The sequence below is a fragment of the Halomonas organivorans genome (genome assembly GCF_014192055.1).
GTDB classification, from domain to species: Bacteria; Pseudomonadota; Gammaproteobacteria; order Pseudomonadales; family Halomonadaceae; genus Halomonas; species Halomonas organivorans.
Window position 1 is genome coordinate 1 of the sequence record NZ_JACHXM010000013.1, and the last position, 57096, is coordinate 57096.

Below are 57096 nucleotides of genomic sequence, written 5' to 3' on the forward strand. Positions count from 1 at the left end.
GGTGGCGGCCATCGCCTGCATGACGTCCACCGGCTACACGCCGCTGATCGCCTCGCGGATCCGCTCGGGGCTGCCGATCGTCGGGCTGGCCCACAACCCCGTCGCCCAGCGGCGCATGGCGTTGTATCGCGGGGTGATCTCGCTGCCCTTCGACACCAGCGAGATGGATGCCGCCGAACTCAACGACCGCGCCATGGCGCTGCTGGTGGAGCGTGCCATCGCCGAGCCGGGCGATCACGTCATCCTCACCCGCGGCGATCACATGAACGCCCACGGCGGCACCAACACCCTGAAGATCCTCGATGTGAACGAGAGCCATCGCGCCGGCTAGTGGTGTAAACCCACTTGGTTCGGCCTCGGTTCATTGCTCCGTTCGATGCCGTTGCTCGCTGACCCCGATCGTCGCTGACGGCCGGGGTCATTTTGTATACAATAATGAGATACCGCTGTAGCCAGCTATTCTGAAACATGCGACAGTTCGGCGAGACCATCAGGGAGAACCATGTCATGAGCCATGCCTGGCACGAGGAGATGCAGGCCGAGATCAAGGCCGGCGGACGCGTCAGCGACCGCGACATCGCCGACAAGGTGCGCCACGCGGTGCTGATGCAGCGCCTGCCGCCGGGCACCAAGCTGCCCGAGGTGACGTTGGGCGAGGTGTTCGGCGTCAGCCGGTCGGTGGTGCGCAAGGCCCTGACCCGGCTGGCCTCCGAACACGTCGTCGACCAGCGCCCCAATCAGGTGGCCCGGGTGCGAGCGCCGAGCATCGAGGAGACCCGCGAGACCTTCGAGGCCCGGCGCCTGGTGGAAGGTGAGGTGGTTGCGCTGCTGGCTGGCCGGCTGTCCGCGGAGACCCTGGACGCGCTCAAGGTCCAGGCGCGGGAGGAGAGCGAGGCCTATCGCCGCGGCGACGAGCCGGCGCGCATCGAGCATTCGCTGAACCTGCACCACCTGCTGGCCGAGCAGTCGCCCAATCGGGTGCTGGGCGGCATGCTCACCGATCTGGTGCTGCGCACGTCCATCGTGGTTGCCCTCTACAAGCGTTCGGGGCTGGCGTCCTGCTATCAGGACGGCCAGCACGACCGGCTGCTCGAGCACCTGGCGGACGGCGAAGCCGAGGCGTCCCGCCGGGCCATCCACGACCACCTTCATGGCCTGGAGTCGCTGCTCGACCTGAGCCCTCGTGAGGCGCGCATCGACCTGATGTCGATCCTGGGGCGTACCCCGGAACAGGCCTGAGCGGCGGCCGTTCGGTCATCGCCAGCGAGACGAGAAACGGCACCGCCGCGCCCCCGGAAGGAGGCGCGGCGGTGCCGTTGTCATTGGTGGCTCCGCCGGCGGCGGGGCGGGTCGGCGTCAGGCCCTGGAGGAAGCTGCCTCGGTGCCGGCCGAGGCGCGACGCTCGCGGAAGGCGATCAGGAACAGCACCAGCACTGCCAGGGCGAACGCCGCCGGGAACAGCCAGATGCCTTGCCAGTCGTGGCCGCCGCTGGCCAGGGTGTAATGGTCGGTGACCTGCCCGGCGATCCAGAAGCCGATCAGCATGCCGACCCCGTAGGTGGCCAGGGTGATCATGCCTTGGGCGGCGCTCTTGAACTGCTCGCCGGCCTTGGAATCGGTGTAGATCTGCCCGGTGACGAAGAAGAAGTCGTAGCAGATGCCGTGCAGGGCGATGCCCAGCAGCAGCATGTAGAGCTGCCCCTCGGCGTCGCCGAAGGCGAACAGCGCGTAGCGCAGCGCCCAGGCCAGCATGCCGATCAGCAGCGTCTTCTTGATGCCGAAGCGGCCGATGAACAGCGGCAGCAGCAGCATGAACAGCACCTCGGAGGCCTGTCCCAGGGTCATCTTGCCAGTGGGATTGGCCACGCCGACCTCGGCCAGGAAGGGATTGGCGTTCTGGTAGTAGAAGGCCAGCGGAATGCAGATCAGCACCGAGGCGGCGAAGAAGATTGCGTAGTTGCGGTCCTTGAGCAGCGACAGGGCGTCCAGGCCCAGCACCTCACGCAGGCCGACCCGGCCGCTGGCCTTGGGCGGCGTGGCGGGCAGGGTGAAGCTGTATATGCCGAGTGCCAGCGATGCGATCGCCCCCATCAGGAAGGTGTTACGCAGCAGGCCCTCGCCGATGCCGTCGGCAGAGTCCCAGGCGAATACGTAGCTGATGCCGAGGCCGGCGACGATCCAGCCGAGGGTGCCCCACACGCGGATGCGGGCGAACTCCGTGGCCGGGTTGCGCAGCTGGTGGAACGAGACCGAGTTCACCAGCGCAAGGGTCGGCATGTAGAGGATCATGTAGGCCAGCACCAGCGGATAGAAGGCCGCGAAGTCCTCGGCCAGGTAGAGCCCGACCATCAGCGCCGCGCCCAGCAGGTGCAGCACCCCGAGCAGGCGCTCGGCGCGGAAGTAGCGGTCGGCGATCAGGCCGATGATGAAGGGCGCGATGATCGCCCCCCAGGACTGGGTGGCGAAGGCCATCCCGATCTGGCCGCCGCTGGCTTCCAGGTTGCTGGCCAGGAAGGTGCCCAGGGTGACGAACCAGCCGCCCCAGATGAAGAACTGCAGGAACATCATCAGGCTGAGACGTGAGCGTAGCAGTGTCATGGCGTTTTCCTTGTTGTGAGGCTCGTTCTTATGAGTCTTGTGGCACGGCCCTGTCGGGGCGGCGCGCTAGCGCGCCAGCCCCAGGAGTCGGCGGTTGCGGGCCGGGCTGGCCTCGCGGCCGGCGAAGTCGTCGAAGGCGCGACCGGCGCGGGTGATCAGATGCTCGGCGATGAAGGGCGCACCCTCGGCGGCTCCCTGGGCGGCATCCTTCAGGCAGCACTCCCATTCGAGCACCGCCCAGCCGTCGTAGCCGTACCGGGTCAGGCGGCTGAAGATGCCCTTGAAGTCCACCTGGCCGTCGCCCAGCGAGCGGAAGCGTCCGGGGCGATCGACCCAGCCCTGGTAGCCGCCGTAGACGCCGCTGCGTGCGTCGGGGGTGAACTCGGCGTCCTTGACGTGGAACATGCCGATGCGCTCGTGGTAGCGGTCGATGAAGCCCAGATAGTCGAGCTGCTGCAGCAGCAGGTGGCTCGGGTCGTAGAGAATCCTGGCCCGCGGGTGATGATCCACGGCCTCGAGGAAGTGCTCGAAGGAAGCGCCGTCGTGCAGGTCCTCGCCGGGATGGATCTCATAGCACAGGTCGACCCCGGCCTCCTCGAAGGCGTCGAGTATCGGCCGCCAGCGCCGGCCGAGTTCGGCGAAGCCTTCCTCGACCAGCCCGGCGGGGCGCTGTGGCCAGGGATAGAAGAAGGGCCACAGCAGGGCGCCGGAGAAGGTGGCGTGGGCCTTGAGCCCGAGCCGCCGGCTGGCCTTCGCCGCCAGCTTGAGCTGGGCGATGGCCCACTCGGTGCGGGCTGCGGGATCGCCGTGCAGTTGGGCCGGGGCGAAGCCGTCGAACAGCTCGTCGAAGGCCGGGTGGACCGCCACCAGCTGGCCCTGCAGGTGGGTGGAGAGCTCGCTGATCTCGACGCCGGCCTCGGCGCAGCGATCCCTGAGTTCGTCGCAGTAGGCCTGGCTCTCGGCGGCGCGCTCGAGGTCGATGAAGCGCGGGTCGTGGGTCGGCAGCTGGATGCCGCGGTAGCCCTGGTCGGCGGCCCAGCGGGCGATGGCGTCGAGGCTGTCGAAGGGCGCCTCGTCGCCGATGAACTGGGCCAGGAAGATTGCCGGGCCGCGGATGCCGGAAGGCGTGTCGCTCATGAAAGGCTCCCGTTCAGTCGGTGGAGGGCAGGTCGGTCCAGCGGCTGCCGCCGGCCTGGCTTTGGGTGACCGCCTCGATGAAGGCCATGCCGCGCAGCCCCGAGGCCATGCCGGGCACGCCGGCGATGTCGCCGCGATCGCCGCGCCGGATGGCGGAGGCGGTGTCGCGATACAGGTTGCCCAGGGCCTCCAGGTAGCCTTCGGGGTGGCCGCCGGGCAGGCGCAGCCGCGCCATGACCGCGTCGACCAGCTCCGGCTGGTCGATGCCGCCGCGCAGCACGCGCATCGGCGCGCCGCGGGAGCGGTGGATCAGGCTGTTGGGCTCCATCTGATGCCACTCCAGGGCGCCGTCTTCGCCGTAGAGGCGCAGCTTCAGGGCGTTTTCCTCGCCGGTGCTGACCTGGCTGGCGATCAGGGTGCCGCTGGCGCCCTCGGCGGTGCGCAGCAGCACGTCGCCGTCATCGTCCAGCCGACGGCCGTCGACGTGGCTGCCGAGCGAGGCGCACAGCGACGCGACGCGCTGGCCGGAGACGAACTCGGCCAGGCCGAAGGCGTGGGTACCGATGTCGGCCATGCAGCCGCTGGGACCGGCCTGGGCCGGGTCGGTGCGCCAGCCGGCCTGCTTGTTGCCCTGGGTCTCGAGGGTCTCGCCGAGCCAGCCCTGGGGATACTCGACGTGGATCTTGCGTAGCCGGCCGAGCGTGCCGGCGGCGACCATGGCGCGGGCCTGCCACACCATCGGATAGCCCAGGTAGGTGTGGGCCAGGCCGTACAGGCCGCCGTGCTCGCGCCAGGTGGCGTCGAGGCCGCGGGCCTCGTCCAGCGACAGGGCGGCGGGCTTCTCGCAGAAGACGTGGAAGCCGGCGGCGAGGGCAGCGTCGGCGATCGGCACGTGAAGGTGGTTGGGGGTGACGATCACCAGCAGCTGCATGCGCTGGTCGGCGGGCAGGGCGCGTTCGGCGTTCAGCAGGCTCTGCCAGTCTGCGTACAGGCGCGATGCCGCTACGCCGCAGGCGGCGCCGGTGCGGGCGTTGTTGTCGGCATCGCGGCTGAAGGCGCCGCAGACCAGCTCGAAGTGGCCGTCGAGGTTAGCGGCGAGACGATGGACCTGGCCGATGAAGGCGCCTTCGCCGCCGCCGACCATGCCCAGGCGGACTCTCGGAGTAGGGGACATCGTTTGCTCCTGGATCGTGAGTGAACAAGCGTTATGTAACCGGTTACATTTATTGTTCTGAAAAATAGAGCACGGCGTCTGGATCGAGCAATGCGACCAAAGGCTATGCGGCCAATGTCTAGTCTTCGCGGGGAGAAGCGGGCATACGCCGCTGTGCCGGGGCTCGCAGGGCGATCGATGCTGTCGCGAGGGTAGTGATGGATGGGTTGCTCTATTGCGGCACGAAGGGTGATGACCTAAATAGTGTAACCGGTTACATGGCTGCTGGATGCGGTCATGGCTCGTCATCGAGCCCTCAACGACACGGAGACACGCCTCATGCACAACAACACGACACGCCCGCTCGCCGCCTTTCGCCGCCGCGCACTGCTCGCCTGCCTGGGGGCTGCCCTGGCGCCCCCGGGCCTGGCTTACGCCCAGGCACAGGACCAGGCGGTGGCCGCCCAGATGTACACCCTGCGCGACTTCGGCTCGCTGGAGAAGCAGTTCGCGGCCGTCGAGCGCGCCGGCATCGAATTGGTGGAACTGGTCGGCGACCAGGGCATCGAGGCCGACGAGATGAATGCCCTGCTGGCGCGCCACGATCTTGAGGTCGTCTCGAGCCACGTGCCCCTCGAGGATCTGCGCCATGATCTCGACCACGTCGTCGCCTTCCACCAGGCGATCGGCAACGACACCCTGGTGATTCCCTACCTGGCCGAGGATGCGCGCCCCGGCAGTGCCGAGGGCTGGCAGGCGCTCGGCGAGGAGATCGGCGGCCTGGCCAACCGACTCGCCGAGGACGACATGCGCCTGGCCTACCACAACCACGACTTCGAGATGCAGACCTTCGACGGCCGCACGGCGCTGGAAATCCTGATGGAGGCCGCCGGGCCCGAGGTGTTGGGCGAGGTCGACCTGGCCTGGGTGGCTCGCGGCGGCCGGGATCCGGCCGACTACCTCGAGCATTTCGACGGCCGGCTGTTTGCCGTGCACGCCAAGGACAATGCCCCGGCCGGTACCGCCGAGGATCAGCGCGGCTTCGCCATCGTCGGCCAGGGCGTCCTCGACTGGGACGAGATCCTGCCCGCCGCCCGCGAGGCCGGCGTCGAGGTCTACGTCATCGAACACGACCAGCCGAAGGATGCCCAGGCGGTGCTGACCGAGGGCCATCGATTCCTCAGTGAGGCACTGGTGTCGGCGGACGCCGAGTGACGCCGGCATAGGGTGAGGCGCGAACAGGACAGGCAAAGGACAAGGAGACCGATCGTGGCAGATCATCATTACGACGCCATCGTGGTGGGTTCGGGCATCAGCGGCGGCTGGGCCGCCAAGGAGCTCACCGAGAAGGGACTCAAGGTGCTGCTGCTGGAGCGCGGCCGCAACATCGAGCACATCAAGGACTACCACAACGCCCACAAGGAGGCCTGGGACTATCCGCACCGCGGCGAGCCGACCCGGCAGATGAAGGCGGACTACCCGGTGCTCAGCCGCGACTATCCGCTCAACGAGCAGACCCTGGGCATGTGGGCCGACGAGCAGGCCAATCCCTACGTCGAACGCCAGCGCTTCGACTGGTTCCGCGGCTATCACGTGGGCGGCCGCTCGCTGCTGTGGGGCCGCCAGAGTTACCGTTGGTCGCCGGCGGACTTCGAGGCCAACCAGCGCGAAGGCGTGGCCGTCGACTGGCCGATCCGCTACGAGGACCTGGCGCCCTGGTACGACTACGTCGAACGCTTCGCCGGCATCGCCGGGACCCGCGAGGGACTGGATATCCTGCCCGACGGTGAGTTCCTGCCGCCGATTCCGCTCAACCGGGTCGAGAAGGATGTGGCCGCGCGCCTCGAGCAATCCTTCGGCGGCCGCCGCCATCTCATCCACAGCCGGGTGGCCAACATCACCCAGCCCAAGCCGGAACAGAACCGGGTCAACTGCCAGTTCCGCAACAAGTGCTGGCTGGGCTGCCCCTACGGCGGCTATTTCAGCACCCAGTCGGCGACCCTGCCGGTGGCCATGGCCACCGGCAACCTGACCCTCAGGCCCTTCTCGATCGTTACCCAGGTGCTCTACGACAAGGACCGCGGCCGCGCCCGGGGCGTCGAGGTGCTGGACGCCGAGAACGGCCAGACCTACGAGTACACCGCCGACGTGGTGTTCCTCAACGCCTCCACCTTCAACTCCACCTGGGTGCTGATGAACTCGGCCACCGACGTCTGGCCGGGCGGGCTCGGCAGCAGCAGTGGGGAGCTCGGTCACAACGTCATGGACCACCACTTCCGCGCCGGCGCCAGCGGCGAGATCGAGGGCTATCGGGACACCTACTACTTCGGGAGACGCCCCGCGGGCTTCTACATTCCGCGCTTTCGTAACGTCGGCGACGACCGCCGCGACTACCTGCGCGGCTTCGGCTATCAGGGCTCGGCCAGTCGCGAGCGCTGGGATCGTGAGGTCGCCGAGGTCAGCCACGGCGCCGAGCTCAAGCAGGCGCTCAGCCAGCCGGGCGGCTGGAGCATCGGCATGACCGCTTTCGGGGAGATGCTGCCGCGACACGCCAACCGCATCTCGCTGGACCACGGCGTCACCGACGCCTGGGGGCTGCCGGTGCTGGCGATGGACGTCGGGCTTGGCGACAACGAGCGCGCCATGCGCCGCGACATGGTCCAGGACGCGGTGGACATGCTCGAGGCCGCCGGGGTGCAGAACGTGACGCCCGAGGAGGGCGACTACGCGCCGGGGATGGGCATCCACGAGATGGGCACCGCGCGCATGGGACGCGATCCCGCCACCTCGGTGCTCAACGCCCACAACCAGGTGTGGGACGCGCCCAACGTCTATGTCACCGACGGCGCCTGCATGACCTCGTCGTCCTGCGTCAATCCATCGCTGACCTACATGGCGCTGACTGCCCGTGCGGTCGACCACGCCGTGCGCGAGTTGAAGAGGGGGAACCTGGCATGAATCGCCGCGAACTGCTCAAGATGATCGCCGCCGCCACCGGCACCGCGCTGGTCGGCGGCCAGGCCCTGACGGCCTTCGCCAGCGGCCGGGCCGAGGCCGTGCTGACCGACGAGGACGTGCGCCTGCTGGATGAAGTGGCCGAGACCCTGCTACCGCGCACCGACACCCCTGGCGCCAAGGACGCCGAGGTCGGCGACTTCATGCGGGTGTTCGTGCGCGACTGCTATACCGCCGAGCAGCAGGCGCGGTTTCGCGACGGCATCGCCCGGGTCGAGGCGCACAGCCGTGCGGCCCACGGCGTCGGCTTCCTGGCCCTGGACGCGCCGCGCCGCGGCGAGGTCGTCGCCGCGCTGGACCGCGAGGCTCGGGCGCGGATGGAAAGCGAGGCTCGGGCGCGAATGGAAAGCGAGGCTCGGGCGCAGGTGGAGACGCAAAGCGAGCCCCAGGGCTTCACTCTGATCAAGCAGCTGACCCTGTTCGGCTTCTTCACCTCGAAGGTCGGCGCCACCGAGGTGCTGCGCTACGTGGCCGTGCCCGGCCACTATGACGGCAACCTTGCCTACGAGCCCGGCGAGCCGGCCTGGGCGACGACCTGAGCGCATCAGAGCCCACCCGAGTGCGGGCGGTCTCGCCCGCGCGTTTCACCTGCGATAGGGAGACATCCTATGTACAAGCGAGTTTCCACCGGCGTGCTGATGACCGGGCTGGCCGCCCTGGCGTCGACCGCTGCCCAGGCCGACGAGCTCAGCGACGCCGAGCGAGCGGCCAGAACGGAGGTCTGGGCGCCGGTGCCGCCGGTGGTGGCGGCGCCGGCCGGCGGGGTGCCGTCGGACGCGGTGGTGCTGTTCGATGGCACGGATCTGTCCGCCTGGGAAGGCGAGGAGGGCGGGCCGGCCGAGTGGCGGGTCGAGGACGGTGCCATGACGGTGGTGCCTGGCGCCGGCGGCATCCGCACCCGGGAGGCGTTCTGCGACGTCCAGCTGCACCTTGAATGGCGCACCCCGGCTGATATCGACGGTTTCGACGGCCAGGATCGCGGCAACAGCGGCGTCTTCCTGCAGCAGCGCTACGAGATCCAGGTGCTGGATTCCCACGACAATCCTACCTACGCCAATGGCCAGGCGGCCTCGATCTACAAGCAGCACATGCCGTTGGTCAATGCCTCCCGGGAGCCCGGCGAGTGGCAGAGTTACGACATCCTCTACACCGCGCCACGCTTCGACGATGGAGGCGAGCTGGACACGCCGGCCCACGTCACGGTGCTGCACAACGGCGTGCTGGTGCAGCATCACGCCACGATCCAGGGCACCACCGAGTGGATCGGGGCACCCTCCTACGACGAGGCCCACGGCTGCGCGCCGCTTTATCTCCAGGATCACGATGCGGCGGTGAGCTTTCGCAACATCTGGATAAGGGAGCTCTAGTCGGCGGTGGCCGCTGGACTCGGCAGGCGGATGCGATAAGCCGGAAAGCCCGCCGCGTCGCCCGTTTCGCGGCGCGATTGAACCAGTGAGACAAGGGACGCATGTCCAACATACGCAAGGTGGCCGAGTTGGCCGGGGTCTCCGTGGCCACGGTGTCGCGAACCCTCAAGTCGCCGGATATCGTGTCGCCGGCCACGCGCGACAAGGTGCTGCAAGCGGTCGAGACGGCGGGCTACCGGCCCAATCGGATAGCGGTGCAGTTCCGTTCGCTCGGCTTATCGTCAGTTATCCCTCACCTTGATGACGACTCCGGGCAAGGCCGGGAATAACCCTGACAGCCATCAGGCAACGCTGGCGCGTTGAAGCAGGTCGTTACGGGGAGCCGCTCGGTTCAAGACATCCGTTCGTTTCTCTGCAGCATGAGACAGCATGGTGGAGGCACTTTGCAGAACCTGTCAGTCAAGTCCTACGAGACTCGTCGAAGATCGCTTATTTAGCGTTTTCTTTCTTCTCTAGTAAAAGTTCGAGGTGTTGATCGGAAAATATATTAGTAAATTATTGAATGTTTATTATAGAAGTGCTAGCTTTTGTTTTCGTGTTTGGCTGTGGTGCTGAATAAAAATCTAAGCAATGTCTTGATGTTGTAGATCTCGTTTGTTCAAGGAAGAATGAAGGAGAGTGATAATGCATACCTGTTCTTACTGGCCTGGACCTCATGGGTTGAACTCGTTCCAAGTGCAAGGTGTGACCTCCGCCTGTCATGCTGATCAAGCTCATTTGATAAGCGCATCGAAATCTCGACATGAGTGTTACAGAGATGTTGTTGCTCCTTTTTGCGTAGAGACGTTCACTAGAAAAAACAACATAGAACACTTCCTGTTCAATGATGCTGAATATCAAGGAACGGATGTCGGGGAAGCTGTCTCTTGTGACCTTGAGGGAAATCAAAGTAATCCGCCGGCTAGTTTAATTAATGGAAGCTTTCGAGTCGAGGGCTCTCTGATTCCTTGCGCGCTAAACAGTGTATGCGCTATAGCGGCTTATTTCGCACCGCGAGGTGATGTTGCGGAGGGACGCGAGGCCTGTGCCTTTATAGCCGAACGGCTTCTCATTGGCTGCGTTGGGCTGCATAAGCAGGAGATTGTGATTAAGGTCTTTTTGGCAAGGCTGTTTGTGGTTATTCCTCGGTGCTGATTTATCAATGTCGCCCTTTGGGAACCGGATACCCGATGGCTGAGGGGATTCATCTCCTGGTTTTTATGGTGATATTCTGGATGTCTTATTGGCTGATTGACAGGTATGTGGAATGATGGCTGGCTACAGAAAGTTTTGGTCATGTTTCCATTGGTTGCCAGGAGTGGCCGCAGGCATCGTCTTTTTCATGATCGTCTGGCTCCTCGTGGACAGCGTTGGGGGGCAGGAGCATGACGTCTATGTCCAACGTACCGATGCGCGGGAGGTTCAGGTCCACGTCATTGTTGGTCATGGCCATCCAGCTCCTGGGTTGGCTCATTATGTCGAGCATCTCGCTTGGCTGAATACAGTCGGTGGCAAACAGCGAAGCGCTGATCGGCACTCCAATGCCTGGACGAATCGCTATGCTGCCGGTTATTGGCTGTCCGGTAAGCCTGACGATCTGGAAGATATACTGCAAAACCTGTCTGGCCTTTTTCACCCTTTGGGGATTCCTGCTGAATTTGCTGAAGAAGAGCGCGATATCATCCTGCGTGAATACGAGCATCAAACCGTCAATAAACCGGATGCACAAGCGGCAGAAGCGATGAATGCGTTCCTCTATGCTGGTAATTCCATTGCATCTTCGGTGATTGGTACACCGGGCGATATCAGGGCGCTGGATTACGATGAGGCTCGGGCGCTGCACGAGGCTACGCATCAACCGGATAATGCCACTCTGGTGGTGGTCGGCGATGTAAGCGAGCGGCAGGTTAGCCGAGCATTGCAAAAAGTTGACTGGCCTGGGCTGGAAAAAGAGAATACTGATATCGTGCCGCCAACCTTTGAACTGGCCCCGCCTGCCAAGGCGATGCTGCGCTATCCCCAGGCGGATGCATCTCCGCGCTTGACATTTCGAAGAGTGGTTGAGCTGCCCGAGCCTGTGCAATTTGACCTGCTTGAGGCGCATGCAACGCTGTTGCGGGATATCCTCGATACCAACCTACCGGGGGGATTAGCTGGCCCCTTGCGCTTCGATGCCTCGATCGCACGCCGTTTTGATATACAAATCTGGCCAATCGACGAGCGTCATGTTGAGCTAAGCTTTACTGCCGCACCAGACCGTGAGGCGTCACTTTCCTATGTGCGAGTCGCCTTTGAGGAAAAGCTTGCTGAGATCGCCGCCTCAGGAATTCCTGAGGAGACCTACCACCGCGTTTTCAGCCGCTTTGAGCATTTCTGGCCTGACTGGGATGACAGCGATGAAAGTGCACGCTGGATGGCTGGCTATGTTCTCGACCGAGTCTCCGCACTTCGCAAACCGCTACAAGTCTCTGACGTGAAGCGCCTCCAGCACAACCTTTCGTACCAAACGATCAATACCTTACTCAACGAAATAGCCGGGGAAGGGCGAACCGCCGCTGCCTTCATCGGCCCTGAGGAGAGATTCTAATGATTCGATGGATCCTGCCGGCTGCCGTGATTGTCAGCCTAGCTGCCTGCTCTTCGGAAGTCAGCAATGAAGGCACTCCTACTGCCAGCAGCGAACTCAGCCCTGGTGGGATTTCCTACACCTTGATTCATGTGCCTGAAGATGATGTTGCCATTCATGTTGCTTGGCCTACCGACTGGGCTTACCGCGAAGATACCAATAAGGCGGCGCCGCTGGTGGGTGCCGAATTGATGCTTGCCGGTGGTGCTCAGGGGTATCCGGCGGGTGATGTCGGTGAGCGTTGGGCCGACTTGAATGCAGGTGGGAATCTCTATGGTGTGGCTAGCGACCATATCGTAGGTGAATTGGTCTTTGAGCGTGAGGACATCAGCGAAGTGGTCGAGATTGCCAATGCCCACTTGCGTGAGCCTTTGTTGGGGCAGACATGGTTGAACCGAATAAGCGATGGCGTCGAGCAGAGCGTCAATGAAGAACGTTCGCAACCTGCGGCTGCTGGTTTTGAGGCAGTTCGCTGGACGGTGCTTGGTGAGCAGCCTTTGCGTAATGCGTTGTCTCTACAGGGAGGGAATGCATTTGAAGCGCTTTCACGAGATGACATCCTGGCTTGGCATGCCGAGACGTTTACTCGTACCCCTGAAGCGGTCACGGTGGCGGGCGACATAGATGCTGAGGCAGCGGGTCAAGCGCTCGATTCATTACTCAAAGGGTTGCCGGAGAAGGGGCGGAGTTTGGCAAGGGGGGTTAAAACGGATTTCAAGCCGCGACGTATCCTGCTTCATATGCCCGAAGCTGAAGTTTCAAGCCTTGCCTTTGTGGCGCCAGTTCCACCCACCCGGCTAGGCGGGGAGATTGAAGATGCATTGTTGATCGATGCACTTGGAGGAGACGATCAAAGTGTCTTGTTCAATGCGATGCGAACACATCTTCGTGCCAGCTATGCGTTTGGAGCAGGAATGGATAATTTGACTGGTGATCACCGAGTGATGTCCATGGCGGGGGAGGTCGATACGAGCAAGATCGCTGAAGCCGAGAGCGTCGTTCGCGAGGCGTATAGGAAGTTTCGGAAGACCGGGATGGAGGGCGATATTGTCGAACGAAAAGTACCATTGGAAGCGTATTTTTCTGAGATCAATGACCATGTGATGGACCTTGCGCGTGTCGAGTTACAGAGCTCGCTTGACGGTGGTGATCCTGGCCGCGTGCTAAGGATTATGGACGAGATTGAAGCGGTAACCGACGTTTCCTTGAATGAGCGGTTGAAAGATGCCTTCCCCGAGATGGATGAATTCACCGTCATAGCGGTATCGCCAGAGGCCGATTCCTTGCCTGATGCCTGTGTCATCACAACACCACGTGAGGCAGTTGACTGCTTGTACAGTGATGGTGTGTACAGTGATGGTTATCATCCGACTCAGGCCCGCGTGGGGGCGCTATAGTCAAGCAGTGTTTTCTGGTGCCTCCGATCATGAAGTAGGGCACCATGAGGGAGCGCTATGGTCACCTCGCTTTCAGTAGCCAACGGTCAGGGACATGCCATCACACCTCAGCCCGTACAGTGCGTCGACGCTGCGGAGTTGGCCTGCCTACCCAACAGGCGAGGTTCGCGACATTGGGGCACGACACGGGATAGCTGTGTGCTGGACGCAAAAGCCGGATGCGATAAGCTGTAATGCCCGCCGCGTTGCCCGTTTCGCGGCGCGATTGAACCAGTAAGACAGGGGACGCATGTCCAACATACGCAAGGTGGCCGAGTTGGCCGGGGTCTCCGTGGCCACGGTGTCGCGAACCCTCAAGTCGCCGGATATCGTGTCGCCGGCCACGCGCGACAAGGTGCTGCAAGCGGTCGAGACGGCGGGCTACCGGCCCAATCGGATGGCGGTGCAGTTCCGTTCGCGGCGTAGCCACAACCTGGCGGTGCTGGTGCCGACCATTGCCAACACCTTCTTCGCCCGGGTCATCGCCGGGATCCAGCAGGCGGCTCGGGAACAGGGCTATGGCGTGCTGCTGTGCAATACGCTGGGCCGCGAGGAGGAAGAGCTCCAGTATGCGGGCATGGTTGCCGCCCGCCAGGCCGACGGCATCATCCAACTGCGCGCCTTCAATCCCTTTCCCGAGGATGCCGTCGAGCCGGGGCAGGCATTGCCGATGGTCAACGCCTGCGAAGTGCTCGACGACGCGCCCTGTCCGACGGTGAAGATCGACAATCGAGCGGCGGCGCGCACTCTCACCGAGCACCTCATCGCGCTGGGTCACCGACGTATCGCCATGATCCAGGGCCCCCGGCGCAGCCCGCTGACCCGCGATCGCGTGGCGGGGTACCGAGACGCCCTGGAGGCCGCCGGCATCGTGCCCGACGATGCGCTGCTGTGTCCCGGCGATTTCACCCCAAGGGCCGGGCACGAGGCGGTGACGACCCTGCTGGACCGGACGGTGCGCCCCACGGCGATCTTCTGCGAGAGCGACGAGATGGCCATCGGCGCGATCAGTCGCCTCAAGCAGGCCGGGCTGTCGGTGCCCGATGACGTCTCCGTGGCCGGGTTCGATGATATCGCCTTCGCCCGCTACAGCGATCCACCCCTGACCACCGTCGCCCAGCCCGCCGAGGCCTTCGGTCGCCGTGCGGTCGACATGCTGATCGATATCCTGGAGGCGCGCGGGCAGGGCGCCTCGCATGTCGTGCTGCCCTACGAGCTGGTGATTCGGGACAGCACGGCCGCTCCCCGTGCCTGACGAAGGCGCCGTATCCCCATGGACCCGAGGCGTCGTCTATCCTGCCGACACGCCTCGCCGCTGAACGAGAGAACCGTCATGAACCAGACCCGACGCCGACTGCTCCAGGCCCTGGCGCTGCTGCCATTCGCCATGCTCGGAGGCCGTGAACTCCTGGCCCAGGAGCCGCGCCTGTCGCGGGTGCCGCTGATCCTGCACGGCGAGGCAGGGCCGCAGCGCATGACCGTGGAGGTGGCGCGCAGCCTGGCCGAGCGCGGCCGTGGGCTGATGGAGCGCGAGCAGCTGGCGGAAGACGCCGGCATGCTGTTCCTCTATGACCGGATACAGCCGTCGCGCAACGGCTTCTGGATGTACCAGACCCTCATTCCGCTGGATATCGCCTTCATCGACGATACCGGGCGTATCCTCGAGATCCACCGCATGGCGCCCTGCGACTCGGCCTCGGCCCAGGACTGCCCGGTGACCCGCCCGAGCGCTTCCTATCGAGCGGCACTGGAGGTCAACGCCGGCTACTTCGAGGCGCGGGGAATCGTGCCCGGCGACTGCGTCAGCTGGCCCGGCGACGGCGGGTTGTGCGTTGCGGTGGAATCTGACACGTCAGGATGACGTGTCGGGGGCTTTGCGGCGGCTACCGATACGCAGCACGATCAGCGCGATGCCGGCCACCACCAGGCTGCCGCCGATCAGCTTGTTGGGGCCCAGCGGGTCGCCCAGCAGCAGCATGCCGAGCCCCACCGCCAGCACCGGCATCAGCAGCACCAGCGGCACCACTCGGTTGACCGGATGGCGGCGCAGCAGGCCGTACCAGATCCCGTAGGCGACGATCGACGACATCACCGCCGTATACAGGACCGCCCCCCAGCCGCGCCAGCCCGCCTCGGCCAGGGCGGCCCAGTGGTCATGCTCGAACCACCAGGAGCCCAGTGCCACCTGGGGCGTGGCGAACAGCGCCACCCAGCCGGCCAACGCCATGGGCGGCACCTTGGGACCCTGCTTGATCAGCAGCTGGGAGACCGCCCAGGCCAGTGCGCTGAGCAGCAGCAGGGTGGTAGGCAGCGGGGCAGGCAGCGTCGGGCCGCCGGCCAGCACCACCACGCCGGCAAACGACAGCAGTAGCCCCGCCAGGCGTCGAGCCCCCAGCTTTTCCTTGAGGAAGATCACCGCCAGCAGGGTGGCGAACGGTGTGCCCATCTGCACCAGGATCGCGCCGGTGCCGGCCTCGGCCTGGCCCAGGCCGATGAACAGCATGGCGAAATGCAGGGTACCGAAGGTCACCGACAGCAGTGCCAGGAAAGGCAGCTGATGGCGATGGACCGGGTGGAAGGGAACCAGCAGGGCGGCCACCAGGGCAAAGCGCAGGGTGGTCAGCAGCAGGGGGGGCAGCTCCGTCACCCCGAGCTTGATGACGATGATGTTGAGCGCCCAGATGACGATGACGCCCAGTCCCAGGGCCAGGTCCTTGAGTGGCACGGCTCTTCCTTGATCGGTCGTGGAATGAAGCCGCAGCTTAGCAGAAGTCCCTGGCCCGGGGGCGAGGCCGGGGAGCGACTCGCCCGGCCGGTCATTCATCGCGCTATCAGAAGGTCCAGCGGATCATGGCCTGCGGCAGCGACTCGTCGGTGTCCTCGAGGCCGAACTTGTTCTGCCAGTACTGATACTCGAGGCCGACGCCGAGATTGTCGGTGGCATGCCAGACCAGCTGCGGCTGGGTGAGCAGTTGGGCCTCGAGGTCGCCCTCCTCGGTGATGTAGTCGACGAACCCCTCGAAGGTGAAGGCGGCGCCGCCCAGGCTGAAGGGCGCGTTCCAGGCCGCAGTGTACTGTGCCGAGCTGCCCTCGGCGGCGGCGCTCTCGTCGTTGCGGTAGAAGGCGTACACCTTGAAGAAGCTGAAGCCGGGCATGGCCAGGTCGGCGGAGAGGCCGGCCATGTGGGTGGTCTTGCGGGTGGAAGAGTTGCGGTCGATGTCCAGCTGACCGGTCACGTAGAGCCCCGTCACCGGGCCGAAGGAGAGGTCCAGGCCGGTGGCCTTGCCGATGTTGCCGCGCAGGTTCCACTCGGCGTGGACGCTGCCGTGGTCCTGCTCGTCCTCGCTGCCCTGGTCCAGGTTGGTGATGTCGGCGAAGAAGAAGCTGTCGCCGTAGGTCCATCCGGAAGCGTTGGCGACGGTCAGGATGGCGTGCTTTTCGTTGTCGATATCGAAGCCGGCGTCGGCGGTGTCCTCGTAGTCCCAGCCGTAGAGGGTCTCGACCTTGGTCGTGCTGTAGATCGCGGCGCTGGCGCCCTGGGCGGCGAGCAGCGAGGCGGCGGCGGTGGCGATGGCGAGTTGGGTCCTGGTAGGCATCCGAAGTCTCCGTTGTTGGCTGTTGTCGTGGGAGCGGGTCGATGCGTCGAGCGTCCAGCCGCGTGACGGGCCCTGGCACTGTCTGGGCGGGGATTGCCCGCGAGGGGCGGATGGACGACATCGAAGCTTGTTGTTGTATCCAGTTATCTCAGTTTCTGGATGTCTTTATTGAGGACAATGCTTGGATACAGTTATAAACATCTATGTGAACTTCATCAACATAGTTTGTATACATTTTGTGTCGGGCAGGCCGCGGTGGGGGCGGCGTCACTTGTCGGGGCGGGTGACTTGCAGGCATATTTGAAGGTTGCGAATAACCGATAACGCCGATAGCCGCTCGCCATGCGGCCTACAAGGACACGCCATGCCCACGACCCGCCCCATCGCCCGACTCGTCGCCACCCTGGCCGGTGCCGCCCTGCTGACCTCGGCGCTCTCCGCCCAGGCGCGCGAGCTCTCCGTCTCCACCGTGCTGTCCGATGCCTTTCCCTGGGGCCAGGCCGCCCAGAAGTGGGCCGACCTGGTGGCCGAGCGCTCCGACGGTGAACTGACCCTGCGCGTCTATCCCAACGCCCAACTGGTCAGCGGCGACCAGACCCGCGAGTTCTCCGCCATGCGCTCTGGCCTGATCGACCTGGCGGTGGGCTCGACCATCAACTGGTCGCCGCAGGTGCCGGCGCTCAACCTCTTTTCGCTGCCGTTCTTCCTGCCCGACGAGGCCGCCGTGGATGCGGTGACCGGCGGCGAAGCCGGCGAGATGATCTTCTCGGCCATCGAGGACAAGGGCGTGGTGCCCCTGGCCTGGGGCGAGAACGGCTTTCGTCAGCTGTCGAACTCCAGCGGCGACATCGACGAGCCGGCCGACCTCGAGGGCCTGAAGATTCGTGTCGTGGGCTCGCCGCTGTTCCAGGACACCTTCACCGCTCTCGGCGCCAATCCCACCCAGATGAGCTGGGCCGACGCCAAGCCGGCGCTGACCACCGGCGCCGTGGACGGCCAGGAGAATCCGCTGTCGGTGTTCGACGTGGCGCGCATCGACCAGGTCGGGCAGACCCACCTGACGCTGTGGAACTACATGAATGACCCGCTGGTGTTCGCCTCCAACCGCCAGGTGTGGGGCTCGCTGACCGAAGAGCAGCGCGAGATGCTGCGCGAGACCGCCATCGAGGCAGGCGCCTGGGAGATCGCCAAGACCCGCGAGGAACAGGCCGGTCGGCTGGAGGCGATTCGCGAGCGCGGCGTGACCGTCACCGAGCTGGACGACAGCCAGTACCAGGCCTTCGTCGAGGCGACCGATAGCGTCCACGAGAAGTGGGTGCCGCGCATCGGCGAGGAGATCGTCGAGGCCGCCCGCGGCGACATCGACGCGCCCTGAGGGGCTCGCCACTCCGTGAGACGTCGCCCGGCTTCGGCCGGGCGACGTCGTGTATTTCCCTCCGTCAAGAACTCCCGTCATGAAACGTCCCGATGCAAGACTCGAGCGCGTGCTCGCGACCCTGGCCATCCTGATCATCGGCCTGATCAGTCTGGCCAACGTGGTGGTGCGCTACGTCACCGACGCCTCCTTCGCCTTCACCGAGGAATTCTCGGTGTTCCTGCTGGTGCTGATGACCTTCGCCGGGGCCTCGGTGGCGCTGCGCGGTCATCGCCATATCCGCATCGGCCTGCTGGAGCGGGCCCTGCCGCCTGGGCCGCGGCGCCTGTTGATCCTCTTCCAGGGCCTGTGTGGTCTGGTCGTGCTGGGCCTGATCACCTGGTTTGGTGCCAGGATGGCCTGGCAGGAGTACCAGTGGGAAACGCTGTCGCCGGGCCTGGGCCTGCCGCAGTGGTGGTACCTGGTATGGCTGCCGCTGCTGGCCGGGCTGATGCTGTGGCGTCAGTGCCAGCAGACCCTCGATCGCCTGCGCGGAGGGCTCGACGATGAGTCCTGATCTGTGGATGCTGCTGGCCTTCGCCGGCCTGCTGATCGCCGGGGTGCCGGTCGCCTTCTCGCTGGGTTTGTCCGGTGCGGTGGGCATCGTCGCCGGACTGTCGCCGTCGATGCTGGCGACGCTTGGCACCAACACCTACAACAGCGTCGCCAAGTACCCGTTGATCGCCATTCCGCTGTTCATCCTCACCGGTCTGATCTTCGAGCGCGCTGGCGTAGCGGCGCGCCTGGTGCGCTTCGCCCAGGCGCTGATCGGCCCGCGTCACGGTGGGCTGGCGCTGGTGGCGGTGCTGGTATGCATGATCATGGGGGGCATGAGCGGCTCCGGTCCCGCCGACGCCGCCGCCGTGGCCATGGTGATGCTGCCGAGCATGACCCGGGCCGGCTACCCCAAGCCCTTTTCGGCGACGCTGATCGCGGCGTCGGCCTCCACGGCGATCCTGATACCGCCTTCGGTGGCGCTGATCCTGTACTCCATCGTGGTGCCGGGGGTGGATCTGCGCGCGCTGTTCGCCGCCGGCCTGTTCCCGGGAATGTTGGCCGGGGCAGCGCTGCTGCTGCCGGCCTGGTGGCTGTCGCGGCGCAACGGCTGGGAGGCGCCCGACGAGGTGGAGCGCCCGCCGCTCGGCGCAAGCTTCCGCCAGGCGATCCCGGCGCTGTTCGCGCCGGTGCTGATCCTTGGCGGGTTGCGCAGCGGGCTGTTCACGCCCACCGAGGCGGCGGTGGTGGCGGTGGCCTATGGCGTGGTGGTGGGCCTGTGGCTGACCCGTGAGCTCGGCTGGCGAGACCTCTGGGAACTGCTCGGCGAAGCCGCGGTGATTTCCGGGGTGGTGATGCTGATTATCGCCCTGGCCGGCATCTTCGCCTGGGCGGGCACCATGCTGGGCACCTTCCGCCATCTGGCGGAGTGGGTGATCGGGCTCTCGGACAACGGCGCGCTGTTGCTGGTGCTGATCATGCTGGCGGTGCTGGTGGCCGGCATGCTGCTCGACGCCATCTCGATCTACTTGATCATGATGCCGATCCTGGTGCCGGTGATGCAGCACTTCGGCTGGAATCCGGTGTGGTTCGGCATCCTGCTGGCGATGAACATCGCCATCGGACAGTTCACGCCGCCGGTGGCGGTCAACCTGATGGTTACCACCGAGGTGGCGCGGATTCGCCTGGAGCATACCGTGGGTTGGGCGATGGTGTTCGTCGTTGCCATGGCCGTGGCCCTGGCGCTGGTGGCGATCTTCCCGGGCATCGCCCTGTGGCTACCCGGCATTCTTGGCTACAACGTCTAGGCTTGTTGCGGGCTGCGGGCTGCGGGCTGCGGGCTGCGGGCTGCGGGCTTCGGGATGCGAGCGGCAGGGCAAAAGGGCGTGACCCTGTGGCGGTTCAGTCGCGTCGTCCCAGGGCGGTCAGGGTGCGTTGATGCAGTTCGGCGCTGGCGGCGTCGAACAGTACGAAGCGTACCCGCTTGACCGCCGGGCAGCTCGGCAGGATGGCCAGCACCGTGGCCAGGGCGATGCGTGCCGCTTCGGCGGCGGGATAGCCGAAGGCCCCGGTGGACAGCGCCGGGAAGGCGATGCTCGTGATGCCGTGCTGCTCGGCCAGCTCCAGGGCGTGGCGATAGCAGTCGGCGAGCAGTTCGTCGGAGGGCTCGTCGACGCCATATACCGGCCCCAGGCAGTGGATGACGTGGCGATTGGGCAGGCCGAAGGCCTCGGTGATCACCGCCTGGCCGGGCTGGATGGGCGCCAGCGGCCGGCAGGCTTCGGCGAGCTCTGGCCCGGCGGCGCGGTGCAGCGCTCCGGCCACGCCACCGCCGCTGCGCAGCGCCGCGTTGGCGGCGTTGACGACGGCCTCGATGTCGTCCTGGCGGGCAATGTCACCTTGTCGGCACTCGATGTGAGACGCGGCAGCGCTCATGTCGGTCTCCATTCAAACACGGGCTCACCTGCAGTCTGATGGGTTCAACGGCCGCCTGGCAAGATTCTCCAGGCAAGCCGCCCCGTCGCTCGTGACTCCTCCTTCACATGACGATTCCAGGGCTTGCCGCGGCTGATGGTGTTCTGAATTGCCTCTATGATGGGGCCCGGTAGGGGCTGTCCACCCGGGGGCGATGACCGGTGTCGTGCCCTCCTCGAGGTGGCTGAGTGTCGGGCCCGGTGCATTCGACAGGTCGAAATAAACGGGCCCCTAACGTTGATGACAACTAAAATGACAGGGACGGAAAAATCCTCATCGGACAGACGTTTTTTCGCTAAAGTAGTCGGTAGCGGTTATGCCGCCCAAGGTCTTGCACGAGTGACCGCAGATACTCGCTTCGTCCACAACGTCAAAGAGGTGCGTCAATGAAACGCCATGCTTTCTCCACCGCCGCCGTCTCCGGCGCGCTGCTGGGAGCCGCCATGTTCGCCTCGCCGGTCATGGCCCAGGAAGAAGAACAGTTCATCACCATCGGTACCGGCGGTCAGACCGGCGTGTACTACGTGGTCGGGCAGTCGGTGTGTCGCCTGGTCAACCGCCTCGAAGACGCCAATATCAAGTGCAACGCACCGTCCACCGGCGGTTCGGTGGCCAACATCAACGGCCTCAAGTCCGGCGAGCTGGACATGGGCGTGGTGCAGTCCGATGTCCAGTACCAGGCCTACAACGGCACCGGCAACTTCGACGGCGAACCCTACGACAAGCTGCGTGCCATTTTCCGCGTGCACGGCGAGCCATTGACCATCCTGGCGCGTGCCGACTCCGGCATCGAGACCCTCGATGACCTGGAAGGCAAGCGCGTCAATATCGGCAACCCGGGCTCCGGGCAGCGCAACACCATGGAAGTGGTGATGAACGCCAAGGGCTGGACCGAGGACTCGTTCGCGCTGGCGTCTCAGCTCGATGCCGCCGAGATGGCCTCCGCCCTGGCCGACAACAACATCGACGCCATGGCCTACGTGGTCGGCCACCCCAACGGTGCCATCCAGGAAGCCACCACGACCGTGGATTCGCGTCTGATTCCGCTCAACGACGACGATATCAAGGGCATCGTCGAAGAGTATCCCTACTACTCCATGTCGGTGATTCCCGGCGGCCTCTACAAGGGCAACCCGGATGACGTCGAGACCTTCGGCGTAGCGGCTACCTTCGTGACCGATACCGATACCAACGACGAAGTGGTCTACCAGACCGTCAAGGCGATCTTCGACAACTTCGATCGCTTCAAGCAGCTGCACCCGGCCTTCGCCAACCTGGATCCGCAGGAGATGGTGACCCAGGGGCTCTCGGCACCGCTTCACGAAGGGGCCGCGCGCTACTATCGCGAACAGGGCTGGATCGAGTGATCGCCATTCATTGAGATCACCGTATTTCGCTGAATGATGCGCGGCCCTCGCCGAGGGCCGCGCTTTGCGTTTGCGGTGCAGGTGGGCATCGCACGCATTCGATGAGAGATCGACGCAGAGGCAGGGCACGCTTATGACTGAAGATAACAAGAGGGCGCCGGGCGCCGAGGTCGACCTTGAAGACATGGTCGCCTCCAGCGATACCGGGGCGCGAAAACCGGCTGGAACGCCGGGCAAGCTGCTGGTCGGCATCGCCGCGGTTTGGTCGCTCTTCCAGCTGTGGATTGCCTCGCCGATTCCCTTCATGCTGGGATTCGGGGTCTTCAACGCCACCGAGGCGCGCTCCATTCACCTGGCCTTCGCACTTTTCCTGGCCTATATGGCCTATCCCGCGCTCAAGCGCTCCCCACGTGATCGCATTCCGCTCATGGACTGGGTGCTGGCCCTGGCGGCGGCGTTCTGCGGCGCCTACATGTTCATGTTCTACGAGCAGTTGGCCGAGCGCCCGGGCGCGCCGATCCTGCAGGACGTGATCGTCGGCGTGATCGGTATCGTGCTGCTGCTCGAGGCGACGCGCCGGGCCCTGGGGCCACCGCTGATGATCGTGGCCCTGGTATTTCTCGTCTACAGCCTGGCCGGGCCATGGATGCCGGGCATCCTGGCTCATGGTGGGGTCAGCCTGCAGGGGTTGATCAATCACCAGTGGCTGACGACCCAGGGGGTGTTCGGCATTGCCCTTGGCGTGTCGACGAGTTTCGTCTTCCTGTTCGTGCTGTTCGGTGCCTTGCTCGACAAGGCCGGGGCCGGCAACTATTTCATCAAGGTCGCCTTCTCGCTGCTCGGCCACTATCGCGGCGGGCCGGCCAAGGCCGCCGTGGTGGCATCCGGCATGACCGGGCTGATCTCCGGCTCTTCGATCGCCAACGTGGTGACCACCGGCACCTTTACCGTGCCGATGATGAAGCGCGTCGGCTTTTCCGCCGAGAAAGCCGGGGCCGTGGAGGTGGCATCCTCGGTCAACGGGCAGATCATGCCGCCGGTCATGGGGGCCGCGGCCTTCCTGATGGTCGAGTACGTGGGCATCTCCTACGTGGAGGTGATCAAGCACGCTTTCCTGCCGGCGCTGATCTCCTATATCGCGCTGGTCTACATCGTCCACCTCGAGGCGCTCAAGGCGAACATGCAGGGGCTGGAGAGCAGCAATCCGCCCAAGCCGCTGCTGCGCAAGGTGGTGGGCTTCCTGGCTGGCCTGTTGCTGATGATGATCACCGCGCTGGTGGTCTATTACGGCCTGGGCTGGCTCAAGCCGGTGCTCGGCGACGCCACGCCATGGCTGGTGGCGGTTCTGCTGGCGGCGGTCTATGTGGGGCTGCTCAAGGTGGCCGCAGGCTACCCCGAGCTGGAGCTCGACGATCCCAACGAGCCGGTCTACAAGCTGCCGCAGACTCGCCCGACGGTGATGGTCGGCCTGCAGTACATCCTGCCGGTGATCGTGCTGATCTGGTGTTTGATGGTGGAGCGGCTCTCGCCGGGGCTGTCGGCCTTCTGGGCCACCGTGTTCATGGTCTTCATCATGATTACCCAGCGCCCGATCACCTCGTTCTTCCGCCATCGCAGCAACCTGGCGGAAGATATCCGCGAAGGCTTCCTCGACCTCTGGGATGGCCTGGTGACCGGCGCTCGCAACATGATCGGCATCGGTATCGCCACCGCCACCGCCGGCATCATCGTCGGTGCCGTCTCCCAGACCGGGGTTGGGCTGGTGCTGGCGGACGTGGTGGAGATCCTCTCGATGGGCAACCTGCTGCTGATCCTGCTGTTCACTGCGGTGCTCAGCCTGATCCTCGGCATGGGGCTTCCCACTACTGCCAACTACATCGTGGTGTCTGCGCTGCTGGCGCCGGTGATCGTCCAGCTCGGCGAGCAGAACGGCCTGCTGGTGCCACTGATCGCGGTACACCTGTTCGTGTTCTATTTCGGCATCATGGCTGACGTGACGCCGCCGGTGGGGCTGGCGTCGTTCGCTGCGGCGGCGGTATCCGGTGGGGATCCCATGCGCACCGGCTTCCAGGCGTTCTACTACAGCCTGCGCACGGCGGCGCTGCCGTTCCTGTTCATCTTCAACACCGACCTGCTGCTGATCGACGTCTCGCCGTTGCAGGGCGTGCTGGTATTCGTGGTGGCGACGGTGGCGATGCTGATCTTCGCGGCGGCGACCCAGGGCTTCATGATTACCCGCAGTCGCTGGTACGAATCCCTGCTGCTGCTGCTGGTGGCCTTCACGCTGTTCCGCCCTGGCTTCTGGATGGACATGATCCATGATCCCTACCGGGATGTGCCGCCGGCCCAGTTCGTCGAAGCGCTGGGCAACGCGGATGCCGAGTCCACGCTGCGAATCCAGATTGGTGGCCTGGATGCCTATGGGGATCCGATGACCACCTACATGACCCTGCCGGTGCCGGAAGGCGAGACCGGCGAGGACCGCCTGGCGAACCTGGGGCTGATGCTGCGGTTCGAGGACGACAAGGCGATGGTCGATATGGTCACCTACGGCAGCGAGGCGGCGAAGCTTGGCTTCGACTTCGATCAGGAGATCATCAAGGTGCAGGCGCCAGTGGATCGCTGGACCAAGGAGTGGATGTGGATCCCCGCCTTCCTGGTGTTTGGCCTGGTGGTGATGTTGCAGCGCCGGCGCCGCCAACGCGGCGGCGACCCGGTCTCGGCATGATGGAGGTGTCCCATGTATAGCAAGATCCTGTTGCCGGTAGACCTCAACGAGGAGGCCTCCTGGACCAAGGCGCTGCCCACGGCGCTGGCACTGTGCAAGAGCTTCGGTGCATCGCTGCATGTGGTAACGGTGATGCCCGACTATCGCATGCCGCTGGTGGGTGCCTATTTCCCCGAGGACTTCGCCAGCAAGGCCCACGAGGCGGTGACGAAGGCGCAGCACGAGTTCATCCAGCAGCACGTGCCGGAGGGTGTTCAGGTGCAGAGCGTGATCGTCGATGGCTCGCCCTGGGAGGCGATCGTCGAAACGGCGAAGAAGCTCGAGGCCGACCTGATCGTCATGGCGTCCCACAACAAGCGCAAGTTCGCCGATTACGTGCTCGGGCCCAACGCCGAGCACGTGGTGCATCATTCGAGGATGTCGGTGATGATCGTGCGCTGACGGTCCTTTCCGTCGCCCAGCAACGCCCACGTTCCCGCTCGCCGGGGGCGTGGGCGTTCTGCGTTGGGAACGTGTCGGCAGCGTGGAGACGGCGTGATGTGAGTCACGGCGGGATGACGCCGGAGCGGCTAGAGTAACCAGGTGTCAGGGTGCGTCCTCGGCGGGCTCGGCCCAGGGAGGTACCCACCGGCCCGGTGTGTCCGGGACGTCATCGTCGGCAACGGGGGTGTCACCATGAATGCAGCAGCCACCAAGAGCGGCGGCAAGCCGGATTCCCATGTCCGTATCCGCATTCGTCCGATCGGCATGGACAAGCCTCGTGCCTGGCTAGCGGCGGGCTTCGAGGACTTTCGACGTGCCACGGCGGTGAGTCTGGCCTACGGCCTGTTCTGGGTGGGGTTGAGCATCGCGATTACCGTCGGTGCCTTCACCTTCGGCCTCTGGCACTGGCTGTTGCCGCTGATCGCCGGTTTCATGTTCGTTGGCCCGTTGGTGGCGGTGGGCTCCTACGGCATCAGCCGTGCCCTGGAAGCCGGTCGCGAGCCGACCCTGGGCGATGCCTTCGGCGCCTGGCGAGGCCACGTGGGCCAGCTGGCCATGATCGGTGTGATGCTGGTGCTGATCCTGATGGCCTGGTTCAACATCGCGATGCTGCTGTTTGCGCTGTTTTTCGGCCTGGGCGCCCCCGATCCGGCCACCATCTACCTGGCCCTGATCACCACGGCGGAGGGGCTCGGCATGCTGGCGGTGGGGACGGCGATCGGTGCGGTACTGGCGTTCGGCGCCTTCACCGTCAGCGTGGTGGCCATTCCCACCCTGATGGACCAGGACCTGACCTTCATGGAAGGCATCGAGGCCAGCGTGCGCTCGGTGGCCCGGAACTTCCGCCCCATGCTGTTGTGGGCCGCCATCATCACCGGCTGTGTGATCGTCGGGGTGGCCACCTTCTACATCGGCCTGGCGTTGATCCTGCCGGTGCTAGGTCATGCCAGCTGGCATGCCTATGAAGACCTGGTGCGCATCGACCTCGGAGACGCGGAGGAGGGCTGAGTCGGCTTTCCAATGGCGTGGTGGTGCCCGCGTTCGTTGGCACTGGTGCCTGACCGTGACGCGGGATTCGCGTACCCTTGGCGTCGAGACTGTCAATCCGGAGCCCAAGCATGCGCGTCCGACGCCTTTTGATCCTGTGTTGTGGCCTGCTGACTTGCCTGGCGGTGAGCAGTGGCGTGTGGGCGAAGCCTCTCCCGTTGCCCCAGGGCCCGGTTCTGCTGACCGTGAGTGGCGATATCACGCGCACCAACGGCGATGGCATGGCCCGCTTCGATCGTGCCATGCTCGAGGCTCTGCCGTCACGCACCATCACGACCCATACCCCTTGGCACGAGCAGGCGGGCCGCTTCGAGGGGCCACTGGCCGAGGCGCTGCTCGATGCCGTCGGTGCCAGGGGCGATCAGCTACGGGTGGTCGCGCTCAACGGCTTCGAGGCCGAGGTGCCGGTCAGCGACGTGTCACGCTATCAGGTCATCCTGGCAATGAAGCGCAACGGAGAGATCATGCCGATACGTCGCTTCGGGCCGCTATTCGTGCTGTATCCCTTCGATGCTCATCCCGAGCTGCTCACCGAGGCGGTTCGTTTTCGCTCGGTCTGGCAGGTGAGTCGCATTCAGGTTCACTGATCGTCGAGGAGCTGCTCGGTGCGCCAATATCCCCTGCGTCTCAAGTTCGGCGTCATCGCCACTCTGCTGCTGTTCGTTGCCGCCATCCTGGTGGTGGGACTGGTGGCCTGGCGACAGGACAGCCTGGTCTGGCGGGTCGGCGAGGACACGGTCTGGCATGCCTACAAGCTCGACCGTGATGCCGTCGATCTGCGCAGCTACCTGGCGCTCAGCGAGCCGGGCCCCGAGGTCCTGAGTGAGGCAAGGCTTCGCTTCGAGCTGCTCTACAGCCGGCTGACGCTGCTGCGAGGTGGCGAGATGGCCGAGCTCATTCACGGCATTCCCGGCACGGATCGCCTGGTCGAGGAGATCGAGGAGCACCTCAAGGCGCTGGATGCACGCCTGCGCCAACTGGATACGCTGGATGAGGCGTCGCGCAAGGCACTCATTCAGCGCCTTGGTGAGCTTGGCCATCCGGCCGAGCGATTGATCATCACCGTCAACGGCCATCTGGCCCAGTCCGAGACTCAGGAGCGTGAACGCCTGCAGTGGCTCTACGGACTACTGCTGGCGCTGATCATGGGCATGAGCGTGGCGGCCATGCTGGTGGTGGCTTTCCTGGTTCGCGAGGCGCGAGACAATGCCGCGGCGCGCCGTGCCCTGGAGAGTCTCAGCGCCGAGCTGGAAACCACGGCCCGACGGGCTGAGTCGGCGAGCCAGGCCAAGTCGGAGTTCCTGGCCACCGTCAGCCATGAGATCCGCACGCCGCTCAATGGGGTCATCGGCATGAGCGACCTGCTGGTCGAGCAGCCGCTGCCCGAGCGGGCCCGCCACTACGCCGATACCATTCACGACAGCGCCCGTCGCCTGATGGAGCTGATCAATGACATCCTGGATTTCTCCAAGATCGAGGCAGGGCGCCTGGAACTCGAGCACCAGGCGCTGTCCTTGAACGATCTGGCCGAGAGCGCGGCTTCGCTGTTTCGTCCCCATGTCGAAGCGCGTGGGCTATGGCTCGAGATCGACCTGGACCCGACGCTGCCAGCGCATATCGTCAGTGATCCTGGTCGGCTTCGCCAGGTGTTGCTGAACCTGCTCTCCAATGCCGTCAAGTTCACCGAAGAGGGCGGTATCCGGGTCGAGATCGCCCGTGACGGTGAACAGGTGCTGAGTGTTGCGGTAGTCGACACGGGGTGCGGTATCGCGCCCGACAAGCAGCCGCGGCTATTCGAACCCTTCCACCAGGGCGAGCCCGGCACGGCGCGGCGCTTCGGTGGCAGCGGCCTGGGGCTGGCGATCAGCAAGCGGCTGGTGGAAGCGCTGGGCGGTGAGATCGGCGTCGACAGCCGCCCGGGCGAGGGCTGCCGCTGCTGGTTCCGCCTGCCGCTTATCGAAGCGCCGACGGCCGATACCGGCGTCGATGGGCATGTTCCCCACCATGGTGGACCGGTCCTGAGCGATGCCCGTCTGCTGGTGGTCGAGGACAATCCCGTCAACCAGCAGGTTGCCATGGCGATGCTCGCCAAGCTGGGCTGTCGCGCCACGCTGGCGGCTTCCGGCTTCGAGGCGCTGGAAAGCGTGATGCGCGAGCGCTTCGATTTGATCTTCATGGACGTGCAGATGCCGGACCTGGATGGGCTGGAGGTCACTCGACGGATCCGTGCCCGCGGCGGCTGGCTGGCGGAGGTGCCGATCGTGGCGATGACCGCGGGTGGGCCGATGGGAGATCAGGCCCGTTGCCTGGCCGCGGGCATGACTGGCTACCTGGCCAAGCCGCTGCTGCAAGTCTCGCTGCTCAAGGCCCTGCATCGTCACCTTGCGGGAATGCCCGGTGTGGCGACGATGCCACCCGCCAGCTTTCCCGGCGCGGTGGGCGAGGAGCAACTGGTGGATGCCAGCGTCATGGAGGGCCTGCGCGAGAGCCTTGGCCACGAGGGGCTGGCCGCGCTGGTGGCACAATATCGCCGTGATGCCCGGACACGCCTCACGGCCCTGGCGGAAGCGCTCGACGTCGATGAGGCACCGTTGGCCCAGCGCCTGGCGCACCAGCTCAAGGGCGAATCGGCCACCCTCGGCGCGGTCAAGGTCGCGGGCCTGGCGACCCGGCTCGAACGGGCCGCCCGTGAAGGACGGCTGGAGGGCGGTGAGGAAATCCTGGCGCGGCTGCATGAGCGCCTGGCCGAAACCCTGGCGGCGCTTGAGAGCGAAGCGGCGCCGTCCTGACGGGAGCGCGCCAACGGCGGAACCCATGACCTGGGAGCGCGGCCGTCCAGCGCTTACACTGGGTCCATTATCGCCCCCGGAAATCGCCATGTCCGATGCCAGCCCCTTTTCGCCGGCCGCCGTATCGATTCGAACGGCCTTCAGCGACAACACCGATCCGCGGCGGGCCGCCGCCGAGCTGGCGAGCGCGCTGGCCGGGCCGGAGCTGGGCTTCGTGCTGTTCTTCTGCAGCGCCGACTATCCGCTGTCGGCGCTGGGTGAAGCCCTCGAACGGGCCTTCGCCCCGGTTCCACTGGCCGGCTGTACCACGGCCGGCGAGATCACGCCGGCAGGTTACGGCCGAGGCTGCATCGTCGCCGTCGGCTTCGACCGTGGCGACTTCGCGATCGCCTGCGCGCGGATCGCCGATCTCGAGGCCTTCGCCTTGCCCCAGGCCCAGCGGCTGGTCGACGGCCTGCTGGCCGACTGTCGCCGCCAGGCGCCCCCCGAGGATGCCCGGCCCTTCGCGCTGACGCTGCTGGATGGCCTCTCCAGCAGCGAGGAGCAGGTGCTGGCGACCCTGGAGGCGGCGCTTGGCGGTATCCCCAGCTTCGGCGGCTCTGCGGGGGACGACAACCGGCTGAGCCATACCCACGTCTACGCCGAGGGCGGCTTTCACGATGCCTCGGCGGTGGTGGTGATGGTCACCAGTCGTCGCCCCTTCGAGGTCTTCACCACGCACCATCTTCGCCCGCGCCGCGAGAAGCTGGTGGTCACCGCGGTAGACCGCGAGCGGCGTCGGGTACTGGAACTCAACGCCGCGCCTGCCGCCGAGGAGTATGCGCGCCTGGTGGGACGGCCCGTGGAGGCGCTGAATGCCGAGGTCTTCGCCCGTCATCCGCTGGCGGTGCGTATCGGCGAGGCGCACTACGTGCGCTCGATTCAGCGGGTCGACGCGGACGGCGGGTTGCGTTTCTACTGTGCGGTGGAGAAGGGCATCGTGTTGACTGCCATGCAGTCGGCGCCGATGCTCGAGCAACTGGCCGGCGTGCTGGACGGTCTGGAGCGGCGCCTTGGCGCCCCCGCGTTGATCCTCGGCTGCGACTGTTTCCTGCGACGCCTGGAGCTGGAGGCCCTGGGGCGCGTGGACGCCGCCTCGCGGCTGCTGGCCGACGCCCGCGTCGTGGGCTTCAATACCTACGGTGAGCAGCATCAGGGCATGCACATCAACCAGACCTTCACCGGAGTGGCGATTGGATCTCGGGGCTGAACCGCCGGCGTTCGATCCCGCCAGCGAGCAGGAGCGGGCTCTGGCGGAAGAGAACGCGCGGCTGCGGCGCATCTGCGGCGCGCTCATCGAGCGAGTCGAGTCCGCGGGCATGGCCGGCGGAGCCCCCTATGGCGCCTTCGAGCATGCCGTGCTGCTTGCCGAGCAGGTCCGTGAGCGTACCGACAGTCTGCATCGCACCCTGGAGGCGCTGAGCGAGGCCAACGCTCGCCTGGAAGAGGCCAGGGCCGAAGCGGAGGCGGCCAATCACTCGAAGACACGCTTCCTGGCGGCGGTCAGCCACGACCTGCTGCAACCGCTCAACGCCGCGCGGCTGTTCACCAGTGCCCTGGAAGATCAGGCGCTGCCCGGGGAGGCGACGCGCCTGGTCGGGCATATCGGCCGTTCGCTCAAGGACGTCGAGGCCTTGCTGGGGACCCTGGTGGACATCTCGCGCCTGGATGCCGGGGTGCTGACCCCGGACGTGGCGGCCTTCCCGGTCGCCGAGCTGCTGGATGTGCTGGCCGAGGAGTACCGCCAGATGGCCGCCGCTCGGGGACTGGCGTTTCGCTATGTGCCCAGCTCGGCGGTGGTGAGCTCCGACCTGGCATTGCTCGCCCGGGTGGTGCGCAATTTCTTGACCAACGCGGTGCGCTACACCAAGCGTGGCCGTCTGCTGCTGGGCTGTCGGCGACGTCCCGACGGCCTCGAGATCCTGGTCGCGGATACCGGGCCCGGCATCGACGAAGCCCATCAGGAGGCCATCTTCCTCGAATTTCGCCGCGCCGTGACGCGTCCCGAGGAGGCCGATCGTGGCCTCGGCCTCGGCCTGGCGATCGTCGATCGCATCGCCGACATGCTCGATCATCCGCTGGGCCTCGTCTCGCGTCTGGGGCACGGGGCACTGTTCTCGATCCGGGTACCTTATGGCCGGCGTCGGGAGATGCCTCCCGCGGCGGAGCCGACGCCCGGGGCAGATCGCCTGGCCGGCGCGCGGGTCTGGGTGCTCGACGACGACCCGGCGATCCTCGACGGCATGGCGGCGCTGCTCGAGGGCTGGGGCTGCCGCGTGCGCTGCGCCTCGACACCGGCGGCGCTGGAGGCGCTGAGCCGCCGGGAGCGAGCCGACTTGCTGCTGGTGGACTACCACCTGGCGCCGGGGGATCCCGATGGGCTGTGTGTGGCGGATCGCTTGTGCCGAGCCCACCCCGGGCTGGGCGTGGTACTGATCACTGCCAATCACGATGGCGACCTCAAGCAATGGGCTCGCGAGCGTGGCTACGACTGTCTGTTCAAGCCGGTCAAGCCGCTGCGCCTGCGGGTGCTGATCGCCAACCGACTTCAGGCGGGCGGAGGGCAGGCCTGCAACTGACGACGCGACAGCTGGGTGGCCAGTTCGGCGCGATCGGCCGCCAGCACGGCCTGGATCCGGGTATCGACGTTGAGCTTGCGCAGGATCGCCGAGACGTGCGTCTTGACGGTGGTCTCGGCGATATCGAGATCCCGGGCGATCACCTTGTTGGCGTCGCCGCGCACCAGGCGAGCCAGCACCTGGAGCTGCTTGTCGGTGAGGGCATCCAACGATGATGGCGCGTTCGGGGCGGTGGGCGCGACGAGCGACTCATGATCGGCCGCCGACGGTGTCGGCGGCCGGCGCATGATGTCCGGCGGCAGGTAGATCTGGCCGCCGAGCACCTGGCGCAAGGCCTCGAGCATCGCCCGGCGAGGCGTCGACTTGGGAATGTAGCCCACCGCGCCCAGGGCGATGGACTCGAGGATCAGGTTGCGCTCGCGCTCGGCCGAAATCACCACCACCGGCAGCGCCGGGCAGGCCTCGCGCAACCGCTCCAGCCCGGCCAATCCCGCCGCGTCGGGCAGGCCCAGGTCGAGCAGCAGCAGGTCGATCTCTTGCTCTTCCTCTGCGATCCCCCTCAGGGCGTCGTCGAGGCTGCCGGCCTCGAGCAGCCGGCAGTTGGGCAGGCCGGCGCGGATCGCCGCGCCGATCGCCTCGCGAAACAGCGGATGGTCGTCGGCCACCATCAGGGTATTCATGAGGGACTCCTTGGATCGCTCGGCCGCTTGCCTGTCGCCCTCCGGATCTCCTACCGAAGGAGGAGGCACTCTCCTGCCATCGCAGTATGTCTCAGACGCCATGACTGGCCAAGACTGGGAGGGTACTCACATAACCACAACAGCAGGAGACACGCCATGATCTATGCCAACCCCGGCAGCCCCGAGGCCGTGGTGAGCTTCGACGCGCGCTATGGCAACTACATCGGCGGCGAGTTCGTGCCGCCGGTCAAGGGCCAGTACTTCGACAATGTCAGCCCGGTCAACGGCAAGCCGTTCTGCGAGATTCCCCGCTCCACCGCCGAGGACATCGACAAGGCGCTTGACGCCGCACATGCCGCCGCCCCGGCCTGGGGCAAGACGTCGGCCACCGAGCGCAGCAATCTCCTGCTGAAGATCGCCGATCGCATCGAGCAGAACCTCGAGATGCTGGCCGTGGCCGAGACCTGGGACAACGGCAAGGCGGTGCGCGAGACCCTGAACGCCGACCTCCCCTTGGCGGTGGATCACTTCCGCTATTTCGCCGGCTGCATCCGCGCCCAGGAGGGCACCGCGGCGGACATCGACGCCAACACCGTGGCCTATCACTTCCACGAGCCGCTGGGCGTGGTGGGGCAGATCATTCCCTGGAACTTCCCGATCCTGATGGCGGTGTGGAAGCTGGCGCCGGCGCTGGCCGCGGGCAACTGCGTGGTGCTCAAGCCCGCCGAGCAGACCCCGGCCTCGATCCTCAAGCTGATGGAGCTAGTCGGCGACCTGCTACCGCCGGGCGTGGTCAACATCGTCAACGGCTACGGCGCCGAGGCCGGCCAGGCGCTGGCCACCAGCACGCGGATCGCCAAGATCGCCTTCACCGGCTCGACCCCGGTGGGCTCGCACATCCTCAAGTGCGCCGCGGACAACATCATTCCCTCCACCGTGGAGCTGGGCGGCAAGTCGCCGAACATCTACTTCGCCGACATCATGAACGCCGAGCCCGAGTTCATCGACAAGGCCGCCGAGGGTCTGGTGCTGGCCTTCTTCAACCAGGGCGAGGTGTGCACCTGCCCGTCGCGGGCGCTGATCCAGGAGGACATCTACGAGTCCTTCATGGCCAAGGTGATGGAGAAGGTTGCGGCCATTACCCGCGGCAACCCGCTGGATACCGACGTCAAGGTCGGCGCCCAGGCCAGCCAGGAGCAGTTCGACAAGATCATGTCGTACATGGAGGTGGCCCGCGAGGAGGGCGCCGAGTTCCTCACCGGCGGTGGCAAGGAGAGCTTCGACCCGGCCTATGACAGCGGCTATTACATCCAGCCGACCCTGCTCAAGGGCCACAACAAGATGCGCGTCTTCCAGGAGGAGATCTTCGGCCCGGTGGTGGCGGTAACCACCTTCAAGGACGAGGAAGAGGCGCTGGCCATCGCCAACGACACCGAGTTCGGCCTCGGCGCCGGGGTGTGGAGCCGCGACATCAACGTGGCGTTCCGCATGGGCCGCGGCATTCAGGCCGGCCGGGTGTGGACGAACTGTTATCACCAGTACCCCGCCCATGCGGCCTTCGGCGGCTACAAGAAGTCCGGCGTCGGCCGTGAGACCCACAAGGTGGCCCTCGAGCACTATCAGCAGACCAAGAACCTGCTGATCAGCTACGACACCAATCCGCTCGGTTTCTTCTGAGCCCTCGGGTGGCTCGTTAGACGGCGGGGGCGCGAGGAAGTCGCGCCCCCGCCTGCGTATGGCCGCCGAGGCAGGGGGCGTTCAGGCGCCCGCCCGCAGCGCCTCCCGCACCACCCGGAAAGCGGCCGTCTGCTGGCGGCGGCTGGGATAGTAAAGGTGGTAGCCCTCGAAGGGCTCGGACCACTCGGCCAGGACCTCTCGTAGTTCACCGCGATCCAGGTGAGCTTGAACCAGGCCGTCGGGCAGTTGGGCAAGCCCCACCCCGGCGAGGCTGGCGTCGAGAATCTGGAACACGCTGTTCAGGATCAGCGGGCCGTCGACCCTGACCCGGAATTCATGCTCGCCGCTGCCGAACTCCCAGGCGAAGAGCCCGCCGTGAGTCGGCAGGCGCAGATTGATGCAGCGGTGAGCGGTCAGGGCTTCGGGCGTCGATGGGTTGCCGTGGCGGGCCAGATAGTCAGGCGAGGCCACGGTGACGAGTCGCATCCGTGGGCCGATCGGCACGGCGATCATGTCGGCGTCGATGATGCCGCCGAGCCGCACGCCGGCATCGAATCGCGCGGCGGCGATGTCGGTCAATCCGTAGTCGGTAGTCAGCTCGACGGTGAGCTCGGGGTAGGTCTCGAGCAGCGGCGCAAGCCGCGGCCACAGCATGTAGCGCGTCGCGAACTCGTCGGCCGTGATGCGCACCGTGCCCGCCGGTCTCTCTCGCCACTCGGCGACGGCGGCCACTTGGGCATCGATCTGCTCCAGCAGCGGGGCCACCTCGCGCAGCAGTTTCTCTCCGGCTTCGGTACGGGTGACGCTGCGCGTGGTGCGGGTCAGCAAGCGCACGCCGAGGCGCTCTTCCAGGCTGCGCATGGTCTGGCTGACCGCCGAGGGAGACACGCCGAGGTGTGCCGCCGCCCGGGTGAAGTTGCCCTCGCGGCCCACGGCCACGAAGACTGCCAGGTCGTCCAGTCGCTGCCCTGTCATTATAAAGCCTCGCTTCATACTGCATTCAGTATTTGCCACATAGTATACCCAATGCCCGGCTGCTACCTTTGCAGGCGTCAACGCCACCAATCCAAGGAGAGCGTCATGAGCGAATCATCCGAAGACATGCTGATCCAGCGCGCCGGTTCCGTTGAGGCCATCAAGGGGCCGAGCGACTGGTTCACCGGCACCGTCCGCATCGACAAGATCTTCAACGCGCCGGCTCCCTCCCGTCTGGGCATGGCCGTCGTCAACTTCGAGCCGGGCGCGCGTACCAACTGGCACACCCATCCGCTGGGGCAAATGCTGCTGGTCACCGACGGCGTGGGATGGACCCAGTGCGAGGGTGGCCCGCGCACCGAGATTCGCCCGGGCGACATCATCTACTGCAACTGCGGACGTCGTCACTGGCACGGTGCCACTGACACCACCTACATGCAGCACGTGGCCGTGCAGGAAGCCGAGAACGGCAGCCCGGTGACCTGGATGGAGCCGGTCTCCGACGAGGACTATCTCGGCGGCCCGGTCAAGAAGGACTGAGACCTTTCCCTTCCGTTGCCATGCCAGGCCGCATTCTCTCAGTTGGCGTTGCTGTCCGGTGAGGCTGACCGCCAGGCCTGGGTACCCCACAGGGGCACGCTGCTCAGGGCGTGCTTGAAGCTGCCGTGGGTCTCCTTGGTGGTATAGGCCAGATAGAGCAGGGTCTGGCTGTCGGCGTCGAGGATTCGCCGCAGCTTGAGGCTCTTGAACAGCACGCTCTGGGAGCGGCGGTAGAGCAGCTCGCCGTCCGGCGAGGTGTCGATATCAGCGAGCATCGCCGCGGTGATCGGCCCGGTCTGGCGACAGGCCAGGCTGGTGTCTGACGGATCGGCCAGGTCGAGGTCGGCATCGATGTTGCTGAGATGGCAGGTCACGCCGGGAATCTTGGGATCGACGAGGCTATCGATCTTGATGTCCTTGGTGGTGAACAGGCCCAGCGAGACATCCCCGACCTCGTGACCGTCGTTGCAACCGGCCAGCCCCATCAGGAGCAGGCCGAGCAGGGTGGTGCGCAGTGTGAGCATGGGGTATCCGGTCAATGGTCGACGAACTGGCTCAGGTCGAGCGGGTGGCTGTGGCCCAGCCACATAGCGCCCTGGGTATGGTCGAAGTAGTCGTCGTCGGTGCCCAGGTGCACGAAGATGTCCAGATCGCCGCGATTCAGCGCCAGCCAGGGCACGATCTCGCCGAAGCGCTCGGGAGCGAAGGACAGCTGGCAGCTCCACAGCGGGTGGGGGCCCACCGGACGCTCATGGAAGCGGCCCACCCGGATCTCGAAGTGCTCGGCGGCAGCCTCGGCGAGGCGACGCGCTTCGGCCAGGCCGGCGGCATCGCGATAGTAGAGATGGGCGTGATAGTAGCGGATGCGGCTGGGGTCGATGAGCGCTGGGGTGTCTGGCATGACGGTCTCCTGCTGGGGGACCCCAGGGTACCCGCTGCGCGGCGGCATCGCGAGACGGCGGCGCTGCCGGATCATCCCCCGGGGATCGGCAGGGCCTCCAGCTGTACACCGTAGGCCCCCGGCGGCAACGACTTTTCCACCGAGAGGCGCAAGCCGCCGAGGTCGGGTTCGGCGAGGTCGATCAGCACCCCGGGGATGGCGGTCTTGCGTTCGTCGAGCTTGACCAGCACCCGAGGGCGGAGCGGCTGGTCGGGCACCTGGGCGACCACGATGCCGACCATGCCGTTGTTGAGTTCGACCAGGCTGCCGAGGGGGTAGAGGCCGATCCAGTCGATGAAGTGGTCGACCAGCCGGCCATCGAAGTGGCAGCGACGCCCCTGGTAAAGGATGCCCAGGGCTTCGGTCGCCGGCCGGGCCGGGCTGTAGACGCGGTCACTGGTGATGGCGTCATAGGTATCGACGATGGCCAGTATGCGGGCGGTCTCATCGATGTCCCGGCCCGGCTTGCCATGCGGGTAACCGCTGCCGTCGAGGCGCTCGTGGTAGTCCCGGCAGGCGATCTTGACCGCCGTGGGCAGGTGGGGATCATGCTCGAGCATGGCGAAGCCATGCAGCACATGCCCCTGGACGTGCTGGAACTCCTCCTCGGAAAGAGGGCCGGGCTTGTCCAGTACCGCCTGGTCGAGGCGCATCTTGCCGACGTCATGCAGCAGGCCGGCGAGCCCGAGCTCCTCGAGTCGTGAACGCTCGTAGCCCAGATGCTGACCGAAGGCCATGGCGAGGATGGCGACGTTGAGGCCGTGCTCCATCCGGTAGGCGACCCGGTGCTTGAGGCGGGTCAGCCAGACCAGGGTGTCGGGGACCACCTCCAGGGAAGCGATGAGCCGGCCGATCTCTCGCTGCAGCGTTGGCTGGCGGCGATACCAGTCGTGCTCGTCACGCATCAGGCGCAGGAGCGTGCGCTGGGTCTTGAAATACAGCTGCTCGGCATGCTGCACCTCGCGGGGATCGTCCGATGCGATCGCCGAACGGCGGCGCTCCTGGGGGGGAAAGGGCGTGAATTCGGCGGGATCCGGTGGCATCTGCAGCGCCGACAGGATGGCCTGCACCTGGGGTTGGGAGCGCTGAGGGTCGACATACACCGAGCGACAGTAGCTGCGCAGTCGGCGCAGGTCGGACTTTCCACGTTTCAGAAGGTGCGGCGGGACCATCCAGGGGCGATCGAGCGCCGCGATGTACATGCCGTTCTCGAGCAGGCTGACCGGCACCTCGACCAGGCGTGAGCCGCCCGGCGGTTCGGGGTCCTGTTGCATGACGCTATCTCCGGCTGTCATGGCCTGGGTACAGTTATAGACCATCCGCCCTGGCGTCGTGGCCGCCAGCACCGGCATGCGCACTGCGGCACACGCCAGCGGCGACCCCTCGGGGTCGCCGCTGGCGTTCAGGCCGGTGAGGTTGCTCAGCTCAGGCTCAGGTCCCGGGGCGGCTCGCCCACCGAGCCCGGCATCGCCTGGACGTTGGCGTTGTCCTGATCGGCGAGGACCAGGAAGTGCAGGTGACGTTCGTACTCGGAGAGCACGTCGCCGATCACCTGGCCGCGTGTATAGCCGTTGAGATCCTTGTCCAGGCCACCCTCGTTGAGATAGACGTCGAGGCGCACGTAGTAGTCGTCGTCCACCGGGAGGAAGCTCGGGGTGCGCAGGCGGTGGGCCCGCACCTGGTAGACGAAGCTGGCGGCGTCGTCGAAGTCCACCTGCAGGGTCAGCTGGCGCAGCGGTTCGCCCTCGACCTCTTCTTCGGTCACCGAGGCCTGCTGCCCGCGCTGCTCGAGCTCCTCGGCGAACTGGTGCAGGGCCGGCCGGACGGCATGCTCGACGGTGGCGGCGGCGCCGGCGCGGTTCGAGGTGTCGAGCGCCCGGTCGAGTCGCTCGCGCCAGTCGCCGCCGGGAGCGGTACCGCTGACCTGGCGACGGGCGTCGGCCTTGGTACTCTCCAGCTTCAGGGCGCGGCTCATGCCGGCCATGATGGCGAAGATCACCAGCGAGAAGGGCAGGGCGGTAATCACCACCGCACTCTGCAGCGCCGAGAGGCCGCCGGCCATCAGCAGTGCCACGGTCACCAGGCCGATGGCCGCCGACCAGAAGATGCGCAGGCGGATCGGGGCATCGTGATTCACGTCCGACAGGATGGAGGTGAAGTTGGCCAGCACCAGGGCGCCGGAGTCGGCCGAGGTGACGAAGAACACGATGCCCAGGATGGTCACCACCGATGCGGTGACGCCGATGTAGGGATACTGCTCCAGGAAGGTGTAGATGGTCGTCTGCGGCGAGTTGAGCGCCTGCTCGCCCAGCGCGGCGATGCCCTGGTCGGCGACCATCTCGATGCCGCTGTTACCGAAGATCGACATCCACGCCATCATGAAACCGAGCGGCAGCAGCAGGGCGCCGAGCACGAATTCGCGAATGGTGCGGCCGCGCGAGATGCGGGCCAGGAACAGGCCGACGAAGGGTGTCCAGGCGATCCACCAGCCCCAGAAGAAGATGGTCCACCAGCCCTTCCACTGCTGGGCATCCGCGCCGGCGAAGGCGTAGGTGTCGAAGCTCTTGCCCACGAAGCCGCTCAGGTAGTCACCGGCGTTGAGCACCATGGCGTCGAGCAGATGCAGGGTATCGCCCTGGAAGAGCACGAACAGCAGCAGGGCGGCGGCCAGCGCCATGTTGAACTCCGACAGCCGACGGATGCCCTTCTCGACGCCGGTGACCACCGAGATGGTGGCGAGTATCACTACCAGCACGATCAGCACCACCTGGGTCGCCAGGCTCTCGGGCACGCCGAACATGAAGGTCAGGCCGTAGTTCAGCTGCATCACGCCGATGCCGAGGCTGGTGGCGATGCCGAACACGGTGGAGATGACCGCGGTGATGTCCACGGCATTGCCGATCGGGCCGTTGATGCGCTTGCCGAGCAGCGGATAGAGGGCGCTGCGGATGGCCAGCGGCAGGCGATGGCGATAGCTGAAGTAGGCCAGCGCCATGCCCATCAGCACGTACATGCCCCAGCCGGACAGCCCCCAATGGAGGAAGGTCTGGGGCACGGCGGCACGCAGCGCCGCGGCGCTCTCCGGCGCCATGTCAGGTGGGGCCAGGTAGTGCGACAGCGGCTCGGCGACGCAGAAGAACAGCAGGTCGATGCCGATGCCCGCGGCAAACAGCATCGAGGCCCAGGACACCAGCGAGAACTCGGGGCGCGCATGGTCCGGGCCGAGGCGTATGCTGCCGACGCGCGAGCAGCCGATGGCGACGACGAAGACCAGATAGGCCACCGCGGCCAGCATGTAATACCAGCCGAAGGTGTCATTCACCCAGGCCAGGCCGGCGTCGAAGAAGGCGCCGGCCTCCTCGGTGAACGTCATGGTCAGGACCAGGAACACCAGGATGCCAGCCACACTGCCGTGAAAGACGGTGCGGTTGATCCGGTCCCGGCGCTCGGGGAGGGCGGTGTTATCCGACATTCGCAATACTCCTGTCGCTTTGGGCGACTCTTTTTTTGAATGAACGTTCAAATAAAATACGCACATCCTCGCAAGGCTGCAACCGGGAGACCCGCCTGTGGCGAGCATGGCAAAGTAAAATGAGGAAAGCGGGCACGAAAACGCCCGGCATGAGCCGGGCGTCGAAGGAGGGAAGAAGAAGGGGGAGGAAGACTTATTCGGCCGAAGGAGGCGTCGGCTCGGGGCCGCCATGGGAGCGGCCGTCGTCATGGTGACCGGGCCCGCGATGATGTCCTCGTCCGTCATGGGGTGGGCGCATGGTCTGCTCGAGCTCGGCGATCTGCTGCTCGGTCAGCAGCTCGGCCAGCGCCGCACGGTGTTCGTCGCGCAGGTCCTGCCAGGCCTGACGGCGGGCGTCGCGCGAGTCGAAGGACTGCTCCTTCAGCGCCTGGGCGTTGTCGATGAAGGACTGGCGAAGCTCGTCCAGTGACTGGCGGGTCTCGTCGTCGAGATCCCAGCCTTCGATCACCGCATCCACGCGGGCCTTGATGGCCTCTCGCGCTTCGGCACGATGCTCGGCGCGAAGCTCCTGGCGAGCCTTGTCGAGAGCCGCACGCTGCTCGTCGTCGAGGATCTCGTCGAGCTGCTCGCGGTATTCCTGACGCAGCTCCTGCATGGCTTGACGATGCTCTCGCTGGGCTGCCGCGAGGGCTTCGCGGGTCTCGGCGTCGATGCCGGCACGCTCGAACAGCGCCTCGCGCTGTTCGGCGCGGTGCTCCTGGCCGGCGTGGAATGCGGGGCCCTTGGCATGATCTCCCGCCTCGCCGGGTGCGGCATTGGCGGAGAGCGCCAGCGGGGCAATGGCGGCGGCGAGCAGGGCGGGGGCAAACAGCTTGCGGGTCAGGCGCATCTTCTTCATGTCGGGCATTCCTTGTGGCCTTGGGTTGACGCTTGCAGTGTCGTTGGCGCAGGTGCAAGGGGCGTGGACACAGGGTGCAAAGCCGGTGCAAGGTTGCCGGCTCGCTCGCGGGATCATGGCATCAGGCTCGCGCATACGGTGGGGCAATCACGTTCAATACTCCGGCGTCGTGGTGCCATAGCCTGGCCGGTATCGAGACGAGATACCGAGGACGCTTCCCCATGACCGTAACCCTGTCGCTGTCCATGGCCGCCTTCGCGCTGGCGGCTTCCCTTTCTCCTGGCCCGGTGAACCTGGTGGCGCTGAGCGCCGGAATGCGGCACGGCTTTCGCGCCAGCCTGCGTCATGTCACCGGTGCGACCCTCGGCTTTACGCTACTGCTGGTGCTGATCGGCCTGGGCCTGCATGAGCTGTTGGCCCGCTGGCCGGGCATTCTCGGCGGGGTGCGCTGGGCCGGGGTGGCCTTCCTGCTCTACATGGCCTGGCGCCTCGCCGCGGATGATGGCCGGCTGCAGGCCAGCTCTCCCGGTGCGGCGCCGTCGTGGTGGGTAGGCGCGACCATGCAGTGGCTCAATCCCAAGGCCTGGTTGGCGTCGATGGCCGGGATGGGTGCCTATGCCGCCGGCGGTGAGCTCCACCTGGTGGCCTGGTTCGCGACCCTGTACTTCGTGATCTGCTATCTGTCGATCGGCTGCTGGGCCTATGCCGGCGCCTGCCTGAAGCGCTTCGTGGATCGCCCGGCCCGGGTGCGCCGCTTCAACCGCGGCATGGCGTTGTTGCTGGCGGCGAGTGCGTGCTATCTGCTGTGGTGACCGGCGGCGTATTGCCCAGGGGTAGCCGCCTGCAGGCGCTTGAAGGTGCGCTGGAAATGCGCCTGGTCGGCGAAGCCGCAGTCCATGGCAACCTCGGCGATGGGCTGTCCGCTGCGCAGCTTGTGTCGGCCGAGCCGGATGCGTCGGTCGGTGAGGAAGGCATGGGGCGTCAAGCCATAGTGGGCCTTGAAGCGTCTCACCAGGTAAGAGCGAGACAGCCCGGCGGCGTGGCAGATGTCGTCCAGGCCGATGGCCTCGGTGCAGTGGGCCGCGATGTAGTCCGCCGCGCGGCGCAACCCCTCAGGATCGTCGCGGGAAGCCGGCATCCGAGGCGCCAGCCGGCGCTGCATCTCGACGATCAGTGCGGTGGCCTCGGTTTCCCTGGCCAGGCGTGAGGCATCAGGATCGAAGAGGGTGTCACACAGCGTCACCAGGTGCCGATAGAGTGCCGGATGGCGACTCGAACGAGCGGTGAAGAGCTGGAGGTCGAGATGGTCGGGGGCGCCGAGCTCTCGTTGCAGTGCGCCGAGCCAGGCGTTGTCCAGATAGAGCATGTCGTACGACCAGGGGCGGTCGTCGATGGGGTTGCAGGCATGCACCACCTCGGGGTTCATGACCACCACGCTGCCCGGGACGACCGTTTCGTCATGGCCCTGGTTCCAGTAGGTGCTGCAGCCCCCGGTGATGGCGCCGATCGAGAAGGTCTCGTGACTGTGCCTGGCGTAGCAGACGCGCCGTCCATCGGTGACGCGGCGAGCCTCGAGAAACGGCAGCGCCGGGTCGTGCCAGAAGCGCAGGTGATCTTGGCGATGGCCCATCTTGGCTCTCCCTGATCGATGGGCGACAGTCTAGGCGGTATCACCGCTGGCAGCGAGGCCGGGCCCTATCACTCCTCCGGCTGGTACTTGTAGCCGACGCCGTAGACCGAGCGGATGATCTCGCGTTCGGGCCACACCTCGGCGATCTTCTTGCGCAGCTTCTTGATGTGGCTATCCACGGTGCGTTCGGAAACGATGCGGTGGTCGCGATACATGTGATCCATCAGCTGCTCCCGGGAAAAGATGCGACCGGGCGACTGCATCATCACCCGCAGCAGCTGGAACTCGACGGCCGTCAATCCCAGGTCCTGGCCGTCGGCCAATGCCCGCCAGCCGTCCTCGTCGAGGCTCAGGGCCTGTTCGATGACGTTGTCGTCGATGCCCTCCGCGGCGCGGCTGCGGCGCAGCACGGCCCGGGCCCGCGCGACCACCTCGCGGGGACTGAAGGGCTTGCAGATGTAGTCGTCGGCGCCAAGCTCGAGTCCCAGCAGGCGGTCGACCTCCTCGACCCGGGCGGTGAGCATGATGATCGCCACCTTTGGCCAGCGCTGACGGATTTCACGGCACAGGGTCAGGCCGTCGGTGCCGGGCAGCATCAGGTCCAGCAAGACCAGCTCGGGGCGCGCCTCGCGCTCCTCCAGCCAGGGCAGCACGGCGTCGCCGTGGTCCAGATGATGCGGCGCGAAGCCGCTGCCCGACAGGTAGTCGGCCACCAGTCGGGCGATCTTGGGTTCGTCCTCGACGATCAGGACGGTATCGGTGTCGAGAGCCTGTGGGCTCATGCGTCTTCCTCCCTGAGTTGATCTTCGGCAATGGCGGGAAAGGTCAGCGTCCAGCATAGCCCGCCGAGCGAGGAGCCACTGGCGCTCATTTCGGCACCGTGGGCGCGGGCCAGGGCCATGGCGATCGACAGCCCCAGGCCACTGCCGCCGCTGGCCCGGTTGCGCGAGCCCTCGACCCGATAGAGGCGCTCGGTAAGCCGCGGCAGTTCCGCCTCGGGGACCCCGGGAGCGCTGTCCTCCCAACATACCCGGTAGTGATCGCCCACCTCGGTGAGGCTGACCCGCAGCCGTCCTGGCGCATGGGTGTAGGCGCAGGTGTTGTCGAGCAGGTTGGTCCACAGCTGGCGCAGGCGCTGGGTGTCGCCGCGTATCCAGGCAGGTCCGGCAATGTCGGTGGCAAGCGTCAGGTCGACGTCGGCGAGCCAGCTGTCGGCCTCGTCGAGGCGCGCCTGCAAGCTCGCGGCCAGGTCCAGCGGCGCCAGCTGGACCTCCAGGGCGCCGGCGTCGCTCTGCGACAGCAGTCGCAGGTCGGCGACCAGGCGCTCGAGCTGGCCGACCTCCTGGGCCAGCGAGCCGAGGCTGTCGAGGTCCAGCGGCCGGATGCCGTCCTGCATGGCCTCGATCTCGCCGCGCAGCACGGCGAGCGGGGTGCGCAGCTCGTGGGCGATGTCCGACACCCAGCGGCTGCGCGCCTCGCGGCTGGCCTCCAGGGTGGCGGCCAGGACATTGAAGTCCCGTGACAGGCTCGACAGCTCGTCGCGGCCGCGCTCGGTCAGGCGGATGCTGTAGTCGCCCTCGGTGAGCCGGCGGGTGGCCAGCGTCATGCCGCGGGCCCGGCGCCCCAGCCACCAGGAGAGGCCGCCGGCGAGCAGCAGCGAGGCCAGCCCCAGGGCGGCGACGATGATCGCCAGGTTGCGGCGCTGCTGGGTCAGGAAGATGCGGTCCATGCGCGCCATCAGCTGCTGCGGCGGGCGGTAGCCCAGGGTGCCGACGCGCTGGCCGTCGCTGATGATGGGCAGCCAGCGCAGCTCGGCGGCCTCCAGGTCGTTGTCCGGCGGCAGGCCGATCACCGGCAGGCCCTGGGCGTCGTGGAGCACGAAGTCCTTGGGGTCCCCCAGGCGCCGCTCGATGCCTTCCGGCGGCGGGGCGTCGCCGGGCCACAGCTGGCGGCGCACCACGTGGCGCCAGGCCCGCGGCGACTGACGCAGCCACTGCCAGTCACCGCGCCAGGCCCACTCGTCGGCGAGCCCCTTGGCCAGGGTCTCGGCGCGGCGAGTCTGGGTGCGATCCAGGTATTCGATGAAGCCTTGGTCCAGGCTGCGCGACACGGCGACGAACACCAGCCCCGAAATGGCCACGTTGACCACCAGGATGATCACGAACAGCTTGAAGCCGAGTCGGGAAATGGCCGGGGTCAGGGCATCGCGAAGGGACATGGCAAGGGTCTCGACGGGGCGGGCAAAGGGCACAAGCCTAGCCTAACGCGCCGCGGGGAGGGTGCAATTCCGGTGCAAGTCGGCTCAGGGGCAGGTTTCGCCAACCAGCAGTTCGGTGGTCAGCCGGCGGGATTCCATCGGTTCCAGGCCGAGGATCATGCGTGCTGCGACGCGCCCCTTCTCGACGCTGTCCTGGCGTACCGTGGTCAGCCTCGGCGAGCGGTACTGGCCCTCGGCGATGCCGTCGAAGCCGGTGATGCGCAGGTCCTCGGGAATGCGCAGGCCGCGCTGCTCGGCCAGGGTCACCACGGTCAGGGCGATGCGATCGGACATGCACAGCAGCAGGTCGGGGCGCTGCTCATGGGGCAGGTCGAGGATCTCGGCGATCACCGGCGCGCAGACGTCGAAGGTGTTCTCCTCGATGTTCCACATCGGCACCGTGGCCGGGTCGATGCCGTGCTCGGCGAAGGCGCGATGGAAGCCGGCCAGCCTCGAGCGGGTGATGGTGCGATCGGCGGGCAGCAGCTCCTGGTCGGGGGCGATGCGGGCGTTGCAGGGGTGCCTGGTGAGCCGCAGGTTGATGACCGCGGGGCGCCGGGGAGGCGTGGCCAGGGCGTGATCGGCGATGGCGTGGCAGGCCGGTTCGTCGTCGACGTGTACCGTGGGCTGGCCCTCGAGGTCGAAGTCCACCGCCACCAGGGGGCGCTGACCGGGCAGCGGCAGCTCGTCGAGCAGCAGCAAGCTCGGCATCAGCCCATAGATGATGAAACCGTCGGCGATGCTCGACGAGCCGGGCATCTGCGACACGTCCTGGCGGCCAGACAGCAGCAGCAGGGTGTGCCCGTGGGCGTCCAGCACCTCGGCGATGCCCGACAGCAGCTCGCTGGCCACGGCGTCGTTGAGGCTGTAGGTCAGGCTCTCGGCCAGCACCACGGCGACGATCTGCGAGCGCCCGGTGCGCAGGCTGCGGGCCTTGGCGTCCGGCCCGCGATAGCCGAGTCGCCGAGCCTCGGAGAGGATGTGCTCGCGCAGCTTGGGCGATAGCTGGTCGGGACGGTTGAAGGCGTTGGAGACGCTGGCCGTGGAGACGCCAAGGTGCTGGGCCAGGTCCTTCAGGGTGATGCGGCGTGGCGAAGACACGGAGCGACTCGATTCCTGAACGTGAGAAGGAGGTTTCTGTATCGATTTAGTTAGGAGTCTATCATAGCCCCTGATCCGCGGGGTGCCATGCCGTTCGAGGCCGCCAGGAAGGTAGCGGAGCGCGACCCAGGGAGGGTCGCGCTCCGGGCAGGGCGAGCCCGGTGGCGCTCAAGCGCATGGCCGCCCGGCCCTCCGCTGGAAGCCTGGGTGGCTTACCAGCCGCGTCGGCCGATTCGCTCGAGCTCGTCGGACAGCTGGGCCACGGCCTGGTCGGCCGCGACGTCGCCCGCCAGCACCAGGTGGGCGATGTTGAAGAAGGCATTGGAGACGCGGGCATAGGCATCGCCGGTCACCGAGGCCGGACGCGCCACGCCGTGACGCAGCGTCTCGTAGAGATCGCCCATGGCCGGGTTGCTGGCCAGTACCGCCTCGTCCTGATAGAGCGACTCGATGGTCGGGTTGCGCCCCATCTTGACGGCATGGGCCTTCTGCTGCGGGGCAGCGGTGAGGTAAGCCACGAGGTCGGCGGCCAGCTCCGGGTGCTCGGAGTAGCGTGATGCGGCGAAGTTCCAGCCGCCCAGGGTGGCCTTCGACTCGCCCTCGGGGCCGTGGGGCAGCGGGGCCATGCCGACCTTGCCGACCACCTCGCTGCCGTCCTCCTGGGACAGCGACCAGACGTAGGGCCAGTTGCGCAGGAACAGGGCATTGCCGGACTGGAAGATCCCGCGGGTCTCCTCCTCGGTATGGTTCAGGGCGCCCTTCGGGGCGATGTTGCCGATCCAGGAGGCGGCCAGATCCAGCGCCGCGGCGGCGCGGGGATTGTCGATGGTCACCTCGCCTTCTTCGTCGACGAGGGTGCCGCCGCCGTAGCTGGCGACCCATTCCAGGGCGTTGCAGGTCAGCCCCTCGTAGGCGCGTCCCTGGAAGGTGAAGCCCCAGAAATCATCGTTGCCGGCCTCGCGTTCGGCGGCCTGGACCGCCGAGGCGGTCTCGGTGAGCTCCTGCCAGGTCTCGGGCGCCGGATAGCCGTACTTCTCCAGCAGGTCCTTGCGGTAGTAGAGCAGCCCGGCGTCGGTGTACCAGGGCATGGCCACCAGGCGGCCGTCGATGGTGTTGTTGTCGATCAGCGCCGGAAAGTAATCATCGGTGGCGCCTTCCGGCAGGTACTCGGAGAGGTCCAGCAGGTGGTCGTCGAGCAGCCCCGGCCAGACGATGTCGACCATCATCACGTCGATGTCGCTGGAGCGGCTGCTGAGCAGCTGCTGGAAGAGCGAGAGTTTCTCGGTGGTATCGTTGGGGGTCGAGATGACCTTGACGCTGTTGCCGGTCTGCTCGGCCCACTGGCGGGCGAGTTCGGGGCAGTAGTCGGAGGCATCGCCGGCGCCGCAGGCGATCGAGATCTCGGTGGCTTGTGCCTGGGGGATTGCGAGGATCGCGCCGCCGAGCAGCAGCGTGCCGACGCCTCCCTTGAGCAGCGGCAGCATAGGGCGTGAGGGGGACGGCAGTAAGTGAGGCATGCATGTTCTCCGGCGTTGTGATTGTGATGTGGAGCGGTGGACGGTGGAGCAGCGCCGGATGGCGGATATCCGGCGCATCATGGCGCCTGGGCGATCAGGCTGCCTGGCGCTGCCCGGCGAGGCCCAGGGCCCGGTCGGCGGCGTCGAACAGGTGGACGTGCTCGAGCTCGGGCACCAGCGCAACCCGCTGGCCGATCTCCCAGCGGCTCGGCGCCTCGCTGCGGTGGATCAGCAGGGTGTCGCCGGCCTTGGGCTCCAGGTAGACGTAGACCTCGTTGCCCAGGTACTCGACGTTGACGATCTCGAAGGCGTTGTCGCCCTGGGCCTCGGCCAGGCGCAGGTGCTCGGGGCGTACGCCCAGGGTCAGGTCGGCGCCGGTGGACTCGCCGCCGGCGTTCTGGGGCAGGGCCAGCTCGCCGAGGCCCTGCGCCGTGATGCGGCAGCCTTCGCTGTCACTACTCAGCAGCTCCGCCGGCATGAAGTTCATGGTCGGCGAGCCGATGAAGCCCGCCACGAACCGGGTGGCCGGCTGTTGATAGAGCGTCTGCGGACTGCCGACCTGCTCGACGCGGCCGTCGCGCAGCACCACGATCTTGTCGGCCAGCGTCATGGCCTCGACCTGGTCGTGAGTGACGTAGACCATGGTGGAGCCCAGCCGGTGGTGGAGGCGGGCGATCTCGTTGCGCATCTGTACCCGCAGCGAGGCATCGAGGTTGGAAAGCGGCTCGTCGAACAGCAGGATGCGTGGCTCGCGAGCCATGGCGCGGCCCATGGCCACCCGCTGGCGCTGGCCGCCGGAAAGCGCCTTGGGCTTGCGCTCGAGCAGCTCCTCGAGCTGCAAGATGCGCGCCGTGGCCATCACCCGTTGCTCGACGGTTTCCTTGGCGGTCTTGGCCAGCTTGAGGCCGAAGGCCATGTTCTCGTAGACCGTCATATGCGGATAAAGGGCATAGGATTGGAACACCATGCCCACGCCGCGCTCGCGGGGCGGCAGGTCGTTGACCACATCGCCGGCGATCTTGAGCTCGCCGTCGGTGATCGACTCGAGCCCGGCGATCAGTCGCAGCAGGGTGGACTTGCCGCAACCCGAGGGGCCGACGAAGACCACGAACTCGCCGTTGCCGATCTCGAGGTCGACGTCCTTGATGATGTGGGTATGGCCGAAGACCTTGTTGAGCTTTTCGAGCGTCACGCTTGCCATCTGGCGACTCCTCGCCGGCCCGTCGGGCCGGCCGTGTTGTGTGGTGTTATCGGTCGAGCTGGATGAAGGCGGCCTGGTAGGCCGGCAGCGTCAGGGCGTGGCCGTCGAGCGAGGCGGTGAAGCCGTGGCCGTCGAGCGGCGTACCGGTGCATGGCAGGGTCGCGCTGCGGGGACTGCCGCCGAGATTGAAGACGCACAGCAGTCGCTCCTCGTGCCCCTCGCGGACGAAGCCGAGCAGGTCCTCGCCGACGTCGACCAGTTCGAGATCGCCGTCGATCAGCGCCGGATGCTGGCGCCGGAAGCCCAGCAGCGTCCGGGTGGCGGCCAGCGTCGAGGCGCTGTCGTCCTGCTGGCGCGAGACGGCGAGCGGCAGGTGACGGGCCTCCATCGGCAGCCAGGGTTCCACGCCGTCGGCGGTGAAGCCGCCCTGGGCGACATCGCTCCAGGGCATCGGCGTGCGACAGCCGTCGCGGCCCTTGAACTCCGGCCACAGCACCTTGCCGTAGGGATCCTGGAGGCGCTCGAAGGGCACCTCGGCCTCGGGCAGGCCGAGTTCCTCACCCTGGTAGAGGCAGACGCTACCGCGCAGCGAGAACAGCAGCGCCAGGGCGACCCTGGGGTAGGCGCGCGGATCCTCACTGGCGCCCCAGCGGGAGGCGCTGCGCATCACGTCGTGGTTGGACAGCGCCCAGCACGGCCAGGCATTGCCGGCCAGGCGCTGGAAGCGCGCGATGACCTCGCGGATATAGGCCGGAGAGTGCGGCTCGTTGAGCAGGTCGAAGGTGTAGGCCATGTGCAGCTTGTCGTGGCCTTCGGTGTACTCGGCCATGCGCTCGAGGGGGTTGTCGTCGCCGATCTCGCCCACCGTGGTGGTGCCCGGATACTCATCCATCAACGCGCGCAGGTCGCGCAGGAAGCCGAGGTTCTCCGGACGGCTCAGGTCGAAGACGTGGCGTTGCCAGGTGTAGGGGTTGGCATCCGGCGCGCCCAGGGTCCGGGCCTCGTCTGCCGGCACCGGCGGATTGTCGCGCAGTTCGGCGTCGTGGAAATAGAAGTTGACGGTGTCCAGGCGGAAGCCGTCGACGCCGAGCTCGAGCCAGAAGCGCATGTTGTCGAGCTGGGCTTTTCTGACCTGCGGGTTGTGGAAGTTGAGGTCCGGCTGGCTGGCCAGGAAGTTGTGCAAGTAGTACTGGCGACGACGGGAGTCGAAGGTCCAGGCCGAGCCGCCGAAGATCGACAGCCAGTTGTTGGGTGGCGTGCCGTCGGGCCTGGGATCGGCCCAGACGTACCAGTCGGCGCGGGCGTTGTCGCGATCGCCGCGACTCTCCTGGAACCATGGGTGGCGATCCGAGCTATGGCTGATGACCTGGTCGATGATCACCTTGAGGCCCAGCGCATGGGCGCGGGCCAGCAGCGCCTCGAAGTCCGCGAGGGTGCCGAACATCGGGTCGACGTCCCGGTAGTCGCTGACGTCGTAGCCGAAGTCGTCCATCGGCGAGGTGAAGAACGGCGACAGCCAGATGCCGTCCACGCCCAGGCTCGCCACGTAGTCGAGCTTCTCGGTGATGCCGGGAAGATCGCCGATGCCGTCGCCGTTGGCGTCCAGGAAGCTGCGCGGATAGATCTGGTAGATGACGCCGCCGCGCCACCAGGTCAGGTTGTCTTGCATCTTGAAGTCCTTGGTAAAAGGCATGGAATCAGGTGCGAAAACGCAGCGAGCGATGACCAGACAAGGCAAAAGGAGGCGAGAAAGCGGAGTTTACATGGCAGTAAATGAGCATTTTGAGCTTCCTTTTAACGCGGTATGGTCGAGCGCAGCCAGTTTTCGCGCCTGATTTATCCCTTGACGGCGCCGGCGGTCAGGCCCGATACGATGCGCCGCTGGAAGATCATCACCAGCACCACCAGCGGTACGGTGACGGTGACCGAGGCAGCCATGATCGGGCCCCAGGGCAGCTCGTGCTGGCTGCCGCCCGAGATTAGGGCGATGGCCACCGGCACCGTGCGCTGGTCGTCGGTGAGGGTGAAGGTCAGGGCGAACAGGAACTCGTTCCAGGCGGCGATGAAGGCCAGCAGGCCGGTGGTCGCCATGGCCGGCCACATCAGCGGCAAGAACACCCTGGTGATGGTCACCCAGGGGGTGGCGCCGTCCATGATGGCGGCTTCCTCCAGCTCCATGGGCAGCTGGCGCATGAAGGTGGTCAGCACCCAGACGGTGAAGGGCAGGGTGAAGATGGTGTAGCTCAGTATCAGCCCGCCCGGGTTGTTGTAGAGGTTGAGCGTGCGGATCACCTCGAACAGCCCGGAGAGCACCGCCACCTGGGGAAACATCGACACCCCGAGGATCGTCAGCATCACCGTGGTGCGGCCGCGGAAGCGCACCCGGCCTAGTGCGTAGGAGGCGGTGATGCCCAGCAGCAGGGCGATGGCCACCACCGACAGCGAGATGACGATGGAGTTGAAGATGGCCCGCACGAAGCTCTTCTGGGTGAAGATCTGCACGTAGTTGCCGAGGTCCACAGACGACAGCCAGAAGTCGACCCGGAACAGCTCGCTGGAGGGCTTCAGCGAGGTGATCACGGCGTAGTAGAACGGAAAGACGGCGTAGACCAGCACCACGGCGATCAGGGCGTAGAGGCCGACGCGCTTGGCGAGTTTCATCAGCTGATACGGGTTCATTGATCGACTCCCAGTTGACGGCGGCCTAGGTAGAGATAGACGACCACGGCCAGGGCGATGATCAGGAACAGCAGCGTCGAGGCGGCGCTGCCGTAGCCGACGTCCTGGAACTCCACCAGCTGCTGGCGGGCGTAGATCGACATGGTCATGGTGCTGGTGGAATTCGACGTCAGCACGTAGATGACGTCGAACACGCGCAGGGCGTCGAGCAGACGGAAGATCACCGCCACCAGCAGCGCCGGGGTGATCAGCGGCAGGGTCACGCGGAAGAACACCTTGATGGGGTGAATGCCGTCGACCTCGGCGGCCTCGAAGCAGTCCTTGGGCAGCATCTGCAAGGCGGCCAGCACCAGCAGGGCGACGAAGGGAATGGTCTTCCAGACGTCGACCATGATCACCGCCCACATGGACAGGTCGGCGTCGGCGGTCCAGGCCAGGGGCGCGTCGATCAGCCCCAGGCCCATCAGCAGGTGGTTGATGATCCCGAACTGGTCGTTGAGCATCCAGGCCCACATCTTGGCCGAGACGATGGTCGGGATGGCCCAGGGAATCAGCACCGCGGCGCGTACCAGCATGCGGCCCTTGAACTCGGCGTTGAGCAGCAGCGCGACGATGATGCCGAACACCACCTCCAGCGAGACCGACACCAGGCTGAAGTAGACGGTGTTCCACACCGAGGTCCACCACACCGGGTCGGCAAGCAGCCCGTACCAGGCGCCGTCGTCGTAGACCAGGTAGTTCTCGAAGCCGATCAGCGCGGCGCCGGCGGTGTCCGACAGCGAGGCGTCGGTGAAGCTCAGGTAGAAGGTGCGCAGCAGTGGCCAGCCGGCGACCAGGGCCAGCGCGACCAGCATCGGCGCGAGAAAGGTCCAGGCGGCGCGAACCCGTTGGCGGCGCACCTTGGTGCCGCGATAGCCCGCCGGATTGCGGCGTGCCGCCGGGGGTGCCTGTTCAGTGACGGGAGTCGACATGGAAGCCTCCAGGGTTACCAGCGACGGCGCTTGATGCGCGACAGCTCGCTATCCAGCTCGGCGACGGCGTCGGCACCGCTCTGGTCGCCGGACAGCACCCCGTGCGCAGCGTTGAAGAAGGCGTTGCTGACCCGGCCGTAGTTGTCGCCGGTGACGGCGGAGGGCCGCGCCACGGCGTTGGTGAAGGTGTCGTAGAGTGTGCCGAAGAAGGGCACCGCCTCGAGCACCGCCTCGTCCGCATAGAGCGAGGTGATGGTGGGGTTGTAGGCCGCCTCGATGGCGCGCCGCTTCTGTTCGGCCTCACCGGTGAGGAAGGCCACCAGCTCGGCGGCGAGCTCGGGGTTCTCGCTGTACTTGGAGACCGCCAGGTTCCAGCCGCCGAGGGCGGCAGCGCTCTGGTTCTCGCCGCCCGATGCCGCGGCGCCGGTGCCATCGGCCCCGTGGGGCAGCTTGATCACGCCGACCTTGCCGGCCACCTCGCTGTCCTCGCTCTGGGCCAGCGACCAGGCATAGGGCCAGTTGCGCATGAACACGGCATTGCCGGACTGGAAGATGCCGCGGGCCTCTTCCTCGGTGTAGTTGAGCGCGCCCTGCGGGGCGATCTCGCCGATCCAGCCGGCGGCCAGGTCCAGCGCCGCGGCGGCGTTGGCGTTGTCGATGGTGATCTCGCCGTCGGCGTCGACGATGGTGCCGCCGCCCTGGCTGGCCACCCATTCGAGCGCGTTGCAGGTCAGTCCCTCGTAGGCGCGGCCCTGGAAGACGTAGCCCCACATCTTGTCGTTGCCGGCGTCGCGTTCGGCGGCCTGGATCTCGGCGGCGATGTCGGTCAGTTGCTGCCAGGTCTCGGGCGGCGCGAAGCCGTATTGCTCGAGCAGATCCTTGCGGTAGTAGAGCACGCCGGCGTCGGTGAACCAGGGCATGGCCACCAGCCGGCCGTCGACGGTGTTGTTGGCGACGATGGCCTCGAAGTGGCCGGCAGCGGCATCCTCGCCCAGCGTCTTGTGGAGATCGAGCAGATGGTTGGCTAGCAGGCCGGGCCAGACCACGTCGATCTGCAGCACGTCGATATCGCCGGAGCGGGCCGAAAGGATCTGTTGATAGAGCGACAGCCGTTCGGTGGAAGAGTTGGGCGTGGAGACGATCTCTACCTCATGGCCGGTCTCGTTTTCCCAGGCCTCGACCCCTTGCTCGCAGAGCTCGAGTTCGGCGCCCACCGCGCCGCAGGAGATGGTCAGGTCGGCCGACAGGGCTGGAGTGGCGCCTACGGCGCCCAGCAGGGCGAGGCCGGAGACGATCAGGGGCTTGCGTTGCATGGCGTATCCTCGTCGCTTGTTGTTGTCGAGCGTCGGTATCGCGGAAGCGATGACAATGGCGATGCCGAGCGGCGTCTTAAACGATTAAGACATGGCGCTCAGTTAAGCGACGCCGGCACGGCTGTGCAACCTAGACTTTCGTCGTGAGCACGTCGCCACGAGGCGGCTTGATCTTGTTTGTTTACTATTTTTGACGCGATTTTTTGCGAGTTTTAGACGTAAGTCGTGTTTTTGTTACGTCATATTGTGACTAATGTCTTAAACGATTAAGTCCTAAGGCGCGCCATGTCGACCGTTTCCAGACTGGCAAGCTCGGCAGGCATCGCCGGACGAGATCCCATGCGACAACAACAAAGGCATTGATCACGATGACATTTCCGACCCAACGCCCGCGCAAGTCTCCACTCGTCATGGCCATTGCTGCGGCTGCCCTGAGTGCCAGCGGCCTGGCCAGTGCCCAGTCGACCAGTGACCTCGAGGCCAGGCTGGCCGAGCTGGAACAGCGAATCATCGCCGCCGAGCAGCGCGCCTCGGCCGCCGAGCGCCGCGCCGAAGAAGCCGAGCAGGAGGTGGCGCAGCGGCCGTCCGACGAGGAACTGGAGACGCGGCTGGCAGCCGTGGAGCGTCACACCAACGGCGAGGAGGGCTTCTCCTTCAACGCCTATGCCCGCTCGGGGCTGCTGATCGGTGACAACGGCAAGAGTACCGAGGGCGGCCCTTACCTGACGCCGGCGGGCGCGCAGGGTGGCGCCGTGGGACGTCTCGGCAATGAGCCGGACACCTACGCCGAAGCGGTGCTCAACTACAAGATGCGCTTCGACAACGGCGCCAAGGCCCTCTACCGGACCATGATCGCCGACGGGGTGGAGACCAGTAACGACTGGACCGCCGACGAATCGAGCCTCAACGTGCGCCAGGTCTTCGTCGAGTTCAGTGACCTGCCAAGCTTCACCGGAGCCTTCGAGAATGCCTCGATCTGGGCCGGCAAGCGCTTCGATCGCGACAATTTCGATATCCACTGGCTCGACAGCGACTTCATCTTCCTGGCGGGTACCGGTGCGGGTATCTACGACATGCAACTGGCCGACAACTGGAAGTCCAACCTCTCCATCTACGGGCGCAGCTTCACCGACTTCCCGGTCGACAGCATGAATCCGGCAGCCGAGACCGGCAGCACCGACAACCTCATCCTCACGTCCAACAACTACTTCGGTAACTGGCAGTGGATGATCAATGGCATGAATGCCACGGACAACGACGATCGTCTGACCGAGGGCAATGCCAACGCTGCGGATAGCGGCGTGCACACCATGGTGGCCTACCACGGTGATGACTTCTTCGGCCTGAGCGATGGCAGCTTCAAGGCCGCGGTCATGCATGGCCAAGGGCTGGGTGCCGAGACCAAGAGCATCGGCTCCAACGGCAACCTGAGCGAGGATGCCACCGCGACCCGGATCGGGCTCTACGGCACCACCTACCTGGCACCCAAGTGGCGTGTGGCACCGGCGATCCTGGCCGAGACCAGCGAAGACCGCTATGTCGAGGGTGACCAGTACGACTGGGCGACCTTCAACGTGCGCCTGGCCAACGAGCTGACCGAGAACTTCGAGATGCAGTACGAAGGCAGCTACCAGTGGATGGACATCTCGCCGGAAGGCTACGGTGGCAACAATGCCGTCGAGGGCAACTACACCAAGTTGACCATTGCGCCGACCTTCAAGCCCGAGGTGGGCGGCTTCTGGAAGCGTCCGGAGATTCGCCTGTTCGCCTCATGGAGCGACTGGGACGAGGAGCTCAACGACTACTCGTCTGACGACGCCTTCGGCAGCTCCGGCTTCACCGGCGACGAGTGGGCCTTCGGGGTGCAGAGCGAAATCTGGTTCTGACCGCGACCCGTCTGGCCAAGCGCTGTTTCGATGCTTGCCCGCGACCCCAGGGTCGCGGGCGTTTTGTTGCGTGACGCAGTCGCCCCCGCCGTGCTGCTGGGTGGGCCTGGAAAGACGGCAGCGTGAAGTGGCCTTACAGCGACAGCAGGAACAGGATCAGCGGGGGAGACAGCAGCGACAGGATGAAGCCGCTGACCACCGCCACCGGGACGCAGCTCACCCCGCCATGCTGCTGGATCACCGGCAGCGTGAAGTCCATGGAGGTGGCGCCGCCGTAGCCGATGGCCAGCGCCGCGTGGCGGTGGATCACCAGCGGAATCAGCACGAAGGCCAGCAGTTCACGGCCCAGGTCGTTGAAGAAGGCCACGCCGCCGAGCAGTGGCCCGAGCTCGTCGCCGATCAGGATCCCGGACAGCGAGTACCAGCCGAAGCCGGCGGCCATCGCCAGCCCTTCGTTCCAGCGCAGATCGAGCAGCGGGGCGGCCGCGAGGCCGCCGATCAGCGAGCTCGCCGCCAGGGTACTGGCAATGGCCAGGCCGAAGCGGTTGAGCAGGATCTGCTTGAGCGGCATGCCCGAGTTTCTGAGCTGGCAGCCGATCAGCACCAGCAGCGCATAGAGCACCCACTCCGAGAGGCGCTCGGCCCAGCCGAACAGCGGCTCGCCCAGGACCTGGCCCGCCGCCAGGCCGAGCAGCATGCCGCCCATCACGACCCCGACCAGTGACAGCGAGCCGGCCATGGCGGCCAGCTTGCTGGTGGGGGCGCCGGCCACGGAACGGGCGGGCTCCACCGGCAGGCGCAGCCGGTGCGACAGCCAGCCCAGCGCGACGAGATTGCACGCCGATGTCATGGCCAGCAGGATCAGCGCCTGGCTACCGAGGCGGGCAAACTGACCGCCGAGATCGTCGAGCCCGGCCAGGCTCACGCCCATCAGCAGCAGGATGGCGTAGATCGAGGCGTTCACGCCGCGGTTGATCCACGCCATCACGCCGTCATGGCGGATCCGAACCAGGTAGCCCAGTATCAGCGGCAGCAGCACGATCAGCAGTCCGGTGAGCATGCGAGAGTCCCTTCTCCACTCGAGACCGCCGGCGGCGGTCGAAAAACCGGCTACTCTAGCATGTCCCGCGCGGCGGGTAAGGCCTCAGGGCGTCGACAGCTCGGTGAGGGTCAGTCGGCTGCGCCGGCGCCCGTCGCGATAGTACTCCATGCCCAGCAGCAGGCCGGGATGCTGGACGTCGAAATCGAGAACCAGGCGGCGGTCGTCCTTGTCGGGCTCGACCAGCGATACCCGCACCGCCTCGAAGCGACCCGCCGGCAGGCTGACGTCCTCTCGCCCCAGCACCCTGAAGTCGATCCTTTCCTCGCGCCCGCGGTGGTCGCGATAGCGTAGTCGGCCCGTTTCCCGGGGGGCGTCGTCGATGGCACGAACCGCCAGGGCCACCAGGGCGCTCTGGCGATCGGGCAGCGGGGCGAG

51 protein-coding genes (1 of these 51 only partly in view) are annotated in these 57096 nt (G+C 66.2%); 26 read left to right on the forward strand and 25 right to left on the reverse strand.

Annotation, left to right across the window (positions count from 1 at the left end; translation table 11 throughout):
* A partial coding sequence (locus tag FHR96_RS13085; protein WP_281378399.1) for a pyruvate kinase alpha/beta domain-containing protein occupies nt 1-331 on the forward strand: 331 nt, incomplete at its 5' end.
* Between the two features lie 176 nt (nt 332-507).
* On the forward strand, nt 508-1239 hold the full coding sequence (locus FHR96_RS13090; RefSeq protein ID WP_183388134.1) for a GntR family transcriptional regulator: 732 nt from the start codon (nt 508-510) through the stop codon (nt 1237-1239).
* Nucleotides 1240-1356: 117 nt separating this feature from the next.
* Here the strand turns inward: FHR96_RS13090 and FHR96_RS13095 are convergent, their stop codons facing one another.
* The 3 genes from FHR96_RS13095 to FHR96_RS13105 form a co-directional block, all read right to left on the reverse strand.
* Nucleotides 1357-2598: a nucleoside permease gene (locus tag FHR96_RS13095; RefSeq protein ID WP_183388135.1), complete on the reverse strand. Its 1242-nt coding sequence runs from the start codon at nt 2596-2598 to the stop codon at nt 1357-1359.
* 66 nt (nt 2599-2664) lie between these two features.
* A complete protein-coding gene (locus FHR96_RS13100; protein WP_183388136.1) occupies nt 2665-3735 on the reverse strand; it encodes a sugar phosphate isomerase/epimerase family protein in 1071 nt (356 codons plus the stop codon).
* Between the two features lie 13 nt (nt 3736-3748).
* Nucleotides 3749-4909, reverse strand: a complete 1161-nt coding sequence (locus tag FHR96_RS13105; RefSeq protein ID WP_246392937.1) for a Gfo/Idh/MocA family protein — start codon at nt 4907-4909, stop codon at nt 3749-3751.
* A 318-nt stretch (nt 4910-5227) separates the two neighbouring features.
* Between FHR96_RS13105 and FHR96_RS13110 the strand changes: the two genes are divergently transcribed.
* The 9 genes from FHR96_RS13110 (at nt 5228) to FHR96_RS13150 (ending at nt 15232) form a co-directional block, all read left to right on the forward strand.
* Complete coding sequence (locus FHR96_RS13110) at nt 5228-6103, forward strand: sugar phosphate isomerase/epimerase family protein (protein WP_183388137.1); 876 nt, start codon at nt 5228-5230, stop codon at nt 6101-6103.
* Between the two features lie 54 nt (nt 6104-6157).
* Entirely contained in the window at nt 6158-7846 is a 1689-nt protein-coding gene (locus FHR96_RS13115) for a GMC oxidoreductase (RefSeq protein WP_183388138.1), read from the forward strand.
* Nucleotides 7843-8442, forward strand: a complete 600-nt coding sequence (locus FHR96_RS13120; protein WP_183388139.1) for a gluconate 2-dehydrogenase subunit 3 family protein — start codon at nt 7843-7845, stop codon at nt 8440-8442. The genes FHR96_RS13115 and FHR96_RS13120 overlap by 4 nt, the downstream gene beginning before the upstream one ends.
* Nucleotides 8443-8511: 69 nt before the next feature.
* Nucleotides 8512-9270 (forward strand): 3-keto-disaccharide hydrolase, encoded by a 759-nt coding sequence (locus FHR96_RS13125; RefSeq protein WP_183388140.1) that lies wholly within the window; start codon nt 8512-8514, stop codon nt 9268-9270.
* A 101-nt stretch (nt 9271-9371) separates the two neighbouring features.
* Nucleotides 9372-9599, forward strand: a complete 228-nt coding sequence (locus FHR96_RS22690) for a LacI family DNA-binding transcriptional regulator (protein ID WP_246392938.1) — start codon at nt 9372-9374, stop codon at nt 9597-9599.
* 977 nt (nt 9600-10576) lie between these two features.
* Nucleotides 10577-11896, forward strand: a complete 1320-nt coding sequence (locus tag FHR96_RS13135; RefSeq protein WP_183388141.1) for a M16 family metallopeptidase — start codon at nt 10577-10579, stop codon at nt 11894-11896.
* On the forward strand, nt 11896-13332 hold the full coding sequence (locus tag FHR96_RS13140) for a M16 family metallopeptidase (protein WP_183388142.1): 1437 nt from the start codon (nt 11896-11898) through the stop codon (nt 13330-13332). The genes FHR96_RS13135 and FHR96_RS13140 overlap by 1 nt, the downstream gene beginning before the upstream one ends.
* A gap of 289 nt (nt 13333-13621) precedes the next feature.
* Complete coding sequence (locus FHR96_RS13145; RefSeq protein WP_183388143.1) at nt 13622-14626, forward strand: LacI family DNA-binding transcriptional regulator; 1005 nt, start codon at nt 13622-13624, stop codon at nt 14624-14626.
* A gap of 78 nt (nt 14627-14704) precedes the next feature.
* Nucleotides 14705-15232 carry a DUF192 domain-containing protein gene (locus FHR96_RS13150; RefSeq protein ID WP_183388144.1) on the forward strand — a complete coding sequence of 176 codons (528 nt, stop codon included), beginning with the start codon at nt 14705-14707 and terminating at the stop codon, nt 15230-15232.
* On the opposite strand, the gene FHR96_RS13155 is transcribed toward FHR96_RS13150, so the two are convergent.
* Both FHR96_RS13155 and FHR96_RS13160 read right to left on the reverse strand, forming a co-directional pair.
* A complete protein-coding gene (locus tag FHR96_RS13155) occupies nt 15224-16096 on the reverse strand; it encodes an EamA family transporter (RefSeq protein WP_183388145.1) in 873 nt (290 codons plus the stop codon). The genes FHR96_RS13150 and FHR96_RS13155 overlap by 9 nt on opposite strands.
* Nucleotides 16097-16202: 106 nt before the next feature.
* Entirely contained in the window at nt 16203-16967 is a 765-nt protein-coding gene (locus FHR96_RS13160; RefSeq protein WP_183388146.1) for an outer membrane protein OmpK, read from the reverse strand.
* Nucleotides 16968-17331: 364 nt separating this feature from the next.
* Here FHR96_RS13160 and FHR96_RS13165 point away from each other — a divergent pair, with 364 nt between their 5' ends.
* The 3 genes from FHR96_RS13165 to FHR96_RS13175 all read left to right on the forward strand — a co-directional run bounded on the left by FHR96_RS13165 (nt 17332) and on the right by FHR96_RS13175 (nt 20183).
* Entirely contained in the window at nt 17332-18342 is a 1011-nt protein-coding gene (locus FHR96_RS13165; protein WP_183388147.1) for a DctP family TRAP transporter solute-binding subunit, read from the forward strand.
* A gap of 79 nt (nt 18343-18421) precedes the next feature.
* A complete protein-coding gene (locus tag FHR96_RS13170; protein ID WP_183388148.1) occupies nt 18422-18898 on the forward strand; it encodes a TRAP transporter small permease in 477 nt (158 codons plus the stop codon).
* Nucleotides 18888-20183, forward strand: coding sequence for a TRAP transporter large permease (locus FHR96_RS13175; protein WP_183388149.1), 1296 nt, complete (start codon nt 18888-18890; stop codon nt 20181-20183). The genes FHR96_RS13170 and FHR96_RS13175 overlap by 11 nt, the downstream gene beginning before the upstream one ends.
* 94 nt (nt 20184-20277) lie before the next feature.
* On the opposite strand, the gene FHR96_RS13180 is transcribed toward FHR96_RS13175, so the two are convergent.
* Nucleotides 20278-20811, reverse strand: coding sequence for a macro domain-containing protein (locus tag FHR96_RS13180; RefSeq protein ID WP_183388150.1), 534 nt, complete (start codon nt 20809-20811; stop codon nt 20278-20280).
* A 425-nt stretch (nt 20812-21236) separates the two neighbouring features.
* On the opposite strand from FHR96_RS13180, the gene FHR96_RS13185 reads away from it, so the two are divergent.
* From FHR96_RS13185 to FHR96_RS13220, 8 genes are all read left to right on the forward strand, one after another.
* Entirely contained in the window at nt 21237-22217 is a 981-nt protein-coding gene (locus tag FHR96_RS13185) for a TAXI family TRAP transporter solute-binding subunit (protein ID WP_183388151.1), read from the forward strand.
* Nucleotides 22218-22350: 133 nt separating this feature from the next.
* Complete coding sequence (locus FHR96_RS13190; protein WP_183388152.1) at nt 22351-24945, forward strand: TRAP transporter permease; 2595 nt, start codon at nt 22351-22353, stop codon at nt 24943-24945.
* A 12-nt stretch (nt 24946-24957) separates the two neighbouring features.
* Nucleotides 24958-25386 (forward strand): universal stress protein, encoded by a 429-nt coding sequence (locus FHR96_RS13195; RefSeq protein WP_183388153.1) that lies wholly within the window; start codon nt 24958-24960, stop codon nt 25384-25386.
* A gap of 234 nt (nt 25387-25620) precedes the next feature.
* Nucleotides 25621-26436, forward strand: a complete 816-nt coding sequence (locus FHR96_RS13200) for a DUF2189 domain-containing protein (RefSeq protein ID WP_183388154.1) — start codon at nt 25621-25623, stop codon at nt 26434-26436.
* Between the two features lie 110 nt (nt 26437-26546).
* Complete coding sequence (locus FHR96_RS13205) at nt 26547-27062, forward strand: putative pterin-binding protein (RefSeq protein ID WP_183388155.1); 516 nt, start codon at nt 26547-26549, stop codon at nt 27060-27062.
* A gap of 18 nt (nt 27063-27080) precedes the next feature.
* Nucleotides 27081-29264, forward strand: a complete 2184-nt coding sequence (locus FHR96_RS13210; RefSeq protein ID WP_183388156.1) for an ATP-binding protein — start codon at nt 27081-27083, stop codon at nt 29262-29264.
* Nucleotides 29265-29352: 88 nt separating this feature from the next.
* A complete protein-coding gene (gene nosP, locus FHR96_RS13215) occupies nt 29353-30513 on the forward strand; it encodes a nitric oxide-sensing protein NosP (RefSeq protein WP_183388157.1) in 1161 nt (386 codons plus the stop codon).
* The gene (locus FHR96_RS13220; protein ID WP_183388158.1) at nt 30497-31882 is read left to right on the forward strand and encodes an ATP-binding response regulator; all 1386 of its coding nucleotides are present in this window, start codon (nt 30497-30499) and stop codon (nt 31880-31882) included. Before nosP ends, FHR96_RS13220 begins: the two co-directional genes overlap by 17 nt.
* Here the strand turns inward: FHR96_RS13220 and FHR96_RS13225 are convergent.
* On the reverse strand, nt 31852-32562 hold the full coding sequence (locus tag FHR96_RS13225; RefSeq protein ID WP_183388159.1) for a response regulator: 711 nt from the start codon (nt 32560-32562) through the stop codon (nt 31852-31854). The two genes, FHR96_RS13220 and FHR96_RS13225, sit on opposite strands and share 31 nt — an antisense overlap.
* Nucleotides 32563-32718: 156 nt before the next feature.
* Here FHR96_RS13225 and exaC point away from each other — a divergent pair, with 156 nt between their 5' ends.
* Nucleotides 32719-34239, forward strand: coding sequence for an acetaldehyde dehydrogenase ExaC (exaC, locus tag FHR96_RS13230; RefSeq protein WP_183388160.1), 1521 nt, complete (start codon nt 32719-32721; stop codon nt 34237-34239).
* An 81-nt stretch (nt 34240-34320) separates the two neighbouring features.
* On the opposite strand, the gene FHR96_RS13235 is transcribed toward exaC, so the two are convergent.
* Nucleotides 34321-35214: a LysR family transcriptional regulator gene (locus tag FHR96_RS13235; RefSeq protein ID WP_183388161.1), complete on the reverse strand. Its 894-nt coding sequence runs from the start codon at nt 35212-35214 to the stop codon at nt 34321-34323.
* 105 nt (nt 35215-35319) lie between these two features.
* Between FHR96_RS13235 and FHR96_RS13240 the strand changes: the two genes are divergently transcribed.
* Nucleotides 35320-35754: a (R)-mandelonitrile lyase gene (locus FHR96_RS13240; RefSeq protein ID WP_183388162.1), complete on the forward strand. Its 435-nt coding sequence runs from the start codon at nt 35320-35322 to the stop codon at nt 35752-35754.
* Between the two features lie 38 nt (nt 35755-35792).
* Here the strand turns inward: FHR96_RS13240 and FHR96_RS13245 are convergent, their stop codons facing one another.
* The 5 genes from FHR96_RS13245 to FHR96_RS13265 all read right to left on the reverse strand — a co-directional run bounded on the left by FHR96_RS13245 (nt 35793) and on the right by FHR96_RS13265 (nt 41064).
* Nucleotides 35793-36278 (reverse strand): CreA family protein, encoded by a 486-nt coding sequence (locus FHR96_RS13245; protein WP_183388163.1) that lies wholly within the window; start codon nt 36276-36278, stop codon nt 35793-35795.
* 11 nt (nt 36279-36289) lie between these two features.
* Nucleotides 36290-36655: a DOPA 4,5-dioxygenase family protein gene (locus FHR96_RS13250; protein WP_183388164.1), complete on the reverse strand. Its 366-nt coding sequence runs from the start codon at nt 36653-36655 to the stop codon at nt 36290-36292.
* Between the two features lie 71 nt (nt 36656-36726).
* On the reverse strand, nt 36727-37968 hold the full coding sequence (locus FHR96_RS13255) for a cyclic di-GMP phosphodiesterase (RefSeq protein ID WP_183388165.1): 1242 nt from the start codon (nt 37966-37968) through the stop codon (nt 36727-36729).
* Between the two features lie 146 nt (nt 37969-38114).
* Nucleotides 38115-40166, reverse strand: coding sequence for a choline BCCT transporter BetT (gene betT / locus FHR96_RS13260; RefSeq protein ID WP_183388166.1), 2052 nt, complete (start codon nt 40164-40166; stop codon nt 38115-38117).
* Nucleotides 40167-40359: 193 nt separating this feature from the next.
* On the reverse strand, nt 40360-41064 hold the full coding sequence (locus FHR96_RS13265; RefSeq protein WP_183388167.1) for a Spy/CpxP family protein refolding chaperone: 705 nt from the start codon (nt 41062-41064) through the stop codon (nt 40360-40362).
* Between the two features lie 221 nt (nt 41065-41285).
* Between FHR96_RS13265 and FHR96_RS13270 the strand changes: the two genes are divergently transcribed.
* Nucleotides 41286-41876 (forward strand): LysE family translocator, encoded by a 591-nt coding sequence (locus FHR96_RS13270; RefSeq protein ID WP_183388168.1) that lies wholly within the window; start codon nt 41286-41288, stop codon nt 41874-41876.
* On the opposite strand, the gene FHR96_RS13275 is transcribed toward FHR96_RS13270, so the two are convergent.
* The 10 genes from FHR96_RS13275 to FHR96_RS13320 all read right to left on the reverse strand — a co-directional run bounded on the left by FHR96_RS13275 (nt 41861) and on the right by FHR96_RS13320 (nt 53733).
* A complete protein-coding gene (locus tag FHR96_RS13275; RefSeq protein ID WP_183388169.1) occupies nt 41861-42694 on the reverse strand; it encodes an AraC family transcriptional regulator in 834 nt (277 codons plus the stop codon). The genes FHR96_RS13270 and FHR96_RS13275 overlap by 16 nt on opposite strands.
* 68 nt (nt 42695-42762) lie before the next feature.
* The gene (locus tag FHR96_RS13280; protein WP_183388170.1) at nt 42763-43476 is read right to left on the reverse strand and encodes a response regulator; all 714 of its coding nucleotides are present in this window, start codon (nt 43474-43476) and stop codon (nt 42763-42765) included.
* Nucleotides 43473-44912, reverse strand: coding sequence for an ATP-binding protein (locus tag FHR96_RS13285; RefSeq protein ID WP_183388171.1), 1440 nt, complete (start codon nt 44910-44912; stop codon nt 43473-43475). Before FHR96_RS13285 ends, FHR96_RS13280 begins: the two co-directional genes overlap by 4 nt.
* A gap of 84 nt (nt 44913-44996) precedes the next feature.
* Complete coding sequence (locus FHR96_RS13290; protein ID WP_183388172.1) at nt 44997-46052, reverse strand: substrate-binding domain-containing protein; 1056 nt, start codon at nt 46050-46052, stop codon at nt 44997-44999.
* 212 nt (nt 46053-46264) lie between these two features.
* Nucleotides 46265-47569 carry an ABC transporter substrate-binding protein gene (locus FHR96_RS13295; protein ID WP_246392939.1) on the reverse strand — a complete coding sequence of 435 codons (1305 nt, stop codon included), beginning with the start codon at nt 47567-47569 and terminating at the stop codon, nt 46265-46267.
* A 94-nt stretch (nt 47570-47663) separates the two neighbouring features.
* Nucleotides 47664-48770, reverse strand: a complete 1107-nt coding sequence (locus FHR96_RS13300; protein ID WP_183388173.1) for an ABC transporter ATP-binding protein — start codon at nt 48768-48770, stop codon at nt 47664-47666.
* Nucleotides 48771-48816: 46 nt separating this feature from the next.
* Complete coding sequence (locus FHR96_RS13305) at nt 48817-50439, reverse strand: alpha-glucosidase (RefSeq protein WP_183388174.1); 1623 nt, start codon at nt 50437-50439, stop codon at nt 48817-48819.
* A 167-nt stretch (nt 50440-50606) separates the two neighbouring features.
* Entirely contained in the window at nt 50607-51449 is an 843-nt protein-coding gene (locus FHR96_RS13310) for a carbohydrate ABC transporter permease (RefSeq protein ID WP_183388175.1), read from the reverse strand.
* A complete protein-coding gene (locus FHR96_RS13315) occupies nt 51446-52420 on the reverse strand; it encodes a carbohydrate ABC transporter permease (RefSeq protein ID WP_183388176.1) in 975 nt (324 codons plus the stop codon). Before FHR96_RS13315 ends, FHR96_RS13310 begins: the two co-directional genes overlap by 4 nt.
* 14 nt (nt 52421-52434) lie before the next feature.
* A complete protein-coding gene (locus tag FHR96_RS13320) occupies nt 52435-53733 on the reverse strand; it encodes an ABC transporter substrate-binding protein (RefSeq protein WP_183388177.1) in 1299 nt (432 codons plus the stop codon).
* Nucleotides 53734-54101: 368 nt separating this feature from the next.
* Between FHR96_RS13320 and FHR96_RS13325 the strand changes: the two genes are divergently transcribed.
* Entirely contained in the window at nt 54102-55619 is a 1518-nt protein-coding gene (locus FHR96_RS13325; protein ID WP_183388178.1) for a carbohydrate porin, read from the forward strand.
* A 133-nt stretch (nt 55620-55752) separates the two neighbouring features.
* Here FHR96_RS13325 and FHR96_RS13330 read toward each other — a convergent pair whose 3' ends face one another.
* Nucleotides 55753-56679: a LysO family transporter gene (locus tag FHR96_RS13330; protein ID WP_183388179.1), complete on the reverse strand. Its 927-nt coding sequence runs from the start codon at nt 56677-56679 to the stop codon at nt 55753-55755.
* An 84-nt stretch (nt 56680-56763) separates the two neighbouring features.
* Nucleotides 56764-57096, reverse strand: the 3' portion of a protein-coding gene (locus FHR96_RS13335; protein WP_183388214.1) for a DUF3108 domain-containing protein. The gene runs 321 nt beyond the window's last position; only the last 333 of its 654 coding nucleotides appear in the window; its start codon lies beyond the right edge, outside the window; it ends in the stop codon at nt 56764-56766.

Coding starts and splice junctions, on each gene's coding strand:
- FHR96_RS13240 (WP_183388162.1), top strand. CDS start 35,320: ATGAGCGAATCATCCGAAGACATGCTGATCCAGCGCGCCGGTTCCGTT.
- FHR96_RS13315 (WP_183388176.1), bottom strand. CDS start 52,420: ATGTCGACTCCCGTCACTGAACAGGCACCCCCGGCGGCACGCCGCAAT.
- FHR96_RS13280 (WP_183388170.1), bottom strand. CDS start 43,476: ATGAGCCCACAGGCTCTCGACACCGATACCGTCCTGATCGTCGAGGAC.
- FHR96_RS13265 (WP_183388167.1), bottom strand. CDS start 41,064: ATGAAGAAGATGCGCCTGACCCGCAAGCTGTTTGCCCCCGCCCTGCTC.
- FHR96_RS13235 (WP_183388161.1), bottom strand. CDS start 35,214: ATGACAGGGCAGCGACTGGACGACCTGGCAGTCTTCGTGGCCGTGGGC.
- FHR96_RS13275 (WP_183388169.1), bottom strand. CDS start 42,694: ATGGGCCATCGCCAAGATCACCTGCGCTTCTGGCACGACCCGGCGCTG.
- FHR96_RS13305 (WP_183388174.1), bottom strand. CDS start 50,439: ATGCAAGACAACCTGACCTGGTGGCGCGGCGGCGTCATCTACCAGATC.
- FHR96_RS13105 (WP_246392937.1), bottom strand. CDS start 4,909: ATGTCCCCTACTCCGAGAGTCCGCCTGGGCATGGTCGGCGGCGGCGAA.
- FHR96_RS13325 (WP_183388178.1), top strand. CDS start 54,102: ATGACATTTCCGACCCAACGCCCGCGCAAGTCTCCACTCGTCATGGCC.
- FHR96_RS13195 (WP_183388153.1), top strand. CDS start 24,958: ATGTATAGCAAGATCCTGTTGCCGGTAGACCTCAACGAGGAGGCCTCC.
- FHR96_RS13295 (WP_246392939.1), bottom strand. CDS start 47,569: ATGCCTCACTTACTGCCGTCCCCCTCACGCCCTATGCTGCCGCTGCTC.
- FHR96_RS13140 (WP_183388142.1), top strand. CDS start 11,896: ATGATTCGATGGATCCTGCCGGCTGCCGTGATTGTCAGCCTAGCTGCC.
- FHR96_RS13310 (WP_183388175.1), bottom strand. CDS start 51,449: ATGAACCCGTATCAGCTGATGAAACTCGCCAAGCGCGTCGGCCTCTAC.
- FHR96_RS13145 (WP_183388143.1), top strand. CDS start 13,622: ATGTCCAACATACGCAAGGTGGCCGAGTTGGCCGGGGTCTCCGTGGCC.
- FHR96_RS13165 (WP_183388147.1), top strand. CDS start 17,332: ATGCCCACGACCCGCCCCATCGCCCGACTCGTCGCCACCCTGGCCGGT.
- FHR96_RS13150 (WP_183388144.1), top strand. CDS start 14,705: ATGAACCAGACCCGACGCCGACTGCTCCAGGCCCTGGCGCTGCTGCCA.
- FHR96_RS13320 (WP_183388177.1), bottom strand. CDS start 53,733: ATGCAACGCAAGCCCCTGATCGTCTCCGGCCTCGCCCTGCTGGGCGCC.
- FHR96_RS13245 (WP_183388163.1), bottom strand. CDS start 36,278: ATGCTCACACTGCGCACCACCCTGCTCGGCCTGCTCCTGATGGGGCTG.
- FHR96_RS13200 (WP_183388154.1), top strand. CDS start 25,621: ATGAATGCAGCAGCCACCAAGAGCGGCGGCAAGCCGGATTCCCATGTC.
- FHR96_RS13160 (WP_183388146.1), bottom strand. CDS start 16,967: ATGCCTACCAGGACCCAACTCGCCATCGCCACCGCCGCCGCCTCGCTG.
- FHR96_RS13185 (WP_183388151.1), top strand. CDS start 21,237: ATGAAACGCCATGCTTTCTCCACCGCCGCCGTCTCCGGCGCGCTGCTG.
- FHR96_RS13285 (WP_183388171.1), bottom strand. CDS start 44,912: ATGTCCCTTCGCGATGCCCTGACCCCGGCCATTTCCCGACTCGGCTTC.
- FHR96_RS13250 (WP_183388164.1), bottom strand. CDS start 36,655: ATGCCAGACACCCCAGCGCTCATCGACCCCAGCCGCATCCGCTACTAT.
- FHR96_RS13270 (WP_183388168.1), top strand. CDS start 41,286: ATGACCGTAACCCTGTCGCTGTCCATGGCCGCCTTCGCGCTGGCGGCT.
- FHR96_RS13255 (WP_183388165.1), bottom strand. CDS start 37,968: ATGCAACAGGACCCCGAACCGCCGGGCGGCTCACGCCTGGTCGAGGTG.
- nosP (WP_183388157.1), top strand. CDS start 29,353: ATGTCCGATGCCAGCCCCTTTTCGCCGGCCGCCGTATCGATTCGAACG.
- FHR96_RS13205 (WP_183388155.1), top strand. CDS start 26,547: ATGCGCGTCCGACGCCTTTTGATCCTGTGTTGTGGCCTGCTGACTTGC.
- exaC (WP_183388160.1), top strand. CDS start 32,719: ATGATCTATGCCAACCCCGGCAGCCCCGAGGCCGTGGTGAGCTTCGAC.
- FHR96_RS13225 (WP_183388159.1), bottom strand. CDS start 32,562: ATGAATACCCTGATGGTGGCCGACGACCATCCGCTGTTTCGCGAGGCG.
- FHR96_RS13125 (WP_183388140.1), top strand. CDS start 8,512: ATGTACAAGCGAGTTTCCACCGGCGTGCTGATGACCGGGCTGGCCGCC.
- FHR96_RS13190 (WP_183388152.1), top strand. CDS start 22,351: ATGACTGAAGATAACAAGAGGGCGCCGGGCGCCGAGGTCGACCTTGAA.
- FHR96_RS13300 (WP_183388173.1), bottom strand. CDS start 48,770: ATGGCAAGCGTGACGCTCGAAAAGCTCAACAAGGTCTTCGGCCATACC.
- FHR96_RS13135 (WP_183388141.1), top strand. CDS start 10,577: ATGATGGCTGGCTACAGAAAGTTTTGGTCATGTTTCCATTGGTTGCCA.
- FHR96_RS13120 (WP_183388139.1), top strand. CDS start 7,843: ATGAATCGCCGCGAACTGCTCAAGATGATCGCCGCCGCCACCGGCACC.
- FHR96_RS13180 (WP_183388150.1), bottom strand. CDS start 20,811: ATGAGCGCTGCCGCGTCTCACATCGAGTGCCGACAAGGTGACATTGCC.
- FHR96_RS13095 (WP_183388135.1), bottom strand. CDS start 2,598: ATGACACTGCTACGCTCACGTCTCAGCCTGATGATGTTCCTGCAGTTC.
- FHR96_RS13110 (WP_183388137.1), top strand. CDS start 5,228: ATGCACAACAACACGACACGCCCGCTCGCCGCCTTTCGCCGCCGCGCA.
- FHR96_RS13090 (WP_183388134.1), top strand. CDS start 508: ATGAGCCATGCCTGGCACGAGGAGATGCAGGCCGAGATCAAGGCCGGC.
- FHR96_RS13170 (WP_183388148.1), top strand. CDS start 18,422: ATGAAACGTCCCGATGCAAGACTCGAGCGCGTGCTCGCGACCCTGGCC.
- FHR96_RS22690 (WP_246392938.1), top strand. CDS start 9,372: ATGTCCAACATACGCAAGGTGGCCGAGTTGGCCGGGGTCTCCGTGGCC.
- betT (WP_183388166.1), bottom strand. CDS start 40,166: ATGTCGGATAACACCGCCCTCCCCGAGCGCCGGGACCGGATCAACCGC.
- FHR96_RS13175 (WP_183388149.1), top strand. CDS start 18,888: ATGAGTCCTGATCTGTGGATGCTGCTGGCCTTCGCCGGCCTGCTGATC.
- FHR96_RS13330 (WP_183388179.1), bottom strand. CDS start 56,679: ATGCTCACCGGACTGCTGATCGTGCTGCTGCCGCTGATACTGGGCTAC.
- FHR96_RS13100 (WP_183388136.1), bottom strand. CDS start 3,735: ATGAGCGACACGCCTTCCGGCATCCGCGGCCCGGCAATCTTCCTGGCC.